This window comes from Xenorhabdus siamensis (genome assembly GCF_037996745.1).
Lineage (GTDB): Bacteria > Pseudomonadota > Gammaproteobacteria > Enterobacterales > Enterobacteriaceae > Xenorhabdus > Xenorhabdus indica.
Genome location: NZ_JBBMXE010000013.1, coordinates 1 through 57,671 on the forward strand (window position 1 = coordinate 1; position 57,671 = coordinate 57,671).

Sequence of the window (57,671 nt, forward strand, 5' to 3'; positions counted from 1 at the left end):
TCAGGCTGGGGAGGCTATGCCTCGCCGGAATAAGTGCCGGTCTGCAAACCCTGTCTGAATCGCCACCATCAATATTAATTAATGGAAGGGGTAGCAGGAATGAATAACAATAATGTTCAAAATGACTGGCATCAGGCCGATATCATCGCAGCATTGCGCAAACGCGGGACAACCTTAGCAGCGGTTTCTCGTGAGGCAGGACTCAGTTCATCGACATTGGCAAATGCATTCAGCAGACCGTGGCCGAAAGGTGAATGGATCATTGCAGATTACCTTGGCATCCATCCCTCAGAGATCTGGCCCAGCCGTTATTTCGATTCTTATACTGGAGAATTATTAGAAAGGAAAGCACGCTCTAAGCCACAGGAATAACTCGCTGTAATTTGTGATAGATGTCATAAAAATGAATATTTTTTTATATCAAGCCCTGAGATCAAAATGGCAGCCCAATTTGACCATTTTTAACCCTCACGGCTTTTTTGCTTTAAGATGATTTAAAAGTACACAATTAGTAATATAAATAAGAAAAATCAGTCAGATATATAATAAAAAGCAAGCAAAAAAACTTAGGGGCATTAAAAGGGGCATAAAAGGAAGGCAAGGTTATATACTTTGATTATTCAACAAGTTATAATGTTTTTCGATTCCGCCTCCGGCACCAAGTTTCCATGCGGGTTTGTCGTAGGTTGTTAAATTTCCTGACAAAAGCGCGAAAAAGAATCAATCGTTAATTAAATGTTAAATCCTAATCAGTTCAATTTGTACTGTTTAGTTGAGAAGAACATTTAAGACAAGATAACAGGGTAGCTATTTTAACAGTTACCCTTTTCTTGTTTAAGGTAATGATTTCAGTAATTGATTCTGATGTCAAGTGAGGTGAAAACTTCGCGGGATGCCAGTCCGGTATTAATCATCTTTTCATACCATATACCATCCATTGTTGATGCAGGGCAGTTCAGTCAATACCATCCTCCAGACTGAAAGCCGCCCTGTTCTTTTTAATCCGTTTTATTCCTTATCATCAGAACGATCGGTGTACAAACCCAATTCCCGCTCCAGCGTTTTGCCCGTTACTTCCATATCGAGATCAATGTACTCCATTGTGGTCGCGACATTACGATGCCCCAGTAATCTTTTTACCAACGGCAGGTTCCGATCCGGCGATTTCATCAATGTCGTGGCCACGGTATGACGAAAACGGTGGGGCGAGACCGCAAAATCACACTCTCTGGACAGCCGGCGAAAGAAAGAACGGAGCTGCTGTTTTTCCCGGTTGATATCATATTGGTAACGGGAAAGCCGGCTGGGGTGCGGCACACTTAACCGGCTGAGATCGAAAATCGGATCGTCGGCTTTAGCGCCGGCAGCCATCGCCCTTTCCACTAATTTTGCCAGCCGGGGTTTGAGCGGCGGGATAATCGGTACTTCCCATTCACTGTGGTTTTTACTGCCTTCCAGCCCCAGTTCAATATAATTGCTTTCCAGATTAATATCCCGCAGCCGCAGGTGCAGTAACTGGTTCTGGCGCATCCCCGTAAAGCGCAATGTCGCCAGCACTGTTAACCAATACCAGGTCGGATACAGAGCACAACGCCCTCCCCGTGGCATCACCCCGGTTCTTTCTTCTTCAGCAAACTTTCCCATCAACAGATTAATACGGGTTATCTGCGATTGACTCAAAATCTTCTTCTTTTTCTTCTCTTTTTTAACCACCGCATTGTTAAACGGGTTTTCGGTGTGGGGCAGCAGTTTTTGTTCCATGCCGAAATTAAAGATCGCCCGCAGGTGAGCCACCTTATTATTCCAGGTGTGGCTCGACTGTTTTTTCTCCACCAGAAGATGGCGCCGCCACCGCAGCACATCCCGGTGAATAACCTGCGCTGGTGAGGCCGCTTCCCCCATAAACTGGGTAAATCCCTTCGCCACTTTACGGTAACTCCACTCGGTATCCGGTCTCAGGATATGTGAAAAAAAGTACTCGTCTAATAATTCTTCCCAGCCCATTATTTCTTCTGTTCCGTGCATCATTTTTTCCTGTTATCAACAACCCAACCCGGCGGCTTTTCAATATAGAAAGCCGTTAATCATTCCGTTAAAATTAATTACAAACTAAAATTGTTTCATTGTTAATATCATGACGACTCATTCCCGGCAGGAGCAACATTTTCTGACGGCCTGCCTGTGCGTTTGCTTATTTTCAAATTGTTATCATTCTCATTTGCATTAATGAGCAATGAAACTTCATCATTGGATTGAAATAATGACAATAACGTCCGGGTATCGTCGGCCGTCGATGGAGAGGGACTTTTCATTTCAGTTGCGGGAGCAGCCGATGGGGTTTCCGGCCTTGTACCAGCTTCGGAAGCCAGGGTAGTTTCGGCTGCCGTTGGCACCCCCCCCTGTTTCACTAGCGGGGAATGCACCTGCCCGGCTGCGTCCTGAAGCAACGCGTCAATCAGGGGGACGGAGGAGGGACGACCATTGAGGTGCAACATCAGGCAATGCCAGGCTTCCGGCACGGAAACCAGCCACATGATGGCTTTTTCCGGTAACAAACTGGCGGCCAGCAAGGCTTCCTGTGGCACCGTCAGGGCATTTTCCGGTGTGCGAAAGCGGAAACGAAAAGGGTTACCGGGGATACAGACACCCGGCTGCCAGTCATGTCCATCATCCAGCTCCCCTTCCAGTTGCCGCAACAACGGCAGGTGGTAAAATAATGCCGTCCAGAACACAACCGCCTGCCATAGCAGGCTCTGGGCAGCCTGCGTTTCCGGTGCGGCCCCGGGGGGTAACAGATGTCCCTTCGCCAGCCGCACGGCACAGGTGGTAAACTTTAGCGTCAGGTCAGCAAAATCCCCGCTGCCCGACCAGTTACCTTCCGGTGTTGCCGGCACCTGTTGGACACGGCTCAGCAATTGCTTCACCGGTGCGAGATAAAAACGCTGATACAGCCCTTCGGGCAAGGCAGTGTTTTGCCATAATTGCGTCAGACACTGACGGCGCAGTGGGGTGGCCAGTAACTTATCCACCGATTGCGGCCGGAAATAGCCCCGGCTGTCACGAATGGCTTCCGGTTGTTGTTCGGATGATTTTTGCGGTGTGGCAGACTGGCGGGCAAAATGCGATTTAAAACGCTGAAACATGGCTTTTCCTCTTTCGGTTCAAATTGGGCTCAGTGTCGGTGAATCCCGGTCTGAAACAAGGAAAAACTCTTTTTACGGAAATGAAAATTAAACTGACTCGATTCACCCACCGACTCGCTTATCGGATCACCTTAATTTTCACTATAAATCAATATATTAAAACTACTCGAAAATAAGAAAGCGCCCCGAAAGGCGCATTAGAGTAACAGAACAGAGGCTGAAAAAATTCAGGCGGCCTGTGGCTGCTGATGCTCCCGTAAACGGTTCGACCAGTTACCCAGATAATGGGCCGGCGTGTAACGTGTCCGTTTGCTGCCGCCATCATCCAGCGCATTGCCGATAGTCACCGCGGCCGGAATGCCGGCCAGAGAAAGCTGGACGTAAGCCATCACCGCGGCCAGCGGATCAATATCAATCGCTGACACCCACAGGCTGCATAACGGATCATGCCCCTGCTCTCTCAAGACGTCGGCAGCGGCCAGTGTCATACAGCCCGCCCCACAAGCCGGCTCGTACAGGGTCACAAAGGGTTTCTCCTGCAAGCGTGCGGAAACATCCTGCAACTGTATCTCCGCCATCATTCTGGCGACACTCCAGGGCGTAAAGAACTGCTGAAGGTGTTTATTCCCCAGCTCCAGCCGCATAAACACCGTGCCGAGAAAATCGCCGGGCGCTTCTGCCAGTGCCAGCACGGCAGTGGAAAAGAGTTTTACAATCCGGTCAACATCTTCCCGCGCATATTTCCTGATGGTTTTCAGATAAAACTGCTCCAGCTCCTCACTGAAACAATATTTATTGTGAATGGCCGCCATTGCGCAGTGACAAAAATCCCGGAAGACCTGATAACGAGGCTGATAGCGGGCGGTTTGATTAAACAGCGAGATAAATTCCTGTTGGTAATCGGTACGAGACGCCATGGCGTGTTTTCCTTGTCGCATAAAAATAGGGAAAACACGCCCCGGAAGGGGAACGTGCTTCCCCCTTCGGTTGAAGTGAAAATAAAGAATAAGGTACTGAACAAATCGCTACTGTCCGACAGCAATCGCCGGCAGTGCCTGACTGATTTCGGGTTGTTCACCGTTAACCAGATAGAATGCAGGCCGGTTTTCGCGTCCGGGTAAGCCGTTACCGCTGTCTACATGCTCACCCTGATCATAACAATCGTAGCCTTTGAGGCTTCCTGACGGTTCGCTGTACCAATGGCGGATCTCGCAATCAAACATCGCTGACAGTTCCCCCATCAGTTCCGCAGAGGGCGGTGCCCACGGTGAATCAAAACGCACGGTTAAGCTGCTGACATTACGCCGTTCCCAGCGGACATGGTGACCGAACGGCCATTCCAGCCCGTAGTGCTCGTCGTAGAACTGTACGGTGGAGGCAATGCCTTTCAGCAATCCGCTGCTGCCGTTAATCTCGGTCGCTAACCGGGTCGGCATGATCATCAGCATATCGCAGGGCTGGGCGGATGTCGGAGACACATTCAGCCTGTCCCAGCAGGCGCCGGTATCAGGCGTCTCAGACCAGCTCACCATACCGAACCAGTCGGTATACTGGCGGATCAGCAGAGAAGCCATGATGTCACGCGCCGGCGCCGGTACATTCTCCCAGCGCAGCAGGCTGAGACCCGACTGACGGTACAGATGGTCGATATGTTTAATGGTGTCGCCGGTTAGCAGCGCATTATCCTGTAACAACATCAGCCACTGCTCAAAGGCCAGATGCTGCGCCGTCGGGGCCGCCGTCCCCCGTACCAGTTCCGGATACGGGGCATAAGTCTGGGGTTTGGTGGGTTTCAGTATCCCGGCGCACCCGGCCAGAAACAGCCGCAGACTCTGCAAGACTGCCTGACGGTAACGGGGCGCTTCTTCGCCACAGACCCATTGCTGCATCACATCGATACAAACGGATTTGCCGGTGATGTCCAGTTGATTCGTGATCCACTCTGCCATGGTTAAGTTCCTCTTGATTGATAATGTTAAATAAAGGAGGAACTGTCCCGGCGGGGAGTCAGTTCCCCCGTTGGGTAAGTAAAAAAGGATTTAGTGACTATCCGGTTTGAAAACATCAGCCAGCTGACTGTCGAAAATGACCATCAGTTCGTCATGCACCTCCAGGTAAGGCGTACTGTGCGTGATGACCGGAGCATTCAGCCGGGTTAAATCGTACTTATCGACTAATTCGTTAATGGCCTCAGAGGGCCGGATGCCGTTTTGTATCAGTTCAGCGACCGTGTCTGTTTCACACAGCGCCGTGTCCTCCAGGTTCAGGCCAAAATGCCGCTTCAGCAGCGTACCGGCAATCACCTGCCAGACGGTTAAACGTAAAGGTGCCATAGTCATACCTCATGGGTTAAACGCTGACTGTCGTGCCGTGCCGGAGAATATCCTGCACTTCACGGCACTGTTGGTAACAGGGCGAAACCGCATGCAGCGACAATAAATGCGCCTTATGCCATAATGCCCGGGCAGCCTCTGTATTCTGCCACCCCTGCTCAAGCACGGCTGACTGACACAACTGCTGCTGTTGCTTTTCCAGTGACAGGCGTTCTGATGCCCGTGTCACCGGCTGCGCCCAGACAATCTCGTCATAAAACCGGCCACCGAGCACTTTTCTGTCCCCGGCGTCATAAATCATCACGGTCAGCGGGAAAAAAACGCCCTGCGTTTGATGAGATAACGTTTCCGGCACCGGCCAGTCACCCAGTAAATGGATAACTTTCAGGCGCTGCACCGCTTCGGTTACCGAGGCTGCTTCGCACACGGTCAGGGTTTCTTCCCGCAGTGATTGCCTCGCTTGCGGGTGTTGCATCAGGCCAGTGACCTGCACGGTAAAAATGTCTTCATGGAATGTCGTACCGGCTTCATCTGATGCCGGTAAAAAAATCGGGTTCATCGGTATTTCCTTGATTGAATGTCAAATAAAGAAAACACCCGCCCGATATCAGGAAGGTGTTTTCGGCTCCCTGGTCAGGCGCTTAAGAAAAGGGTTAACAGCCTCATGGGCTGATAACGTTAATGATGTTTATTTTTGTTGTGGATAAGTAACGGACTGATAACGTCCTCTCCGGGTTTCAGCGTCATGACCGAAGCTATCAGGCCGCTTTCCGGGTGCTGTTGTGCATACTCCTGCAATGCGCAGAACCGGTACGCCTCCTCATTCGGGGTATCCAACACCGAGATACGGGCTGATACGATGGCCGTCACCGCCAGCCCGAAGGCATCGGCTGAAAGCGTGGCCGTGAATCGGATGTCCGGCAGATAAACGGAATACGTTTCCGCCCGTGTCGGCACCAGATAAGTCAGCGATTCAGACACCTGCCGGCTTGTCCATTGTTCAGGCTGGTCACCGCCGCATAACGTTGATACGGTATTCGCCAGCAGGCACCCCAGAAATAACCGTTCCAGCGGGGTTTTGTCGGGGAACACGCCTGACAGTGCAAGACTGTCCAGCATAATCAGTTCATTCTTTGGCATCACGTTCTCCCTTTAAGCCCAACGCTGCCCGGATATATTGCGCCTGAGGATGTTGCAGCGCATATTCACGCAGGGCGCAAAACCGCTCAGCGTATCCGTCCAGCTTCATCAGCGCCGTCAGATAACCCAACACGCTCAGGGTTACCATCAGCCCAAAGGCATCGGCGGAGACTTCACCGTTAAAGTCAGTCGTACCCACGTTGACCACAGCGGAATCCGACCGTGCCGGCACGATATAGGCGATGCGGTCTGACACCTTCCGGTACTGCCATCGGTCACACCGGTCATCGTCACACAGCACGGCAGCAGCTTTAATGAACGTGTGCTCCAGCAACATCAGTTCCAGTGAACCGGTGTGCGGAAAAATTTCAGCAAAAGGGGAGCGTTCAGCCGGGGACACAGTGTGCACTGTGGCCGGGGTAGTATTTTGTTGCATGGTATTCTCCTGATAAAAACAACGGAGAACACCTGACCCAATGGGAAACGTGTTCCCCGTTGGGTGACTGGCCTGTTGGCCATGATGAATGAGATTAAGAAACCTTCATCGTCATCAGACTGACGATATCTGCTTCCAAAGGGGCGCAGATGTACCACATTGTCGTGTACTCCCTTGCAGGCTACGGGAGTGTGATTGTCGCTGCCCGGAGGTGATCCTTACAAGCGACCGGATCATTGATAAATCTGATTACGCTAACCAATGGAAACAGTACAATCAAGCGGTAATTCATTTTCTGATACTGAAAATAATGTCAGAAACGTGAAGTTACTCACTTGAATTGATTAGATAGTGTCGTCATAAATAAATTCATGTAATAATCACCCTATATTACATGAATTTATTTATGACGACACTATCTAAGCACAATCCTGCATTTCGCCAATATTGAAACGCGTAGATTAAGGAAAGAAGCAGAACAGTATCTCGAAAATCAGCCTGAAAGGCTGTTTAATTCATCATTCTCAGCATTAGAAAGCTATTTCTTCGCATTCAATGTATCTGGTTTAGAGCCAGGTATCTATCACTATGACCCATTAGATCATCACGTAGTACTCATACGTCATGGCGATCTATGTGACGAATTAATCCAAATGTGTATTGGACAAGAACGTATACGGGGTTGTGCTTGTGCTTTTGTGATATCTGCAATTTGGTTGCGCTATATGTATAGATATCGTCACCCTAGAGCATATCGAACTCTAATGATAAATACAGCTGAATTAGCTCAAAAATATATACTCCTTGGAACGGCTTTTCATTTCAGTACTTTTTTGACTCCAGCTTTTGAGGATGACTATGCTAACCGTATCATGGGTATGAATGGCTATGAGGAGGCACCTCTATATGTCGTCGCAATCGGTTGATAGGAATGATATTTCTGATGATCGCTTCCCAAAACATTCGAAGGCAAGCTTGGCTTTTCACTTTATATCAAGTTTCGGTCATTTGTATGAACCATCTTCTTCATTCGAGGATTTAATTTTTGAGTCGAAAAGAAGCAATGTAAAAACAGATTATTCACCATATGATGCTCGATTATCTGATTTTTCAAAGATTTTGCGTTCTCGACAGTCCGCACGCAAATTTGGTCAAATACCACTCACACTTCATGACTTGTTAGATATTTTATGGTGTGCTAATGGTATTATACACGATAGTCCTGTAGGGCTATGTCGTACTGCTCCCTCAGCTGGGGGGTTATTTCCTGTTTCATCTTTAGTACTTTGTCGGGAAGTAGAGGATTTGCCGATGGCAGCTTTTACTTACGATCCACTCACTACTCAGCTAATTGAAAATAAAGAAATAAGCTTGCCATCCGATTTTTCTCTACTTTTTCGTACACGCCATATTGATTATTCATCTGCATCAGCAATTATCATGTGGGTAGGAAAATTGTTGAAAATTTGTCCCAAATATGGTGATCGTGGCTACCGCTACATGCTATTAGAAACAGGACATATAGCCCAAAATGCTTGTTTAGCCGCGACTAAGATGAATGTCCCACACATTGTTATTGGTGGCTTTGACGATGAATTCTGTGCTTCAACATTACGTCTTGATTTTCCATGGGAGTGTGTGGTCTATGCCATGGTTTTAGGCAAGAAAATAGAAGGGTGATCTATGTCTAATGATAATAAAACCCGTGCCTTTTTATCAGAATGGTTTGATAATCCATTATGTCAACTTCCCACAGTTTACCGTGAATATGGATATTCTTGGCCTGATGGAACCTTGCCCAGTGATTATGCTAGGATGTGGTTAAAATCAAATATCTCAAATACAGTATTACTACATATAGCTATAGCTATAGCTATATTGAATGTCTCATGTTTTGATGGCACTACGCGTTTATTGGTTGGCAGAGGTATAGATCCCAACCCTGATTGTGCTCTTTTAAAAGCTCGTGCAGAGGCGATAGAGCGGGTAGGCGCTTTTTGTCGACCTGCTGAAGAAATTCATTTTGCATCATCAAGAGAATTAAAAGGACATATACATTCTTCAGTAACTAATCTTTTAGAGCTTCGCCATGAAACTGATAATCCACGTTGGTGGATAACATGCAAAAATAAAATAGATGATAGCCAAAGTTTTTTACCTCTAGAATATGTACAGCTCGAATCTTTGGCTACTGTCAAAGAACCTTTGGTTTTCCCCGACTCTACTGGAATGGCCGTACATTCTTTATATGAAAATGCAGTACAGAACGGATTCCATGAAGCTTTGGAACGAGCTATTTTGAAGGATATTTGGCGAAGCGGTTTACCTTCTGTACATATGGCAAATGTTGATATTATAGGAAATGAACTGGCTTCATACATTGAGCAGATAGGCGGTTCTATCTGGCTTTCTCACATCAATCTAGAAAACGCTTTCAATTTTTATCTGGTATTATTTTTGGGAGATGGTATCAACAGCCCTGCTTTAATCACAGGTTGTGGTGTTGATACTTCTGACCAGCAAGCAAGATTGCATGCTATTAACGAATTGTATGGACAACTTGTACATTCCTTTGAAATATGGCCAAAATTAGTCTACGAAGATAAATACAAGATATCTTCAGGCTTTGAAGCTAATATGATGAAGGAAGTTGCTCAAGAAACACTTAAGCAGCTAAAATTTCATGATGCGGACAAGAATGATGTTGGTTCATTTATTTCTCCTAATGCAATTAAGCAAAATATAAGTGATTGTTTGATTATAGATCGCTCAACGCCATTGTCTGAGTTATTCGGGTTTCAGTCAGTACAATGCTTCCTGCCTGCCAATCTTCCTTTTTGTTGGAATGGGAGAATAAAATGCCTTCACCCTTTCTCATAAATAACCATATTAAAATTAGTAAGTTTTTCACTATGATTATTGCATCTGGTGAATGGTATACTTGTAATCCAGCCCAATTAAGGAAAGCTAAGATATCGGAGCCAAATGATGAAATCTTTCGGCTTATAAATAAACTATGCCAGACTGATAATTTAATAAACTTAGAATCAATTAGGGTTGATCTCAATTGGAATGAAGAGTTATGGTGGCCTATTATTGACCAATTAGAACAACTTGGGTTATTTGACCTTTCTGATAGAGAATCAGTTTGGACAGATACGTTTTCCTTTCCATTATCTGAAACTGATGTTGCTGGTTATATTTGTGGTAAATCTCTTCTTTACCATGCAAACTACTCAGAACCAGATGTATATAATCAAGACCGATATCAAATGGAAAGATATTTAAATATATCGCCTCCACCATCCACTTATTTAATGAACTCTCATATTAAAACAGGACGCCTTCCTCATCCTGCATTTTATCCATCAGGTTATAAACCGATAACAAAATTTGAGAAGCTTGGTTTTTTGCTTTTTTGGACACTTGGGAAACTTCGATTAGCACGTTTTCTCGATGTTTTAGATGTAGTTCTTAAAGCTGTACCGTCAAAGGGATGCCGTCATCCTTTCAGGATAAACGTAACTATTAGCAATAATAATTACGTTGAGATTTATGAATATAATATGCGATATCATTCATTAATTTTAGTTTCTTCGGAAAAATGTGATGGTCAAAATTTCTTTGCCTTCATTCGGGTCAAATGGAATTTTGAACAATATCAATGGCGTTATCGTCACTCCTGGGCCTGGAAAGACCTTTTTTTAGACTTAGGTCATCTTAATGAGCAAGCTCGCTTTGTTGCAAAAACATTGGGATTAAACTTATCTATTGATTACTTAATCGATGCTCAAGATCCTCACCTTCTTATTGACGAGACGGCTATTACTTGGTGTTTATCGTTGGAGACACAAAATGAAAAATTTAACTAATGCAATTATCGAATTACCTGTAGGATTAGATTTAAATTTTTCTCTTCCTTGGCATGAACTTTGTCTTGCAGTCCGTGAAAGCGACTATGTTAACGTAGCAGATTTGTTTCAGGCTGTTCTGCCTTCCCCAATATTACAGGCTCAAACTGAACTTAATCGATGTATCCTCAATGGACTGAACAGTGGCTTTTGGGATGACGCCGTTGCCGAATTCGGGCAACTTCGAGATGCTCAATGTTTTGTATTTCTGGGATTAATAAGAGCAATGGAAGGTAAACCTGCTGAACAGGGCTTGCTAGCAGCATGTCGTACATCTAAAATTAGATACTTAATTGATATTATTGAAAATAATCTTGATATACTGGGTAGCCGTATTTTTGGAACCCCGCTCGATTTTCATGGGCGTCATATTGAGTTTTATGATATTGGATTAATCGAAGGAGCGTTCAGGCGTGGCCTTGGGCAATATATAGCTCTATTTAGCCCGTTTTATTTTTCTGGTTGGAGCGATTCTACACGACAAATTAACTATCGTCGCTCAATTCTTTTTCATAACATTATCAAAATTCGATTTAATCATCTAACTGCTCCATTACTTAACGAGCATTTCATGGTTAATGGTGCCTCGAGTATTTTAGTCAATATTTCCGAAGAAAAATTAGACCAAGCCTTTGTTTTGTGGTTGACTCTTCATGAATTATTACATGGTTCTGGACCGATCCCCTTATTTGGTGCAGCAGTAAAAAAAATACCCTTGGGTTTGGTCTATGCAGGTATTGAGGAATTTCGTGTTGATATGTCTGTCTGGCTCTTACTGGAATCATGTAAGGATTTATTTGGTGAATTAGTACCTATCACTCAAGAATTAATTTTAGCTGAACGCCTACTTCGTTCTTTTCGAAGTGGATATTGGAAAAATTCATCATCTGGCGGAATTTTAGCCAGTTCTGATGCTGAGAATGGTCTTTTTTGGTTCAGTTGTCTTATCCAGAGTAACGTCGCTGAGATTGATAACATTTCTATCAACGTTGATACTAATAAAATTAGCAGTGTTTTATTCAAAATTCTTGATGAAATTTATAACTCAGAAAATAATGCTGCACAAACAGATGGTGGACAAGAAATTTTATTAAAATTTGCAAAATGTCTTCGCACGCGTTATTTCCATTTCATGGAAGATAAGTTCGGCTATACTAAACATCAGTCTTATTTTAATAGTATCCTATCCCCGTACCCAACTCATTTAAACTTTAACACTATGTTTTAATTTTTATAACAATTTTATTCTCACAGATAATACCAGAATGTTTTATTATTATGATATTTAAAATCAGAAAAGCATGTGTATATGATGCAATGAAAATTGCATTATTACATGTTAAATCATGGCAAGCCGCTTATAAACATATTATTCCAGAAAAGAAACTTGGGAATCTGTCTGTCCATAAGAAAGTAAAATCTTGGTATAAAAGATTAAATCGTTCTGACACTGGTTTTCCTAAAACTCTTATTGCTGAATATGATGATGAAACATTTGGATTTTGTTCATTTGGTGTTTCAAGAGATGACCCTAATACTGGATCAATTTTTGCCATTTATTTTTATCAGAATTATTGGGGAATGGGTTATTCCCAAAAATTAATATATGCTGCTCTTGGAGAATTGAAATTATCAGGTTTCAAATTTGTTACGCTATGGGTTATAGAAGATAATTTTAGAGCTTTAAAATTCTATGAAAAAATTGGCTTCACTCCCTCTGGAAAATATAAAAAGGTTAATATTCTTGGTTGCGAAATTCGTGAGATATGCTTAATTAAAAAAATATAACTTAGAGTCTATCTCAATATCCTCATCGTAATTGAAGATACTTGATTTTTCATTCGTATCAGATCAGAATCGCGTCCATGAATATTAATCTGACAGGTGCCCAAAAAGATCTATGGTCACCCCCATTTTTGCAACACTGATTTTTGACCTATGATGGGCTTGCTTAAATCTATCCGGCGTCTCAATGGGCAAGGATGCCCGCGCCACGATGAGTTCCGCGCCTGATGAACCTAAAAAGCCCTTCGGCTTCAATGAGCCATTCTTTTTGTCAGGCTATTCATCAGGCCGACTGGCCGTTCATGTCATCAATAATCAGTCTTCGCAAAACCAGATGGGTAACTTGTATTTAACTGCTTAATAAATAGCCTGCTGAATTAGACCGCTATATATCATGCCTGATACTCATTTTGCTGAGTGGTGATTGCCCATGCTATTCGTGCCAGCTTGTTTGCCAAAGCACAGGCAACCACATTCGAATGCTTCTTACTAAGTTGTTCCCTAACCCACTCAGCAAGCCTGCCCTGCTGATGCTCAAGCCGCATCATGAACGCGCGGGCGCACTGAACCAGCAACCTGCGCAGGTTTTTATCACCTCGCTTACTGATACCCAGCAGGGTTGATTTGCCCCCTGTGCTGTATTGTCGGGGGGCAAGTCCTGTTAAGGCTGCAAAATCCCTGCTGCATGAAAATTGATTACCGTCACCGAGCTGGGATGAGAGTAAGCTGGCGGTAATCGGCCCAACACCGGGTATTGTCATAAGACGTTGAGCTGTAGCGTCTACTTTGATTGCCTGCTCTAATTCAGATTCCAGCTCTGATATTTGCGCAACAAGGTAAAGATAATGGGCATGTAATTTCATCAGCAAACGCACCAGATATTCAGGGATTTCGTGTTCTGTCAGCACCAGAGAGAGTCGTCTAATTACCGCATCACCTTTTGGTAAGCTGATGCCAAATTCCAGCAAAAATCCATGTATCTGGTTAGTGGTTTTTACCTTATCTCTGATAAGTGATTCTCTGACCCGGTGTAGCGCTCTCATTGCCTGCTGGGTCTCTGTTCTCGGCTGGACAAAACGCATTGATGGTCGTGAGGCGGCCTCACATATCGCCTCAGCATCAACAAAATCATTTTTATTACTTTTGACAAATGGGCGAACAAACTGTGGAGAAATCAGTTTAGCGTCATGTCCAAAATTAGAGATACGGCGGGCCATAAAATGAGAGCCGGCACAGGCTTCCATTACAACAGTCGCTACCGGGCATCCAGCCAGAAACTGCATCAGCTGAGTACGCGTAAACTTTTTGCGCAGGAGAGCCTTACCGGACTTATCCTGACAATGGACATGGAAGGAATGCTTTCCGAGATCGATACCAATAAGCGTGACGTTTTGCATGATGGCCTCTCCGTTAAGGGATTCACCTTAATATTAATAGCGTACTGCTATTAAGGTGGGGGTGACCATCTTGTATCTTTAATCTGGTTTATGCTGGTTAAGTGAGATTGGCAACAATCATGCAGTCAGATAACCATCAAGGGATTAAGCCCGTTAATGAGCTTTCGACGCATGATTGTTACTTTTCTTCGAGAAACCCGAACAGTTGCTTGAAATAAAATTCGCATTGGCAAGAATGGGCGCCGAAGAACCATGACTGAAACGATTTGTGTCGGTATTGATGTTGCCAAAGCTTCACTCGAAATTGCGCTTAGTACACAGGGCATTGTCATGACATTCCCAAATACCCCTGAAGGCCATGATCAACCAGCATCTACTTTGGCTAACTATGAGATTGATTTAGTTGTATTAGAAGCAACCGGGGGTTATGAGATGCCCGTTGCTTGTGTTTTGCAGGCCAGAGGGCTAGCTGTTGCTATCGTCAATCCCCGACAAGCCCGTGATTTTGCTAAGGCAATGGGATATCTAGCCAAAACCGATAAAATAGATGCTCAAATGCTGGCACAGTTAGCCCTGGTTTTATCGCAACAAACAGATCGGGATAAAATAATCAGAGTGTTGCCCTCTGCTCAGCAACAAGTGCTGCAAGCCATGATCACACGCCGTTGCCAATTAGTCACACTTTCCGTCTCGGAGCGCCAAAGGTTAGGAAGTTGTCATCCAGACATTCGAGAAAGCATCACTTTAATGATCAGCTTCATACAAGAACAACTTAAGGTCATTGAATTGGCGTTGTCTAAACACATCAAGGCCTATCATCGTTCCAAACTCGATTTATTATCGACAGTAAAAGGCGTGGGTCCTGCCACAATAGCCACTTTGATCGCCGATGTCCCGGAGTTGGGTCAATTAACCCGCCGTGAAATTAGTGCCTTGGTTGGCGTTGCACCGTTTAATCGGGATTCTGGGTTCTTCCGGGGAAAACGAACAATTTTGGGAGGAAGAGCAATGGTGCGTCGAATGCTTTATATGGCTACGTTAACAGCTATTAGGTTTAATCCTGTTCTCTGCGCTTTCTACAAGAGATTAACCGAAGCAGGCAAGCCAAATATAAAGTCGCCATCGTTGCTTGTATGCGTAAATTACTGGTCATTCTCAATGCAATGATAAAAACAAATAAACCATGGGATGAATCGTTCCATACAGTTTAAAGTGAAAGACAGTTGCTCATTAACCGTCACTAAATTTCTCCTGTTCATGAGTCATTAATTAGTGACGGCTTAGATAAAACTCCGATTAATTAGGAGTTAACATTCGCAACGGATTCAATAAAGATATATCCCGGATACGTGATTCACTAAGACCTGCTGTTTTAAACCAACACTGGCTATCACTCAACCACTGTTCAATATCTGGTTGTGATGGCTGACCAAGATCAGAACTATAAACTACATTATTTACTTCTGATAATACCTCAAAAAAATCGTCAATTGTCTGATAACCGAGATAAACTGTCAGCGCTGTCTGTTCTACATAGAGCCATTCATAAACACCCAACTCTTTAATATCTTTAAACTTTAAACCCGTCATCGGACTAGCTGGTTGGTTAAGCATAAACTTACAACCACCTTTGGCAATAATCACATCAATAAGTTGCATAATTTCATAACCAGAAGCATGACCCGATGACAAAACAACATTATGCTGCTGTGCAAAGTCAATTAATTCATGAAGTTCTTTACGTACGCGTCCGTTGTTATCGACAATAGATAAATATTGCTGGGCAAAAGTTTGTGCTGTAGCATTTGACCAAGCACGTTTCATTACACTTTTATGACCTGTTGGAACAATAGTTGGTAAATGAACTAATAATCTAGGCGCTTCATAAAACTGATACTGACTCAGTGCCTGGATTACTGGATTGAGCGCCAACCCCCCAGCTACCGCATTCAAAACAACTGAACCAAAAACTGGAAGTCCTTCCTCTTGAGCCAATGAGGATAAAGCAGCAACACTCCCCAAATGGTTTTTAAGTACAACGCCGCCATTATGGCGCGCATATTCTCTTCCAGTTTCCAGCACATTATACCGCCGAATGTAACTATCAGGCCGTGCATGATAATGAACATCCAAAAAATGAAGTTTTTTCGCCCAGTATTCTATGAACTTTTTATTCATAATGCAGGCTTCCAAGGCACAGCATATCCCAATTTTTCACGAGCAGAGACCAAATCCTCCCCATTAATTATTGCCTCAATTATGGCTTGCTCAGTTTTATCAACATTTTCAGCACGTTCTATAACTGTCAATAAATGTTGCTGTGGAATGACTAACGCACCATTATCATCAGCAAAAATCCAGTCTCCAGGAGATATCATTACTTCTCCAATGTTCAGAGTACATTGTATTTCTACAACTTGAGCCCGATTTTTTCCAGATACCATGTAAACCCCAGTCGTAAATAAAGGATATGCCAGTTTGCGTACCTCAGATAAATCTCTAGCTGAACCATAAATTACAGAACCAGCGATTCCTTTTTGTATAGCCTTAGACGTCAGGATATTCCCCCAACTGGTACAATCTGTACGTCCTTGATTATCAACTACTACTACGTATCCAGAAGGTACTTCATCAATATAGTTTCCAGCATTAAGAAACCTACCTTGCTCTGGAATAATAGGTTCATAGCGTACGGTAAACGCAGGCCCAGCCATTTTAATTCCAGAGTTACGTGGCACAATCCCAGCCAACCCTGTGGGAATATATAAACTATCCATTGCATCCGATATAGCTGCACTGTCCAGCGCCATTAAACGTTCTTTGATTCGCTCAAATTGTGTAGTTTTCATTAGATTTCATCCTTGGATGTCCGGGCACACATGACACTCCATGCCGCATATTCGGCTATGACTTGTCTGAGTAGTAATTTATTACACGGAAAACTTATAGAGTGCTCACATCCATCATTATCTATGGTTGTTAAAGTCATTTTTCCTAATATTTCTCCATCAAGCAAAAATGTCTGTATAGAAGGAGAGGCCGTAACACTCACTGAAAGGGGCTTTTGAGTATAATTCACTGGGTACTCAATACGTAAATACTCCTGTAATTCAGCATCATCTGTACACCAATCAATACAATATTCTTCCTTGAGTTTTTCCATCGCTGTTGTTTGGCAGTTGCTAACCAATTTTCCATCAAACATAAAACCAAAGTCAGTTAATTTCTGCTCAGAAAGAGGAAGGTCTGCAGGAGTAGTGACTTGTACTATTACATAAGGGGCTTTCCACAGATAATTGATATCGCATTCAACATCGTCGAAAAATGAATTCACCAACATACCTACCTTGCTTTCACTAATACCGATCAATGTCCATTGGTAGTTTAACTCCCTTGCTCCAACCGCCGGTGAAATCGAGTATTCTTCTGACAACATTAGCTGCATCTGAGAAAGTGGGCCAGGTAGCACGACTATTTTGCTCCCATCCACATTAAGACTAAAACCAGGGGCTGTTCCCGCAACATTGAGGATAATATTTGCACTGGTTGGAAACATTGCCTGAACTTGATCCGAAGAGTCACAATATACACCTAACTTTTTTAACTGTTGCTGTATTCCCACCCAGATATTGTCCCGCATTTCTAAAGTCTGTCCTGCTACTCTAGCTATAGCCTCACGGGTTTTATCATCTGGCGTAGGACCAAGTCCACCACATACAACAATAAGCGCATCTTGCCCCAATCTACGAATTACTGCTGTAGCAATTTGGTGTATATCGTCTGCACAAACCTGATGCTGTTTTATCTTATACCCCTGTTTTAGGAGATAATTACTAATATGCTGAAGATTTGTATTTAAATATTGACCACTCAGGAGTTCATTACCAATTGTAATAATCGACGCAAAATTGTTGGTATATTCTTTCCTCAGAGTATGAATAATAGCCTGTGCCATTTGCTGGGTTGTTGCATTTCCTCCCAGATCATAAGTTACGGTTCGCCCTTCACGTATTACACTGTCTACCGCTTGATTAATTTTTATGGCTGCATCAGAGAAGCCAATATGTTCTAATAGCAGTGCTATTGTGTAAAACATTGCTGCCGGATTGGCTTTATTTTTACCGGCCATATTAGGTGCACTACCATGAACTGGTTCAAAGTAAGCAATATCGCTACCTATATTAGCGCTAGGTGCTAAACCAAGTCCGCCCATAACTCCTGCAGCCAAATCCGACAGAATATCCCCGAACATATTTTCAGCAACAATGATGCCAAATTCATGTGGCTTTTTTACTAGCCACAGCGCTACTGCATCTACATTGTGAATATCTGCTTTTATTTCTGGGTAGTTTGCTGCAATAGTATCAAAAATAACTTTTGCAAAATGCCCACTTTCCCTCATAACATTTGGTTTATCAGCAAAAGTTACACGTGTGTAATTATTTTCCTTCGCATACTCAAAAGCAGTAGTAAACAACCGCTCCAAACCAAAGCGTGTTTGCAAGCGGACTGACCATCCCACTTCTTCAGGGCCATATTTGTCTATATTAGGGTGAGTTAACCAATCTGCTATAGTAGTGGGAATTCCTTTAAAATCGAATCCCGCATATAATCCTTCTGTATTCTCTCTAATAACACAACATCGAAAAGGTTTACGTTCCCCTTCGATATAACGTACTGGTCGAATATTTGCGTATAACCCCAAACGTTGACGTAATTGGATCACGGGTGATACATAATTTCCTGCTTTTTCGCGAAGATATAATGGAAGTGCCTGTAGAGCCTCTTCTTTGCCTTTACTAGTAATGGCCCCAAGCAATACAGCATCAACTGAAGATATTTGTTCCCAAGTACTTTCAGGTACAGGATTACCTTCTCTTTCCCAACAAGTCCAACCAATATTGCCTATTGTTAATGTAACAGGAAGCTCTAAGGCTTTGAATACAGGTAGAGCAGCATCACATACTTCTTGACCAATACCATCTCCTGGTAAAACAAGAATTTTTTTATTCATAATATTCTGAGCCAATCTTTAATCATATTGTTAACAAATTTCGGTTTATCATCCCAAGGCCTCATTCCTGCTCCGTCTACAACAACAAAACAATGCATGGGATTAGCACTCAGCACTTGATTACACACAGTGGCTAGTTGTGAACATTCACCCACTATACTCAAGAATTTTCCCTTGTAATTGCATAATGTTGCTCTAGCATCCAATTGTAGCAGTAATGAGAACCCTACTATTAAACGTCTCTGAGCAATTTCTCTTAAATGATTTGGTATATCGGACATAGGGGGAAGTGGAGTTCCACCTTTAGGAATAACAAAGTCATGCAATACTGAGATTGCTTCATTCAGCTGATTTTCATTCAATAATGTTATCAATTGTCCTAATCTATTACTAAGTAATATATCTGCATACCCAGGACCACTCACTGAAATTACGCCTGTTAACTCATTTAAACGCGGTGCAAGTAACTGTACCAAAGTACCAGCCATCGCAAAGCCAATAAGTAGATAAGGTTTGGAAAAACGCTGAACTAATTCATGTTCAATAATATCAATAGCATCATCAGGATCAATAAAATTGAGTTTAACAGGGTTAATTAGGGATAATGTATCAATAATAGATACCCTATATCCCATATTCTCTAACAATGAAGTTAAGGATGAACAAAAATTCCCATGATCCCAAAGTGGCATTATTGGAGAAAGAATTACTGCTTCGAGGCTGAAATATCTGGTTTTATTATACGGTGTCACACCGTTGCTCCACGCAAAGATTTAATAAACTGAAATGCATAATTAATTCCATTATGTAATTCTTCTTCAAGAGCTGTTTTATTTTCCACGCTCAAATTATATATTCCCATCATTACATCAATAATATCGCGTTTAGATGCAGTAAAACAATGATGAGATTGCAGTTCATTCCATTGTTCAAATACGTATTCAAGGTTATATTTCTGAATCCCCTGACTCAGATTGAGAAATGAAAGCCAGCTTTCTAAATTGAGATTTCCAGCCCCTTTCCCCATTCCAGATAAAGAGCTATCAATAAAGTTGGCTCCGGCTTTCATAGCTTCAATACTATTCGATGTAGCCAGTCCTAAATTATCATGAGGATGGAATCCTAATTGCAATTGAGTAATGGTTTTTATACTATGAAATAATTGTGATACTTGCTCTGGGAATAAACTTCCATTTGAATCTGCTAGATAGATGATGTCAGCACCAGCCTGTTCACATAGCCTAATAGTTTCGATAATCTTATTTACAGAAATCTGGCTTACTCGTGTAAAATTAATACTCACTACAATTCCGGCTGCTCGAGCGATTTCGCATAATGCTAAACATGGTTGTGGGTTGTCTGTTTTAATACATAATCTAAGCAAACTAACACCATTCGCCTTCATTGCATAAATATCATTAGCATTAATATTATGTGGGTGGGCAATGATTACCAATTTTGCTTCTGGTACTGCCTGATGAATATCACTAATGTAACTATCTGGAGATATACCGGTTATACCAATATTTGAAATAGGTTTAAAAGATCCATTACGATAACCAATTTCGAACCACTCAACACCAGCTTGAGTCAGGGACTTAACATGTTTTTTTGCATATTCTGTTGTAAAATTAAAATTATTTAGGTATCCGCCATCACGTAATGTTACATCTATATTATTAACCATTTTTATTCCTTGTTAGTTATAATTGCTAGTTTTTTATATCCAAATAAATAAATTGCATTACCTACAAGAGCAACAATCGTGATAATCATTGCCACTTTCATAGGCTCATGTTGAGATATATAACCAATAAAAAGTGAAGCTAATCCTGCACTACCTAATTGCAATGTTCCCATCACACCGGAAGTGGTTCCTGCGACTTGAGTATTAGTGGAAATTGCCGATGCTGTACCAAGCGGAAGCAAAAAACCATTACCAAAAGTTAATGTCGATACTGTCAATATTGAAGTTAATAATGGGCAAGGGCTTAAAAGCATTTGTACTGTAAAAGCAATACTTCCAGTGGTAAAAAATATATAGCCATAATGAATTGTTTTTTCTATACTCCGGCGACCCATTAATTTCTTAGCGGTAATATTACCTAATACATAACTAAAAGACAGCGTGATATAACTGTAACCAATGTATTTTTCTGGTAACCCCATAGTTGTAAGAATAAAAGGTGATTCTATCAGATAAGAAAAATATGCCGTGTAAGCAAAACAAGGTATCGAAGCATAGTAAAGAAATTTTCTATTTATAAAAACATTATAAATATTATTAAATACGCATCCAACATTCAACTTTTGACGCTTTTCTATTGGTAATGATTCTTTCAATACTAATAAACACAATATAATAATGATAGTTATAAATAAAATAAGGAATAAAAAACAAGCTTTCCAGCCATAGTGTTCGTTTAATAATCCACCGATCATTGGTGCCACTGCTGGTGACATTCCCACGAAAGGAAAAATTATCAGATACAAATTAGCTGCCTCTTCTTTACCCATTAAATCATTAATGATGGCGCGACTTAATGTAATACCAGCACAAGCTCCTATTCCTTGAAGTAAACGTAATAGTAACTATTTAATGTTAGTCGGAAGATAAATATTAAAAACACATTCATAAAATGAATTATATCTCACTTTTAAAGACTAAAGTTACCACCTTAAAAATTTATGATAAAACTATCCCAAATTAGTATATGAAAAACCATTTTCTATATTATCATCTAAAATTTAATTTTATTAATTAATGATTTATGGGCCAAATATATAAGAACCTTTACTCACCCCAAAAAACACAAAAACAAAATCACATCAAATTTAAAAAATAAATAAGTTAATAAAATGCAATTCCCAGAATAAACATCTAAAAAATAATAAAAAATCAATCAGAATTTAACTGGTAATAAAAATAATATCTGTTTTTATTATTTAAAATAGTTAATATTACAAAATTAATATTTTTAAAATTAAAAGTAAATAATATTATCTCAAATGCAATAATAACAAATAATATATAAAAAACAAATAAATCCAACATCACGTATTCAATTCGTCGATTTTCGTTAAATATAATATTCTCGAAAGCTGACTTACCAGCATGAATCATGAAGGCAGGCTGACCTTTCATACTTCAGGGAATCTCTAAAAACTTTCCACAGCTACAAAATTGAGTGAAATATAGACACAGCACATCTCTGCAAGGTAGCGCTGTCATGATACCGCCTGTAGTGACATGATAATTCCGGACACCTCAAAAGCCCGTTAATGTTAATCAAATGACAATAAGGTGTGACAATGAAAGTGAAACTCACCAAACGCCACTATTCAGCTGAATTTAAGCTGGAAGCGGTTCAATAGGTTACTCTCCATCAACAACGGGCTGTCGATGTCGCCCGTTCATTGGGGATCAATACCAGTACGCTGGAAAAATGGGTTCGCCAGTATAACGCTGGTCAGGAAAGTACTGACGCCCGAACAACGCTAGATACAAGCCTTAGTACTACAGTCGTAACTGTTCCATGATCAGATATTCCTCTCGGCGGCGATAATGGCATTGTTGGGCGCGATACTGATGTCGTCGTCGCCAGTCTGACCAAAATAAAATCTGTTCTTTCGTTTCTCCTGCCTTTTCCATCAGTTTTGACAGCAGCTTACGCAGTTCCGCTACACTCAGGGCTATCAGTCCCGCCGGCGTTTTTTTTCTCCTGTATCCGCAAAACCGCCAGAACCGCATGCGCCAATAATGACAACGTAATATGCCGATACCCACTGTGCCACTGCCGGACTTCGTCATGATCCAGACCGCATTCCCCTTTTGTTTCCTCAAAACCGCTTTCGATTTCCCAGCGATGTCCGGCCACCTGAATCAACGTTTTAAGAACGGCCTGCTCTTTAAGAGCATAGACAACATAGTAGGCCCGTTCCTGCTTCTCATCCCGGTTACGCCGGATCAGCAGATAATGGCCATAACGCCGTTCCTCTTCACTCACTTGCAAGCGCCAGAGCGGGATCCGTGCCCAGTCATACCAACGTTCGCCTTTTGTTCCCAGCCCGGCTGACTGTTTTTCCCAGTCGTCAGCGGTCAGACTGGCTGCAATGGTGTCTGCTCGGGTGTAGTGCGGTGTTTGCCACCAGAGGCGCTCATTTTTGGGGATCGCTAAGACAAACGGTTGATGCTGAGATTCCAGCCAGCATCGCAAGCGACGATCCTGTCCATAGACCGCATCAGCGGTGACCCAGCGACAGGGGATATTGGCCTTGAATGCGCGCGCCAGCATGTGCCGGGCGAGTTGGGGTTTCGTCGCAAAACTGACCGAGTCAGGCATGCCGGCGGCGTCACAGCGGGGGCGATCCGCCGTCCACTGTTTAGGCAGATATAAAGCCTGGTCAATGAAGGCATGACCGCCGTTGCCGGCGTAACACAGGAAAACCCCTATCTGACTATTTTCAATCCGTCCCGCCGTTCCACTATACTGACGCTGCACGCCGGCAGAATGCGTCCCTTTTTTGATAAAACCGGTTTCATCGATAATGAGGATACCTTGCTCATCCCCCAAATGTGCGGTGACATAATCACGTAAGATATCGCGGGCGGCTTCAGCATCCCAATGGGCCCGTTCCAGAAAATATTGAATGCCATCCGGTGAGCGTTCACCCAGCCATTCAGCCAGTTGCCAGCCGTTTTTACGTTCAACATCGCTGAGTAACCCACGAAGATACGCCAGACAACGTTGCTGAGAACTGGCAGAGCAAAATAGTGGGAGCAGACGGGAATGAGCCCGCAAAAGCTCCTGTTCCCAGAGATTGACAGGTGAGGCCAAGGGCACCTCCCTTAGGATGAGGAAGAAAGAAGATAGCTATCATGACACAATGTGGGCTACGACTGTAGTATTAGAGCTTGTTCAGAGTCTTTACTAAAACCCATTGAACCCTGATAATTTACGGATGAGAAAAGGCTACCCAAGTGACATCACCCGAGAGTAGTTTGAACGAAAACTTCCTTTGTTTGAACAAGCCCGTAAACGAACGGCACCTCGTAAAATCGAACTTTACGAGGTTTTTTGTGCCATCCTCTACTTGCTGAAAAGTGGATGTCAATGGCGCATGCTGCCATCTGATTTTCCCAAATGGCGCACTGTCCATTATTACTATCAGATTTGGAGTGAACCCAGTGAATCCGGTAGTCTTCTGGAGCAGGCTTTAAAAAAATCAGGTACAAAAGGCCAGACAAAAAACAGGCCGTGATGCGCTGAGCACATTTTTAATTGTTGATGCACAAAGTGTGAAGAACAGCGATACAGCCCAGTGTAAAGGTTATGATGCGGGGAAAAAGATCTAGGGAATAAAACGGCACCTTGTGGTAGATAGCCAAGGATTTCCCCATGCAGTGGCCGTGACGACAGCCAATGTGACTGATCGGGAAGGGGCACTGGATGCGTTAGCTGAACATCACCGTCAACTGGCACGAGTCAAATGTCTTATGACCGATGGTGGTTATACGGGAGATGCGTTTGCTCTGGCGGTCAAATTGCTGTGTGGTGCATCTGTTAAAATTGCCAAACACTCTGAATTACAGGCATTTGTTGTGCTCCCCAAACGTTGGGTCGTTGAGCGCTCATTCGGCTGGTTAGAGAAGTACAGACGACTTTGGAAGAACTGTGAACGGAAACTCAATACCAGTTTACAAATGATCAATTTAGCCTTTTTGGTTATCTTATTGAAAAGACTCTGAACAGGCTCTTAGAAAAACAGGGAAAACGCCTAGAAATGGAAAAAGACATCCTAAAGCAGGCGGCCGGTCGACACGGAGCGTCTGCAGTTGCGTATCCGGGTTCGTGAACTAACTCCCAGCTTGCCCTGCAGATGCTGGTGTCCCTTGTAGATGAGTGAACGCCGATACGGTTTATAGTCAAGACCGTCGCCTGCGATACTGGCTGGAGTCTCGGTATCAACCGTTTGTATTAGCGATCCCCAAGCGGACGTGATTGCAACCAGTCTGACGCCCGACGATTGGGAAACCCAGTCTGCGTAGCTAGGGACAAAGGGAGAGCGTTGGTATGACTGGGCACAGGCCCCGCTCTGGCGTTTGCAGATAAGTGAAGAAGAACGGCGTTATAATTATTATCTGCTGGTCCGGAGTAGCCGGGATGAAAAGCAAGAACGGGCTTACTATGTGGTGTATGCCCGCAGAGATCAGGCTGACCTCAAGATACAGGTTCAGGCGGTTGGATATCGTTGGGAAATTGAGAGCGGTTTTGAGGAGACAAAAGGTGAGTGTGGGCTGGATCACTACGAAGTCCGGCAGTGGCAAAGTTGGTACCGGCATATTACGCTGTCGTTATTGGCCCATGCGGTTCTGGCTGTTTTGAGGATACAGGAGAAAAAAACACCGGAGGGGCTGATAGCCCTGAGCGTATCGGAACTGCGTACACTGCTATCAAAACTGATGAAAAAGACAAGGGAAACCGTCGAACAGATTTTATCTTGGCCAGACTGACGGTGGCGACATCAATACCGCGCACAACAATGTCATTATAGTCGCCGGGATAACCCTCTTATTCCAGAGCCATTACGATTGTAGTACTAACACACAATGGGGCATAAACGTGTTAGACCACATGGCCTGAATGGGTCACCGCGTATTGACAGGCTCTCTCTGACGCCCAAAAATTCCGTCGTACTCCTGACCTTATTTTTTGTCCCGGAAATGAATTACCCATTGACCTGAGGATTTCTGTTTATTAGCGTAGTCAGACTTATCCATGATCCGGTCGCTTATGAGGATCACCTTCGGGAAGCGACATAAACACTCCCGTAGCCTGCAAGGGAGTGCACTACGGTGTGGTACATCTGCGCCCCTTTGGAAGCAGATATCGTCAGTCTGATGACGATGAAGGTCGCTTAATCTCATCCATAATGGCCAACCGGCCAGTCACCCAACGGGGAACACATTTCCCATTGGGTCAGGTGTTCTCCGTTGTTTTATCAGGAGCATACCATGCAACAACATACCCCCCCAGCCACGGTGCACACTGTGTCCCCGGCTGAACGCTCCCCTTTTGCTGACATTTTTCCGCACACCGGTTCACTGGAGCTGCTGCTGGAGCACACGTTCATTAAAGCTGCTGCCGGGCTGTGTGACGATGACCGGTGTGACCGATGGCAGTACCGGAAAGTGTCAGACCGCATCGCCTATATCGTGCCGATGCGGCCGGATTCCTCTGGGGTCAATGTGAGTACGACGGACTTTAAAGGTGAAGTCTCCGCCGATGCCTTTGGGCTGATGGTGACCCTGAGCGTATTGGGTTACCTGACTGACCTGATGAAGCTGGACGGATATGCTGAGCGGTTTTGCGCCCTGCGTGAATATGCGCGGCAACATCCTCAGGCTCAATGTATCCGGGCGGCCCTGGGTTTAAAGGGAGAACGTGATGCCGGATAATGAACTGATGCTGCTGGACAGTCTGGCCCTGTCGGTCGTGTTTCCCGACAAAACGCCACTGGAACGGTTGTTTCTGGGATTCCTGCTGGCGAATACCGCCTCACAGTTGTGTGGTGAATATCGTCCTGAGCAATGGCGCAGCCGGAACGTGTCTGGATCCCTGACGTATATGATCCCCACCGTGGCAAAAACCTATTCGGTTTATCTGCCGGAGACGACACTGACGGCCACGTTATCTGCGGATGCGTTTGGTCTGGCTGTCACCGCGATTGTGTTTGCCCGTATTGCTGAGTTAAATGAACCGAATGACGATGCGTTCCGGTTCTGCGAACTACGCGAATACGCGCTGCACCACCCGGAAACCGGGCTGCTGCGTGCGGTACTGGCGATGCAGCCCAAAGAGGAAATCATCAGCTCGTCACTTATCCATAACAACCATCATCATCACTGACGTTATCAGCCCATGAGGTTGTTAACCCTTTTCTTTAGCGCCTGACCGGGGAGCCGACAACACCTTCCTGTTACCGGGCGGGTGTTGTCTTTTATTGAACTCAAATCAAGGAGAGCCACACCATGAACCCGATTTTTTTACCTGCGCCGGAGAGCACGACACCGGCGTCGCAGGAAGCTATTTTTACCGTACAGGTCACCGGCCTGATACAGCATCCCCAACGACCTCAATCGCTGCGGGAGGAAACTCTGACCGTGTGTGAGACCGACTCGGTCACTGAAGCGGTACAGCGGTTGAAAGTGATCCATCTTTTGGGTGACTGGCCGGTATCGGAAATGCCCTCAGCTCAGTGCCGGCGGGCTTTTTTTCCACTCACGGTGATGATTTATGACGCCCAAGATAACAAGGTGCTCGGTGGCCGCTTTTATGACGAGATTGTCTGGGCACAGCCGGTCACCGTGACATCAGAGCGTTTATCACTGGTGCAGAAACAACAGCGCTTGTGTCAGTCGGCCACGTTTGAGCTGAGCTGGCAGAATACCGGGGCGGCGCGTGTCCTGTGGCATGAGGCGAATTTACTCTCCCTGCATGTGGTATCGCCGCGTTATCAGCATCATCATGAAGTGCAGGATATTCTCCGGCACAGCACAACCCTCAGCGTTTAAAGGTGGGGTATCACCCAGGAACCTTTACGTTTAACGGTCTGGCAGATGATTGCCGCCGCGCGGCTGAAACGCCATTCTGGCCTGAGCCTGAGCGATACGGTGACCGAACTTATCGCTCACGGTGTCAGACCATCCGAAGCCATTAATGACTGAGTGGATAAATACGATTTAACCCGACTGGACGCGTCGGCAATGACGCCCGGTACACCGTATCCGGGGGTGCATGATGAACTGACGGTCATTGTCGACAGTCAGGTTGCCGATATCTTCAGACGGGATTTCAACTGACACTTTTCTTCAATCACCCATCGGGGGAACTGACTCCCGTGGGGGAACAGTTTCTCCGGTTTTTAAACTTAAAAATCAAAGGAACTTAACCATGGCAGAATGGGTCACTAATCAACTGGAAGTTACGGGCAAATCCGTGTGTCTCGATGTGATGCAGCAATAGGTCTGCGGAGAAGAAGTTCCCCGTTACCGTCAGGCGGTATTACAGAGCCTGCGCCTGTTTCTGGCCGGCTGTGCGGGGATATTAAAACCCACCAAGCCCCTCATTTACACACCGTATCCGGAACTGATTCGGGGAACGGCAGCGCCGACCGCGCAGAATCTGGCGTTTGAGCAATGGTTGGTGTTGTTACAGGACAATGTGCCGTTAAACAGCGACAACATTAAACGTATCGATAACCTGTACCGTCAGTCGGGTCTCAGCCTGCTGCGCTGGGAGCATGTCCCGGTGCCGGCGCGTGACATCATTGCCCGCCTGCTGACCCGCCAGTATACCGACTGGTTTGGCATGGTGAGCTGGTCTGAGACGCCGGATATCAGCGTGTGCTGGGATAAACTGAATACGTACCCGGCAACGGCACAACCCTGCGATATGTTGATGATGATGCCGACCCGGCTGGCCTGTGAGATTAACGGTCACAGTGGCTTGCTGAAAGGCATCGCCAGTACCGTGCAGTTTTACGGCGAGCAATACGGCCTGGAGTGGCCGTTCGGCCATCATGTCCGCTGGGAACGACGCCATGTCAGCAGTCTGACGGTGCGGTTTGATACCCCGTGGGCAGCGCCGTCAGCCGAACTGATGGGCGAACTGCCCTCGGTGTTTGACTGTGAAATCCGCCACTGGTACAGCGAACCGTCAGGCCAGCTTAAAGGTTACGATTGTTATGATCAGGGTGAGCACGTAGACAGTGGCTACGAGCAGTCAGGACGGGAGAACCGTCCGGCCCTGTATCTGGTTGACGGAGATAAAACCGACATGCCACGGGCCTTACCGGCGATGGCCGTCGGGCAGTAATTTTTTGTTCAACGCAGTATCCACTTATCTTGACTTCAACTGAAAGGGGAAACACATTCTCCTTCCGGGGTGTGTTTTCCTTTTTGACTCTTATCAGGAAAACACGCTATGGCTTCTCGTTCTGACTACCAAAAAGACTTTATTTCGCTGTTTAAACAAACCGCCCGTTACCGTAATCGTTATCGGGTTTTTCAGGATTTTTGCAACTGTGCGATGGCGGCCATTCATAATAAATACTGTTTTAGTGAGGAGCTGGAGCAGTTCTATCTGAAAACCATCAATAAGTACGAACGGGAAGATATTGACCGGATTGTGGAACTTTTCTCAACTACCGTGTTGGCACTGGCGGAAGAACCCGGTGATTTTCTCGGCAGTGTGTTTATGCAGTTGGAACTGGGCAATAAGGGACTTCAGCAGTTTTTTACCCCCTGGAGTGTGGCCAGAGTCATGGCAAAATTGCAGTTGAATGAGGTGTCTGACTTGTTGCAGACCCAACCCTTTGTCACCTTCCACGAACCTTGCTGTGGTGCGGCCTGTATGATGCTGGCGGCTGCCGAGGTACTAAGGGAGCAGGGACATGATCCGTTGTCCAGTATGTGGGTGTCTGCGATTGATATCGACCCGCTGGCGGCGGTGATGGCGTATATCCAGCTTTCCCTGACCGGTATTCCGGCGGCGGTCACGATCGGTGATGTGCTGAATGATCCCGGCAGCCAACGGACACGCTATACACCAGCCCATTATCTGGGCAACTGGTCGCAACGTTTGCAGGCCTATGAACACGCGGCCTGATTTCTATTTTCATCTTCTTTATTATTTCACTACTGCGCCTTTCGGGGCGCTTTTTTATGTTTAAGGGTAAGTCATACAAACAATTTTCATTTTCGCAAAAAGAGTTTCGCCTTGTTTCCGAGTGGGATTGACCGACACTGAGCTAAATTTGAACCCAAAGAGGAAAAGCCCATGTTGGAACGTTTTAAATCCCATTTTGCCCGCCCGTCTGTGACAGCATCAGAATCATCCGGACAACAAGCGGAACCCCTTCGCGACAACCGGGGGTATTTCCAGCCACAGTCAGCGGAAGCGTTGCTGGCAACCTCAGAACGTGGTCAGGCTCTCCGGCAACTGTGGGAAAACAGTGCGCTGCCCGCCGGATTGTATCAGCAGTTTTATCTGGATCCGCTCCGGCAATTATGCGCCCGTGTGCAGCATATTCCTGCCACACAGGAAGGCGTCTGGTCTTATCGTGGTGGGTTTATAGATTTGACACTGCAATTTACTGCCTGTGCTGTGCGGCTGGCGAAAGGACACATGCTGCCACCCGGAGTGGCACCGGAAACTCAGGCCGCACAGAGCTTGTTGTGGCAGGCAGTGGTATTCTGGGCCGCGTTGTTTTACCACCTGCCGCTGTTGCGGCAACTGGAAGGTGAACTGGATGATGGACACCCCTGGCTGCCGGGGGTGTGGGTGCCAGTACGCCGTTTCCGCTTCCGGTTTCATGCCTCACTGTCTGAGCTGCCTGTTTCTCATAAAACGCTGCTGGCTGCCCGTTTGTTACCGGAGGAAGCGGTCACCTGGCTGTCTTTAGTGCTCGGTGCGTGGCAATGTCTGATGTTGCATCTTGGTGGGTCTCCTTCTTCTGTTCCGTTGACGGATTTACTGCTTCAGTCAGCAGCTGAGCAGGTGAAATCGCCATTGCTGAAGCCGGTTGAATCTGCTGAAGCGAGGGCGGCTACCGCTCATCCATCGCCTGCTCCGGTTACTCCGTTTGTCACACCGATAACCGTCCCTGCGTCCGACACCCGTGATGATACCCGGACATTACTGTCACTGTTTCAGACAGAGGAGTGAACTTTTGGTGTGAAATAATACAAATGATAACAATAACGATTTGAAATTGTTCAAACGCCCCGTATCAGCGTCAGAATGCCTTGTTTCAGCAATGTACAAAAGGTCATTATATGAAAAATAAAATAATTCAACGTGTTAATTAATTTTTAGTTTATTAACAGGACGTGGCTGTACCGGGACACAACTTGACACACTAAGGAAACCATCATGTTCAATAATGAGGAAAAAATGGGTTGGGATGAATTACTGGAAGAATACTTTTTCTCGCATATGCTGCGACCGGCTACGGAGTGGAGTTATTGCAAGGTGACCCACCTGTGGGCGATTTTTAATTTCGTGATGGAAAGAAAACTGCTGCCGCTCACTGAAAACCCGTTTAACGAGGCGGCGGTGAAAAAAGAGAAGAAGACAAAGAAAATTCTGAGTAAATCCCAGATAACCCGCCTCTATTTGCTGATGGGACAGTATGAGGAAGAGGAGAGCAGGCAGGTGACTCCCCGGGGAGGGCGCTGTGCGTTGTACCCGACCGGCTATTGGCTGACGGTACTGGATACATTTCGACTGACAGGAATGCGCCAGAATCAGCTATTGCACCTGCGGTTGCGGGATATCAATCTGGACAGCAATTATATTGTTCTGCGGGTCGAAGGTAGTAAAAACCACAGTGAATGGCGGATACCGATGATCCGGCAGCTTAAACCCCGCTTGGCGAAACTGGTTGAACAGGCAAAAGCCTGCGGGGCGAAAGACGATGATCCGCTGTTTGATTTAAGTCGTCTGGATTTGCACGCTCATGGACGGATGAGCCGTTACCGGTATGATCACGATAAAGAAAGGCAGCATATCCGTTCGTTCTTCAACCGGTTGTCGAAAGAGTGTGGTTTTGCCGTTTCCCCTCACCGTTTTCGTCATACACTGGCCACTGAGCTGATGAAAGCACCGGATCGTAATTTGCAGCTGGTCAGGTGTTTGCTGGGGCATCGTAGTCTGGCAACCACCCTGGAATATATTGATATCGATATGGAAATCGCGGGTAAAACGCTGGAGAATGAACTGGCGATATATCTGGATATTTCGGTGTAAGGATATCAGGGAAAAAAAGACAGGGCAGGCCTCAGACAGGATTAGGAGGTGGAGGTCTTAGTGAACGGCCCTGCATCAATATCGATGGTATGAAAAATGGCTAATACCGATCCGGCATCACGTTCAAGCGCTTTCTGATAGATAACCTGAAATATGGCATCAGGGATCGCCTGCTTCGTCCCGGCGCGGCTGGTTCCGCTTAGTCCCAATGCCCGATTGCTTAAACGCGGCGAGGTTTCCAGTTTATTCCGGCCTGCCATGCGGAAAATATTACGCAGTGCGGACATTTCATTTTGCACCGTTCGTTTAGCAATACCTTGAGACAAACGAGCATCAACGTAATGTTCTACATGCCTGGCTTTCAAATGGCTGAGACTTTTCACCTGAATATTCAGGCTCAACAACAATGTGCCCAAACGCCCCGCGATCCGAATGCGGTCATGACAGGTTTTGTGGCTGCCGCCCCCCTGCCGGGCAAAAAACTTTAATTCTTTAATCAATCGGCTCATCGGCTTCCCCTTACTGATACCTGACAATATGCGAACTCTGGCGCGCGACAATGTGGGCAAAACAGGAAATGACTGCTTTGCCCTTGACGGATATCTGTGCGCCAGAGTGAACGCAAGTTGAGGTATTGCGGGGTATCGGTTGAGTACGCAGTACTGCCGCCTGTGTTAACAGGTCATCCCCACCGGCAAAAAGCCAGCCTCGATATCGCCAATTTCTCCTTTTTCAATCTAAAAATGCAGTGTCAGATTCACTGAGTGGTGAAGCAGGCGTGAGCCTGTCAGGATTGTGATGTTCTTTGGCTGCGGCGTCACTTTCAGCGATAAATCCGCAAAAAGTGACGCCTTGAGTTCTGTGAACAGTCAGCAAAAGTTGTGTAAGCGTTGAAATGCCCGCAGCATAGACAAACGCCGCAAGGTTCGGAGTCAAACGGTAGTTATGAGTTAATCATTTGCGTGTGGAAACTTATCCGCTGAATAATTCAAGCTGGGATAGTAAGAAGTATGAACAGGATGCGCGAAAGTCATCCTATTATCCATTGAAGATAAATGAAAATGTGATCTGGTACTGATACGAAAAGTCAGTGCATGAACCAACGTCCAACACACTTCGGAGACAAGATAAAAACACCTTTTGGGTATATTTTTAGTTTAAGGAACCTTCATCACCAGACAAGGGGTTTATGTCTGACAATATCTGCTTCCAAAAGTGCGCAGATGTACCGCATTGTATGCACTCCCTTTCAGGCTACGAGAGTTTTGTTTCGCCGCTTAACGCTGATCCTTGCAAACGATGGGATCGTTTTAGTTACAGCTCCATACATTATCTATTGGATTGAAGCGAGTCAAATGTTTGTTCAAAGTAGAACAACACAATTTTTACCAGCTAGTAAGATGCCCGCGATGATTATCGCGGGCGCTATTACCCATTACATTTAGTGCCAGTTGGCAGCCAGTACAGGTTGCAGCCGTTGTTGCTCGGCATCGCTGAGCATTGAGGTGGCAGGTGCTGGCGGCGCGAATGCAGCCATGGCCTGAACAAGGTGTTCAACCTCACTATCCATCAAGCGATGACCATCACCGACCATAATGCTTGCTGGTCGTTCAGGAGAACTGGCATACCAATTATGCAGCGTGACCTCCTGTTTGCTGCCAATGACCGAAATCTGCAAATCCTGCCCGGCATGCTGGAATCTCAGATCATCAAGACTGATATCCTTTCCTAACACCAATTTGCCCATATCACCGCTAAATTCTAACTTATTGAATCCATGCCCGACTTCTACAGTCGACATAGTACCACTGGTCAAAATATTGTTATTACCATCACCAACTTTTACCATCGACATAGTACCGTTAGCAATGATATGGTTATTACCACTTCCTACTTCTATTTTAGACATAGTACTACTGGACTCGATATTGTTATCGCCATTTCCGGCTATTAGTTTGCCAACATTGCCGGTAATGATGTTATTACCATCACCTAACGTGATATCGGCATCTCGTCCTATTACATTGATTTTATTATCACCACGCCCAGCGACTAGTTTATCAACATTGCCGGTAATGATGTTATTACCATCACCTAGCGTGATATCGGCTCTATGTCCTGTCACATTGATCTTATTGTCACCATATCCAACTGTTAGTTTATCAACATTACCGATAATTGTGTTGTTACCATTACCTAGAGTGATATTGGAACCATTTCCCGTTACATTAACCTTATTATCGCCATTTCCAGCAACAACTTTATTAAGGTGAGCTTCCACAATGATCGTTTTACTCTCATCTCCCAACGTAACTTCAGCAAAGGTATCTTTGACTATGATAGCATTGGGGTCAGTGATTATTGGTGTAGGCTCTACTACTGGATCAGTTTTCGGAATACTAGGTGTTGGCTGAATAATTGGCCCTAGGTCAATAGGAGGAACGGTGATCGGTTTCCAGTCAGGAATAGTAATCGGTTTCCAATCAGGAATAGTAATTGGCTTCCGATGAATATCAATAGAAGGTATGCTCGGCGTCAATGGATCCGGCACTGTAATAGTTGATGTATCAGGAGATTGCGGCACGACTGGTTTGACCGTGGGTACCAAGTCTGGTGCATGTTCCGCAAAAATGAAGTCGGCTGCATCTATCTGTGAAACATCCAGAGTATCGAGATAAAGCAGTTCCACTTTTGAATCAGCGCCGTTTGCCCCATTAAACGTGATGTTAACGCCATGAATCTGTGATAACCCATTGATCGTACCACGATTGCTTTTAGTGATAGAAAGTTGACTAAAGTCAGTGACGCCAACTTGACGCAGATCGATCTTATCGATACCGTGGCGGAATCCACGTAATGCGTTTCTGTAATTGCTAGCACCTGGTTGGGCTGCTACAACGAAAACGTCTGATGTTGCACTATCATGGCTATAAATAGTCCCATCCAGGCTAAATTTCATCTGACCCTGAGCATCAGTACTGAACAAGACTCTATTGCCTCCGCCATTAAGGATAACTGTTCCCAGGCCTTCTTGTGGTTGGTGCGTTGAGGTGTCACTACTGGTGTAGGTCATTGGCGCGATAAAGGAATCTTGGAATTTGAAATTCTCAGCACTAATTCCAGTGATTTGCTGATTTTTCAGGGTAATATTCTGGTTATTACCCAGATCAACCTTAACATCATCCCCCTGTTGAGTTATTAGCAAGTCAGCAAAGGTTTTTCCACGAAATCCGACCAGATCGATGATTTCGCCACGGGCGGCCTCGAAATTACTGATAATATCGCTGCCAGCTTCACGGCGGTGAACTACAAAGAAGTCCTTACCCGCACCGCCAATTAGCGTGTTGTTTCCACGCCCACCATCTAGCAAGGCATCAGTATTACCTGCAACCAGCGTATCGTTGCCATCACCGGTGACAATGTTATGAATGCCTGACGGATCCTTGATAGTTAACGCGGCACCGCCAATGCTGGCAACACCGGTTTGCAAGTTGACCGAGGTATCGCGTGAAACCGCCGCCGCATTGAGGGTATTACGCCCACCCGCCACGCCATTAACTGCATCATCCAGTACCGCACGGTTGGCTTGCCCGACCACCGACTGGATATATTCGTCGGTGTAAAAGTAAGTATTATCCGGTGTACTCTTGCTGCCGTACAAACGGAGTGACCAGGCATTGAGTGTGGCTGGCAGGCCCGCATTTGCACTGGTGACTTGTAGTGTCCAGTTACCCGCTGAGTTTTCACCAAAATCATGGGTCGACATAAAGCTGTACTTGAACGTTCCCGACTGGCTGCTACCCATATCATCCGCACTCGCGCCCGGCAGGCCATCTGGAACCTTGCCCTGACGATTGAGTAATATACTTTGAGTGCCATCAGGAGAGATCAGTTTGAGCGTCAAATCGCCAAGACGACCCACTTCGGCGTCAAAATCAATTTCGATATGTTCGATATTCAGACCGGCATTCATTGCAATGGAGGATGTCAGTGTTTCACCCGCAGCCAGGGTTTTGCCAAGCGCACCGCTGGATGCGCTATAAACATACTCGTTGGCTGCCGTGCTTTGCGTCATCCAGGACTCGGCCAGGCGAACAGCGGCTCGTGCATCGACGGCGCCAAATCCATAATCATTACTGGTGTGCATGCCGCCGCCGTTCCAGTGATGGGCGCTATTGTCGCTCCATTCGGTGGATGGGTCATTGACCTTGCGAGCAGATAGCGCAAGGATCTGCTGCACGTCACGATAGCCCAGGTTAGGGTTAGCCTCAAGCATCAGTGCAACAATGCCAGAGACGATCGGTGCGGCAAAGCTGGTGCCTTGCATACTGGTGTAGTCATTGCCGAAGGTCGAGCCACGGTCAGTTTTCAGCATATGGCTGGTTGATACCACATTGCTGCCTGGCGCTGAAACCAGCAGACTGGCACCCGGATTCGAGAAGGGTGAAGAACCAATCTGCAAGGTTGATAAGTCACCTTGTGCGTTAATCGCACCAACTTGTACAGAAAAACGGTTGTTACTGGTCAGTGACCCTTGGGCATTGCCGCCGGCTTCTCGATTGTTACCACCCGCCGCCACGATGACGGTACCCAATCCGCCACGGCCATTAGCCGCTGCGTACTGGGCATTCAGGCTCAGCGATGCAGCGGTATTGACGGAACCATCCTGAAAATTACTGAGCGCGAAATCGTTAGTGAATCCCCAGCTATTGTTAGCAATGTCAAAACTGACCATATGCCCCAGTCCCGCAAGGTCGGCTCCATCATTAGCCAAATAATAGCCACCCAATGTAGCGCCATGGGCAACCCCTACACCACCTATATCGTTCTGCGTGGCAACCATTACACCCGCCACCATCGTCGCATGATTGGAAACCACGTTTGGCAAGGTGCCATTGGCCTGTTGAGTTTGCAGCCAGGCTTTGTCAACATTCGCGGCAAGATCGGGATGAGCGATATCAAAGATTTCTGGCCCGGTGGCGAACTTGCCGCCCGGTTCGAACTGACCGATACGCACGCCTTTGCCGGTATAGTCTTTCCAAACCGGTAAGATGTTGGCATCGCTCAGATACCATTGCTGGGCAGCCAGTGGATCGAGCGGGACTTCCGGCGTCAGTAAGGTAGCAACGGCACGCATTGGTGCGGTTTCCCCGCTGCTCAGATCTACTACCGAGGCTGAAGGATTACCGGCTGCATCAGTTACACCATATTTGAAGCTAATTACGCCAGTGTAATCGGCATCCGGCGTAAACAAGACATCGCCCTGGGCGGTGAGACTGACCGTACCGCCTATCGCATCCCCGACATTGGCAATGCGCAGGGCACCCTGGCTGTTGAGGTGTTGATCATTGGCCAGCAGGCTCTCTGCGGAAATCAGATGAGGCTGGGTACGAGAAAAGGCTTTGCCGTCCTTGTCGTGGGTGAGGACATCCTCAACAGGCATCGCATTGGGGATTTGTAAATCCACCGCCGAAATATCTGCGAAATTAAGTTTTTGGATATTTTTCAGCGTCACTGTGCCATCACGCCCGGCGACCTTGTCGGTCACGATATATCCGTTGTCGGTACGGGTGATTTGGTAGTCGCCGTGGTTGCCGTGCAGGGTAACGATGTTAACCCCCCCATCGCCATCAATTGTGGCATTACCGTGGCCCACTTCGATAACGTCGTCACTTACACCGCCAAAAATCGTATCGTCTCCGCCACCGGCATGAATGATGCTGCCTCCTTTGGAGGCGTAGATTATGTCGCCCTGGGGTCCCGCATAGATAACCGACTTGCCACTGCCACCAATGATGGTGTTATGGCCGCTGCCGCCGACCAAAACGTCGTTACCCATTCCGCCGACCAGAACAGAATCACCGGAGCCGCCTTTAATAAAGACACCGTTGGCACCACCACTTCTGATGACATCACTGCCCCCGCCACCCTGGGCAACAGTTAAACCAGCCTCAGCCATGTTCAGCTCGACGCCTTTGTTGCCAACAATGAGCGCTGTATCATATCCCCCATTGCCATGAATGTTTTTCGTATCGTCAGAAGCGCTGATAACAAAAACGTCATCACCAGCACCGCCAATATAAGTATTGCTTCCTTCTCCCCCAACCAACCAGCTGCCGGTTTTTGCTGCAATCAGGGTATCATTACTGCTGCCACCATACAGATTGCTCACACCCAGTTGCTCTGTATTCAGAGTTTCACTGGTTTCACTCTGGCTGGCGTAAGCTGTGGTTGTGATATTGTTGTGGCTCGAAGTCAAGTGCAAGCCAGATCCTTGGGTACTGAGGATATTGCTGACGGGATCACCGAGGAAATCAACCGCCAGCATTTCACGGGTTTCCCCATTGATAGTAAAAGACCCACTAGCTACAACTTTATTCCCATCACGTACTTCGGCTTTATCTGAGGAGCGAACGTTAATCTGAGTAATACCCAGTTCAGCCAGTGTCTTTAGCTCGCCCGCATCGACTTTCGCATCATGTGAACCATCAATCCAAACCCGTAATTGGCTCCAGATCGGATCGTGCTCATCAATCATTCCATCTTTATTGGCATCTTCACTGGCTAAAGCTCCGAAACCATCCTTGAATTTCTTCTCGCCAGCGGCACCATTAATTCCGGTTTTGCCACTGTAGTATTCGGAGAACATTTGACTGGCATTTTTTATTTGCCCACTCCCATCATCAATCACCAGTATTCCGGTGTTACTACCTATCCAGCCGGTACGCTTGAGTGTTCCGCTGTTATCCATGTCGAACAATACGCCGTCACGGATATCAGTCATGTGTACGCCATTACCGCTCAGATCCAATAGCAGCGGGTCAACATATGTGTTGAACGTTGTCATCGCTGATAGACCGTTCAACGTGGCGGCGTTACGCAGGTCGAAGTTCAGCCTGCTGGTATCACCAGGTTGGTAAAAAGGTTTATAGAAATCAGACAGATAGGTATTAGGCCGAACATTGGGGTCAAGCTGCATTTCACCAGGACGAATGCCTCCGGTGGCAAGACCAGCCATCTGGGTTGAAGTGAAGTCTGTTTTATTGAGAATATCCCCGATGACAGATATTTTGTGTGTCGCCGCATTTTGGATATAACCGTTGGCAACATCTTGCCGAGCTTGGTTTTCTCCCAGAATATGTTTTTGGGGCTGTGGAGAGGAATTGATATCAATATTAATCAAGTTGGTGGACGGTCCCGGAACACGCTTACCCTCATCTGGGGTCAACCATAACGTTTTCGTGACATCTCTTGCGTCATGATACTCATAATATTGACCATCACGAACCAGATGGTTACTAATGATTTCAGCCCCATTAAATTTTAACATATTATTCAAAGGAATAATGTTATTCACGGGAACCAGATTTCCTTGCATGCCATGCGTATTGTATCCAATAGATGTTAATGAAAAAAACACGAAATCGACGCAACTGTTGGTCACAACATGGTATTCTGCTTTCCTGAATCCCCCAACTTTATCCGGATTTTCTGAAAAGTCGATTAACCTCTTGCCCTGAGTCTCAGTCAACGCGACGGAAACTTCATACACCGTTTGTTTATAGGCGACATTATCATGCCGCGTGACCCGCCCTTTGCCCCACGGTTCACCAAGCTCTGACTCAAAACCGTAACTTTGTTCATTTCCGTTCCCGTCATTTATCACATACCACATATGACCGGCGGATGAAGGATGTACATCTCCCGCTTTGTTCTTTCCCTTATTTTCCTGATAAACATACTCAGCCCCCCTCGGAGCAACTTTATAGGTTACAGAGTATTTCTTTTCCATACTTATTATTTCCTCTATTTGTTATTTCTCTTTGTTTTTTTCCTGCATAAATCAAATCTTCGGATCGTAATAAGTGAACAGTACAAAACTCTCAATGCCATCAAATGCAGGGACATTTTCCAGAGTAGTAATAACCGCAAAGTAATGTCCTGGGGGTAATGAAAATGACTTAATATTCCGTATGGCCGCATTTACAGATTTTTCTTCATAATAGAAACCCAGCCCTCCATCATTTCCTCCTGCATTTATTTTCTCGTCAAAAAAAATCTTTTCATCTTTAACGAGATGGAGTGAAACTGGAGTTATTACGCCGTCATCATCAATACTTCCGTAAAATTTACTCCCAAATAATCGAAGTCGTCTTAACATTTCGTCATAGTCATTCCCTTTATCAAACAGCAAAGCAAACTGATACCCCCCCTCCTGAGGAATTTCAAAATCAAAAGTCACTGATTGACCGGCCTTGGTGACATCAATGGGTTTGTGTATTGCTTCTGCATACTGATGGCAACCGCTTAACCCCGAGACAAACCCGTTACAACGCACCAGTCCGGTAAAGCCTAAAAAAAAGAGGATTAACCAGCCACAAACTAAAAAGATAAGGAGATAGCCCCAGTGCCGAGGTAATACCTTCATTTTGTTGCTCCCAATAGAGTAAGATGACAAAAAGTCTCAATAATCACTTATCCCTCCTCAGGAAAACGGTAAAAATAACGCGCTGAGTCCGACATAAAGCACCTCATGCGCCTTCGGTTTTTATCGCTCCCTCAAACTTTCATCAATATGCTGTCGCAGCGGGCTTAAGAAGTAATCAATCACCCGACGCTGATCGGTTTTTATTTCTGCCGTGATCGACATGCCCGGAGACAACGCAACTCGCTGTCCATTGACCAGCAAGTGATCCGACTTCAGACGAATACGGGTGCTATAAATAAGCCCACGCTTTTCATCTTCAATGGCATCGTTCGACACGCTCAGCACTTCACCGTCAACGGTGCCGTACTTGGTGAAATTAAAGGTTTCCACTTTAACGGTGACCGATTGACCAATATGTACGAACCCCACATCCTTGTTTTCCAGCATGGCTTCCACTTCTATCGGTTGGTTTGCGGGGACGATGACCATTAGCGGCTGAGCCGGTGTCACCACACCACCGACGGTATGGATAGCCAGTTGTTGAACGGTGCCGGCCACCGGTGCCTTGAGGCTGGTCAGGTTTTCCTGATGGAGGGCTTTTGCCAGTTCCTGATTCAGGATCGCCGCTTTCTGGTTGGCTTCCTGCTGTAAGTCGAGCATGGCGCGGCGATTTTGCGCAACAACCGCTTCACGCCGACGCCGTGCCTCTTCTTGGGCAGCGGTGTTCTGCAAGACACTGGCCTGCTGCACGCTTAACTGACGTTGCAGATCCAGCCGGGCTTGCTCTTTTTCCAGATACGCATGTCGCGACACATACTGTTTCGTCAATAACCGTTGGTAGTCCTCGGCCAATCGCGTAGCGATCGGCAACGTTTTTTGCAGGCTGGTTACCTGGGCCTGGGCAGACTGGATTTCGGCGCTGCGTTGACGGATCTCTGCATCCACCAACTCCAGATTGCTACGGTATTCCTGATATTGCCCTTGAAGCCAACTCTGGGCACTGAGCACCTGATCTGGGTTGGCGTTGGAAATCGTTCCTGCCAGCGACGCCGGCGGCTGTTGTTGATTGATCGCATCAAGCATGGCTGTGCTGCGTGCACTATCGATACGGGCGGCCAGTAACTCGCTCTGGATCCGGCTGACATCAGCATTCGCCGCCGTCGGGTCGAGTTCGATCAACAACTCACCCACTTTCACCGCCTGACCGTCATTGACATGGATCGCTCTGACTACCGCCGTTTCGCTGGGTTGAATCAGCTTGGTTTTGCCATTGGGAACGACCTTGCCCGGTGCGACCGCTACCACCTCGATTTTACCGATGCAGGCCCAGAGCACTGCCAATAAAGCGAAGCCCATGATGCTCCAGATGAAAATCCTTGGTGCTGGGTGAACCGGCGTTTCCTGCAACTCCAACGCCGTTGGTAAAAACTGTAATTCATGAGGAAGACGCGGCGGCGTATCCATGTTTTTACGCTGGCGCCAGGCCTGACGCCATATGCTGCGATAGCGCTGCAATAAAGAAAGAGTGGCACTCATACGAAATTATTTTCCTTGAGTCGAGGTGTATTTGTCTTGATCACGTCTGCCCCTGGTGACGTTATTAGCCAGTATCATCGACGAAATCTTCATCTTCAGCCTTGCTGCATTTGGTACAGCCGTGAATAGTGGCTGTCCTGACGCGCCAGTAATTCGGCATGGGCGCCCTGTTCAACGATCTGCCCACGCTCCATCACAATGATACGATGGGCGTCGCGCACCGCTGACAATCGATGGGCGATAATGATGACTGTACGTCCCTTGCAAATGCTCTGCATGTTCTGCTGAACTACCCGTTCAGATTCGTAATCCAGTGCACTGGTTGCTTCGTCGAAAATCAAAATACGGGGATCACCGATCAAAGCACGGGCAATCGCTACCCGTTGCCGCTGGCCGCCCGACAATGACGCACCGTGCTCACCCACTATCGTGTCGTAACCTTCCGGCAGCTCAAGGATGAACTCATGGGCTCCTGCCATTTTTGCGGCGTGCATAACCACTTCGAGTGGCGTTCCCGGGTCACTCAAAGCGATATTTTCACGAATGCTGCGGTTGAATAGCATATTGTCCTGCAACACGACGCCAATTTGCCGGCGCAACGAGGAGACATCAGCTAATGCCAAATCCATGCTATCGACCATCACCCGCCCGCGCTCCGGCACATAGAGCCGCTGCAACAGGCGAGTCAGGGTACTTTTGCCTGAGCCTGAGCGGCCAACCACACCAATAATTTCTCCGGCACCAATGCTCAGGTTAACGCCACTCAGCACCTCAGAGCCGTCGGGACGATAGCGAAAATGCACCTGTTCGAATGTAATCTGCCCTTTAAGTGGCGGTACTGTACTCCGTGTAGACTGAGATAATTCAGTATGGGAATTGAGGATGTCTCCCAGACGCTGCACCGAAACGCCGGTTTGCTGGAAGCTGGTCCATAGCTGAGCCAGACGCATAATAGGACCGCTGACACGGCCAGCCAGCATATTAAATGCGATCAGTTCTCCCACCGACAGTTGCCCTTCTATCACAAGGCGGGCACCCAGCCAGAGTGTGGCAACCGTGACAAGTTTGCCGATAAGCGAAACACTTTCATTAACGAGGGTCGATAAGATCTGGGTTTTGAAACCCGCGGCCACATAAGCCGCCATCTGGTTATCCCATTTGCGGATGATTTGTGGTTCAACCGACATTGATTTCAGGGTATCAATGCCGTTTACCGTTTCAACAAGAAATGCCTGATTTTCCGCATTGCGTGTGAAGCTGTCCTGTAACCGCTTACGTAAAAGCGGGGTGATTAAAGCCGAAACCAGGGCATAGAGCGGCAAAGACACCAACACAATGAGGGTCAGCCAGCCACTGTAAAAGAGCATGACCAAAATGAAGACTAAGGAAAAAAAGACATCAATCATCAGCGTAATGGCATTGCCGGTGAGGAAACTACGAATGTTTTCCAGTTCGCGTACACGTGCAACAGAATCACCGACGCGCCTGGCCTGAAAATAAGCCAGCGGTAAATTGATTAAATGCCGAAACAGACCCGAACCCAATTCCACATCAATCCGGCTGGTCGTATGGGCAAACACATAGCTACGCAGGCCACTCAAAGCCGATTCGAATAGCATAATGCCCAAAAGCCCTGCCGCGACAACATCCAATGTTGTCAGGCCGTGGTGTACCAGCACTTTGTCCATGACCACCTGAAAGAACAACGGTGTCACCAGGGCAAACAACTGCAAGGCAAAAGACCCCAGCAAAACTTCACCCAGCAACCTACGGTATTTGACGATAGCCGGGATAAACCAGGTGAAATCAAAACGTGAAGATTCACCAGATACACTATTACCCGAGCGCACGAGTATCAGTTGCCCAGTCCAGCGTTGCTCAAGTTCCTCGAAACTGACAACCTCAGCACGAGCTGAACTCGGAACCTGAATTAAAGCTTGTTCCTGATCGACCTTGGCTAAAATGAAAAACTTTCCCTCCCGGTCAATAGCAATAGCAGGTAATGGTGTGTGTTCAAGTCTGGCAGGTGTGGTGCGCACAGCCTTGGCTTTCAGCCCCGATTTCCGTGCAGCCAGCAGCAACTCCTGCTGGGTCACCCCCTGTTTAGCGGCAGAGAATTCATGTGAAAGTTGTTCGATTGAGATGGCTATGTTGTGAAACCTGGCCAACATGGCCAGACAAATCAGGCCGGTATCCAGTTCCGGGGAAAAATTCGGCGACTCAGTGCTCATTTATTCTTTTTTCCGTATTGCGTATGTGACTATCTTACAAACTAAAAACATTACGTAATGTAATGGTTGCAGATTAGGCATTATTAATTAGTGATATAGATATATTCAATGAAATTTATGTATATAGAATGAAAATTAAAATATTCAGTAGGTTTAACTGTCTACAGTGACTAAATGATAATTAATTAACTTTTAATAAACACATTAATACCATTACTTGGCATATTTGTCTGAAATAAAATAAAATTAAATAAAAACATCAATATATGGCGCATTGACAAGAGAGTTAAAAATTAACAATATAAATTAAATTTATTTTTAGTAAGGAATGGGAAGGTTGAACGGTATTGATGTCTGTTTTTCTAAATGGAACAAGGTGCGTTAGCCTGTTCCACAGCGTATTGAATAAATGATTATTTTTATTTGAGTAATCTCCTTTGTATCATCATCTGCCAGAGAAGACAGATTGATGGCCCGGCCAGCCCTAAGTTCGGCTTCAACTGACGCGCTGCGCTTGTCTTCTCCGTGTTCCCGGGCTAATACATTAACCCGGGAACACGGAGAGCTGGAAAAACACCATCCAGAAAAATATTTTTTTCCTCACCCATTCCTCATTTTTCTCCTCACTTTTTGTTTTCCTCACTATAAAAACAGGTGAGGAATTGAGATTTATTTATCCTTAAAAATCAATATGTTTCATGCTCCTCACTTTTACCGTATATATGCGCAAAAAGTGAGGAATTTGGTAAAGCACAAATTTCCTTTCCTCACCGCTCCTCACTTTTTTCCTCGCTTTTTAATCTTCATTGTTCTGATTCATGATGGTGAGTTCCTGCCCGTTGCGGGCAATCAAGCCATCTTGCTCTAACTTGGTCAACCAACGGCTGAAATTCTTCACGTTCACCCCCATTGCTTTTAAATCATCACGGATAAGGGGAATGCTGCAAGGTTCTTTCAAAGCAGTGCGTGACCGAATACACTGCCATAATGCTGTATGGTTATCGGTTTTATTGGAGACATGCCCGATATCCTCCTCCTCAACCGGATCACGCGGCCTGTCAACCAGAACCAGTGATGTAATATTTTCACCGTCTTTATCGGTAAAAAGTTCAACTACACGCATGTCATAGGCTTTGGTTTCCAGCTCTTCGGCATCTTTCATTTTGGTGCAGGTCATAACCAGTGCACCGCCTTTTTTCCCTTCCCGGCTGATCCGGTATTCAACATCCAGCGCCGCACGAAAAGCACTGGAACCCCTTGCACCTTTGCTTTCATCTTTGCCGGAATGGTGAACCACGAGAATGCTTGCGCCTGTTTTGGCTTTCAGTTCGTCACAGCCCCGGACAAACGCGCCCATATCTTTTGAATCATTTTCATCAGCGCCGCCAAAACAGCGGGCGAGGGTGTCCAGAATAATCAGGCGTACCGGCTGGCCTGTTTCAGACTCAACCTGCTGGGCGGCGATTACCAGCTCATGCACTTCGGCAGGTGAGGCAGGAAATACCGGGGTATTGATCAGGTACATATTTTTAACAGTCTGACCGTTGACGATTTCCCATGCTTTGATGCGCCGGGGCACGCCAATCCCACCTTCACCGACCACGTACAGCACGGAACCCTGAGCGACGGCTTTCCCTGCCCATGCCTTACCCGTGGCAATATGGCAGCCCCACGCTCCCGCCAGAAAACTCTTATATGACCCGCTTGCCCCGTAAATGCTACACAGGGAATGTGCCGGAATAATGCCTTTAACAACATAATCCAACTGCGTATCAAAGCCTTCTGAGCCGATTGACAGCGGTAATTTTGTTTTACGATTAGGGTAAATGCTTTCAACATTGCCATAACGACGGGTTTCTATTGCGTCACTGTTCATCGGTTCCCTTACCTGAAATAAGCCCTCACAAAATGCCTGCTTTGCTGCCTCAATGCCATATTGCTGGCGATAATCATCCCAGTCAGCTTTGTATTCAGTCGGTGGTAATGTAATCCAGCCATTAACCGCAAGAGTGGCTTTTTCTGCCAAAGTCTTGCCGATATTCACTTTTGGCTTGCTGTTCTTATCCAGTTCGCCGAGGCTGTACCAGTCGTTATCTGCTGCGATAATGATTTTCGTGTCAGGCCAGCGTTCCCGAACAAATTTGGCAACAGAAAGCAGATTACCTGCATCCAACGCTGCTAAAACAGTGCCTTTATAGAGCTGACTAACGGTCAGCGCCGTAGCGTAACCTTCAGTAATGATCACCGTATCAGGATGATCTTCCAGCTCTGAGACCGAAATAAATGCGCCTTTTTTCTGACTGCCAGACAGTAATTTTTTCTCACCATTAGGTGTGATGATCTGCGCACCCGTGACTTTTTTATCGAGCGTTGTCAAAGGTAATAATAATGAACCCTCTTTCAGCAGACGTTGATTAGGATATTGCAGTGCTTTTGCCGTCAGATAAGGAGATTGCCCGGAAACAGTTTCCGCCATCAGTACCGCGACTCTTTCAGCAATAGGCTTCGTGGTTTGTATAGATTTACTAGCTGGCTTGGATTCAGACAACGGTAATGCCAGTGCATTGGCGACAACTTTTGCCGCCTCAAAAATTGAGATCTGATTGGTTTTTGCCACTAAATCTAGTCCATCACCATAGTTCAGAGTTTCACACTGGCGGCAGTGCCAGTTGCCGTGATGATGGTCATCGATGAAGTGAAAACGGTCAGAACCACCGCAGATAGGGCAAGCACCATGCTTTCCCTTTGCTGGAATATCAATGCCGCAAGCTGGTAATAGGTTTTGCCATGAGTACATAGCCGAAGTTTTGACGGTTTGGATAAGATCAAGCGGTTTGTGGTTGCTTGTTGTTTTTTGAGCTGTAAATTTAGGGCGAGTTTGGGTATGCTGTGTATCAGCCATCATTTTTACCTTTCTTAATGATTGTTGGTGAAACGCCTCGCAGTGTTAGCGCACTTCGGGGCGTTGTGTTTTTATGTTACGTGTCTTATGTCATATTCTTTTCTGTGTTATGCCGCCCGTGATTCTGCGATACGCTGGGCGATCCAGTTATCAATCTCTGCTTCAATAAAAGCCACTGAGCGAGGTCCGATTTTGACCTGCTGCGGAAATGTCCCATCGCTAATCAGTTTGTAAATCCACGCTTTGCTGTAACCCGCCCTGCGTTGCACTTCCGGCAAACGAATCAAATTTGTTTTTAATGCTGCCATTGTCATATTCATTCTCCTGTTACCGAGTCCCTGAGTGCTCACCGTAGACGTTGTTTGATGACAGGCGAATTATTTAAAATGCAAGATTAAATGAACAGCGTTAATTGTTTTTCTCCCGATGAAAATTAAAGGGTTACAAATTGTACTAACGGTTCTTGCTGTCGCGCAGCGGTTTGGCGAAGTCATACGGTGTGATGGATTTTTCTCGGTTCGCATCCAGATAATCCGCCCACCATTGCACCATCAGCCGCCGTTCATCCAGATGTTTGGAGGTGTGAATATACGCCGCCCGCACGTTGTTGCGTTCGATATGGCTGAGCTGGCGCTCGATGGCGTCATCGCTCCACAGGCCGGATTCGCCCATTGCACCACGCGCCATTGTACGGAACCCATGCCCGCAGACTTCGGTTTGAGTGTCGTATCCCATCGCCCGTAATGCCTTATTAACGGTGTTTTCACTCATGACTTTCGCATTACCGTGATCGCTGGGAAATATTACGTCGCAGTTACCGCTCAGCTTGTGCAAGGCGTTAAATAAAGCAACGGCTTGTCTGCTCAACGGTACGATATGATCCGTTTTCATTTTCATGCCACGTTCAGAGAAACGAACGCCTGTGATGGGTTTTCGGGTAGCGGGAATCTTCCATACGGCGTTTTCAAGGTCGATTTCCTGCCAACGGGCGAATCTCGGTTCGCTGGAGCGAACAAACGTCAGTAGCGCCAGTTCTACCGCGATTTTGGTCAGCAGGCGTCCGCGATAGGCTGATAAACGGTTCAGAAAATCAGATAAGGCTTCATGAGGCAGGGCAGGGTGATGGCGTGATTTTACGGTAGAAAGTGCGCCAGCCATATCACTGGCAGGACTGGATTCGAGGATATCATTCTGGACGGCATAGCGCATGATAGCGGTGACACGCTGGCGTAGTCGCTGGGCAATATCGTGTTTGCCCTGCTCATCAATGGCTTTGACTGGGGCTAAAAGCTGGCTGGTACGTAATGTGGTAATATTGGGCGCCAATATGCGGGAAAATATACTGCTCAAGGCTGCGCAGCACTTTTTGGCGGTGGCTGTCGCTCCAGCGTTTGTTACTGGCGTGCCATGCACGGGCGACCTGTTCAAAGGTATTCACTTTGGCAGGCGAAGGTGTGCCTTTCTTTTCGGCTTTGGGATCGATGCCTTGTGCCATCAGCTTTTTGGCTTCATCCCGTTTAGAGCGTGCATCGGCTAACGACACCGTTGGATAAACGCCGAACGCCAGACGGTCTTCTTTCTTATCGGTGGGGCGGTAATACTTCATCCGCCAGTATTTCGAGCCGCGTGACGAGACTTCTAAATAGAGACCGCCGCCATCGGCGAGTTTGTAGGTTTTTTCTTTGGGCTTTGCAGTTTCGATTTGTCGTGCGTTTAGTTTCATTATTAAGGGCATTCCTTTAATCGAACGGTAAGTGCCCCGAATTATGCCCTTCGCTGCATCTTGATTGCAACAGACGAAACTAGACGTAGAAATAAGAAATGGTATTGATTTTGCAGGACTTGCTAAGAATTGTTTTACTGGGCTGGACTTCACTGGAAGTTGAAGTGGTGCCCGGACTGGGAACGCCGCAGATACGTCCTTTACTGGTGTTACGCCAAAATGCGGATACGGTCTGACAACAACATGTCACCAGTATAAACATGGAACCCGCCCTAACCTTTGATGAAGTCTTTGGTGCCTGCTGCCGCAAATTTGATGCACCGGAAGTCTGGTCACCGGAGATGTTTCGCGATGAACTGATTGGCGATTTATTGCAGGCTCTGCCACACCCGTTACTCAATTATGACCGCTGGGTACTGGAATTAGATCCGAAAGAAAGTAACCGCCGACAACTCTTTGGTGAACAGGCTACGGCGTTTGATAGTGTGCTGATGCCGGAAGAATCTGAGACGGATAACACGGCGCAGGTTCGAGTGCCAGACAGGGAATCGAACCCACGGATAATTGCTCAACCCGACACTGATAAGGTGCAAGCACCTGAACCAGAATACGCTCCGGTCGATAAAGCACAAACGCCTGCCACGTCTCCCCGAAAAAATCCTGTTATTCCGCCTTATCAGCCCGATAACCAGCTTGAATCTGTTCTGCCTATCCCTGAGATGGAATGTCTGCATTTTTCTCAAACTGGGCTGGAGCCGGTCAGTTCGGTTTGGGAAATTTCACCAATGCAGGATGATATCGAACACCTGCAAACGATGGCATTCCGGCTGGCTTTCGAACTGGCGGAAATCATGGGATGTGACAACGACTTGCTGTCAGCATCGGATGAAGAGTCGGTAGGATTTTATCTTGCAGATACGCAACAGTTTCACCCCTTTTCACGTCTATTGTTGTCCCTGACTGGGGAACCTGCCACTGACAATAGTGAATTAACGCTGACTACTCTCCTGCTCGGTACCGCTAGACAGGAGGATGTACCTTTACTGGATGATGTTCAGACCGTGAAGTTCCTGCGGCTTATCAGGGTTATCCGCCGTTTGCGTGAGCTTCAGCGTCAGATTGCGCCAGAGACTATAGCGGTATAGTGGCGTCGGTGCGGTGAGTTGTGCCTGTTTTCCAATGTGTTGTTCAACTTATTTTGACTGGCCTGATATTGGAGGAAGTGGATGAATCATTTATCTCAAGCGACAAATAGCCTGCTGATGCAGCTGGTGATGGATTTGAAAAACGGCTATATCCGCCGTTGTGAGGCATTGGGGCTGGTACCCGCAGAGATGCTGATGTTGCAGCGCCTGACGATTGAGGATTTGCACTATCTGGGTAACAGTCCGGTGTCAGTGCTGAGCGTTCATATTCATCACGCCAATCTGGTGCGTATCTTACATCAGGCGCGGATTGAGCAGCAGCGGTTACAACGCATTGATCGGGCGCTGGAATTAGGCGGCTCTATTGAACTGATGCGGTATTTTTTCGGTTTGTCCAGTCTGGAAATCGCCGCCCGCCGGCGTATTTCCGGAGTGACCGTAAAACCGGGACGCAATTCACCCCTGACGGAAGAGGAAAATCGTGAGTTGTGGCAACGCTGGCAGGTTGCGGCGATTGTTGATGCGGACAGCGCCGAAGGGCTGGATATGATGCTGGAGATGGCCGCGCATCATCAACTCTCGCTGACGGCCGTCTGGCATGCGGTGAAAGACTGGCCGCACAGCGAAGCGTCTGAATCGGTCAAAAAACAGGCATGAAATGGATGTAAAGGAAACAATGTCAGGAAAATTAACGGAAATGATGCCCGGCCTGCATGTCCCTGCAACGACACCGTTGTCACTGCGTCGTAAGGCGCAGCATCAGGTGCGGTGTTATCAGCGGGGCGAGCGCAATTACGTCCGGCTGAAAGAAAGAGGCACTGGGTATCTGAAAATCAATGTGGGGTTGTTCTGGCGGTTGTTAAGCCGGGATGGCGGACAATCGTGGGAGCTGATGCTCCATGAACGTTACAACAATGAAATTCGTAAATAGTCAGTCCTGAAGTGGTGTCATTCTGCATCCTGTTCAAGGCAACAGGATGCAGCCCTGACATTATTTTTACCGATTAAATGGAAAGGCAAAAGCCGGAGATACGGGATCATGATAAACCTGTCAGCAGACAGCATAATTGCTCACACGATTGCCAGGATGAAAATGCGTCTGGAACAACGTTCAGACGATGACGTTTCACAACTTCGTAGTGGTCTGCTGTTTATGGGGAACATTCAGGATGCCTATCCCCGCCGCCTGCTACTGGATGATCGTCTGTCGCCGCTGGATAAAACCGGCTGGATGATGATCCGTCTGTATGCGTTGAATAATGAAGGCGTGGTGTTTCCCAGCTATGACGAATTGCAGGTCCTGCTGGCGTCACCCTATAAAGGCAAGGCATCGCGTGAAACAGTCAGCCGGGTGTTACTGATGCTGCGAATCACCGGCTGGCTGAGTTTATGCAAGCGTATCCGCGATGAGCACGGGCGGGTGCGGGGCAACATCTATGCGCAACACGATGAGCCGCTGACCTGCCGTGATGCCGAAATGCTCGATCCGCACTGGCTGGATACCGTGGCGGAAGCGTGTCGCAGTAAAAACCGGACTATCAGCCAGACAGCCCGGGATGTGCTGACTGATATCAAAGAAGACCCGCTGATGCGCCATCGCCACAGTCATATTCATTTGCTGGAAGAGAGGCTGAATGCGGTGCAGACACCGCAGCAAAGGGTGATGCGTCAGTCGCTTCAACCAGGCAAACAGCAAACCGAACTCAGGGAAATTAAGCCGGGTGCGGAAACCGAACCCAGTCTTCCAAAGGGGCAGAATACACTGAATTCGGATGCCGAACTCAGTCTGAAATCAACGCATTATCGTGATTCTGCTAAACCGAACTGTTATGTACGTTCTTTCACACAGAGTGTGAATAAAAAAACATACGTCGATCCGCAATCTGCGGTTTTTCTGCCGGAAGGGCTGTGCCGACAACTGGAACCGGACGATGTAACGATGCTGGCCAGTCAGTTGCAGGCACTGCCCGCTGAACAGGCGCAGACCGTGTTGAGTTGTCTGGACAAAGCGTTACGGGCCGGGAAAATTGGCAACCCGGTCGGCTGGCTGCTGACGATGATGAAACGGGCACGGGAGGGGAAGCTGTATGCGCAGGCTGAATCGGCTGTCATGCCCCCTGCTCCTGCGAAGACACCTGTTGAATTCATCCGAGAAACGGAACGTACTGTAACACTATCCTCACAAGCCCATGTCCGTGATATGGTGAAAGATATTCGTCAACGATTGACGCTAGCGAAGTATCAATAAAATCATAGTTGCTTAAAAAGCGAACTTTGTTGGCAGTGCCAACAAAGTATGAAAAATATACAGTTATGACAATCCCAATACCGTGTGAAAAAGAGCTACCACAGCCAGTGAAATATAAAAACTCTAAATATTTTTTTGTAGGTTGATATAGAGGGATAACATTAACCCCCTAATTCGGGAGGTTACATGTTAGAAAAAATTAAAGAACTTATATCAGGGGCACGGGCTTTTTTCATCTTGAGAGTTTCTCTCTCTATTCCTGTGGGATTGATTGGTGGACGTTATACAAAAGAAGTGACAGCAATCCTCACGGAAAATCTTCCTCCTCGAACTATTTTGGTACTTGTCACTATGAGCATGACGCTTACAGCATTAACTATGTTATTTTATGGAAAGCGTGTGCCAACTAAAAAGGTAAATAATTTTCTGTATGAGAATATTATTTACTATTTAACAAAATTGGGCAGATCACTCTCGTCAGCCTGTATAGGTATACTTACTGGCCTCTTAATCGCTACTTTTGTGTATTGGGAATTAAAGATAAGTATTGAAATCATAGTCATGATTGTAACGTTGGTTATATATTGGGTTTTATTTTGTTTAGTTGATTTTTGTGCAGAAAAAGGGTTAGGTGAAACTATTAGCATTAAATACCAACGAATAGTATTAGTTTTTATTTTTATTGCGACTCCTTCTGTTTATGTCCTGCTGAATTAACATATTAAAGAGTGCTACTATTCTTTGAAGGTTGAATCACAAGTGCAATAGCTCCCTCTAGTATTAAGTCGATATGGTCGTGTATTGTAGTATTAAATTTACTCACTGTTAGCATTGCCAACAGTGAGTGAAGAATAATCTTCTTTAGCACGAATAAAGTTTATCGATTTTTCTCTCTTCGTATAACTGATTAACTAAAGCAACGTTTGATTCTGTCTGTTTTATATAGATACCGTATATGATAATTCATTTAGTAAATAAGAAACAGCGTGCAGTATTATAGGCGTCCAGACCTGCGGATTCTGGAATGGTTGTTCTATTCCGAGCGAAAACATCGCCTACATATCTCATTTCCATATCAGAAGTTATTTCTAACAGTCTACCTATTAATATATCAACCGGTAACTTATTAGCATCTATCGTTGTTCTCCATGTCACCGGGATGTTTGATAAGTATGCATTTTCATATACTACTTTGTTTTTACTATATATATTAATGTAATGAGTGATTTCATCATAAAACTTATTATACAGTTTTATATATTCCTGTCTTCCAGACATTCCTGCTATTTCTAAATCTATCATGCACTTAGATATTTTATATACGTTATCAACAGCATGTATTGATTGAGTATTTAAATCATCAATGACCTGAATATTCAGATTATCACTTGCCATAGAATAAGAAGAAATAAGTATAATTAATGAACATAGTGTCTTGCTCATAATGTCTCTCGCTTACCGACTACGATGTAACCACTGAAAGAAAAAGATAAGAAATTAGATGGTGCTAATCTACTTTTTTATAATCAATTTATCAATTAATTAGAGTGGATGGCTTATACTCATAGCTGAATCAATGTCACATTAGTATCTGCTAACAGGCATAATAAATGTAGTCTAAAAATTAATATTTGTTGGTAGTGCCAACAAAGTTCAAAAAATATACACTGTTGGCACTGCCAACAGTGGCTAAAAAAACATCTTTTTTGACAGTGAATAAACCTCCTCATTTTTCCTTTTTCGATAACTGGTTATCCATTGAGTCACCTCCTCCTTTGCCTTAATAGTTTGACTGACTTATCAAGGCCAAACAGGAGCTTTTGTGCATGTCTGAAGCAGAAGAAAAAACCGCATCTCAGCCGCGTTTACGCGCCGGTGTCTTAACATCCTCGTTATCGATTGAATTACATACCCACTATGCGATCCGGCTCTGGGCGGGACGCCGACGGGAAGACATCAGCAAGACACATCAGGTTACGGAGATCCTCGGAATGCCGCAGGTGATTAAACGTGCAGCCAACATCAGTGTGGATTCCGCAGCGGATAATCCGTATGCCGATGTCTGGCTAGTGAAGCTGGAACAGGCGTTGGAAGGCGCATCGGCCAATCTTAGGCAGAATCTGGCTATTTTGCAGGATACCCTGAATGCCGTCCCACAGCAGATTACCTTATCCGCCGTTTCCTCTGTCGAACCGCTGAATATCGGGGTTTACAGTCATTCTCCGTTAGGCTATCGCTGTGTCTGGTTGCTGGTTGGCTACACCAGCTGGCGATGAAAACGTTTCAGGCTTTTCACTACGAGCTGATTTCACGGGCAGAGCGGGATGCTTTCCTGCACAACGGCAGCCGTGCCATTCGTCAGATTTACGGCATGGTACGTTCTTACCGTTCACTGGCGGTCACCCGGCAGGATATTACGGAAAAAACGCCGGCAGCGCTTGAGGCGATTAAACTGCTGGGTGAACCCCATCCCGATATTTTGTCAGGCAAGTTGCGTTCCGCGTTCTCCTCCCCGCTACGTTCCACAGAACACGATTAATGGAAGGGAAAAGATGCAGCTTTATTTATGTGAAAAGCCCTCTCAGGCCAAAGACATTGCTAAAGTTCTGGGAGTGAAACAGCGCGGGCAGGGATTTCTCTTCAGTACCCGTATCATTGTCACCTGGGCTATCGGGCATTTGCTGGAGGTGGCCGCACCCGAAAAGTATGGTGAGCAATTCGACCCGCCGTGGCGGATGGAGGTGCTGCCGGTGCTGCCCACGCAATGGCAATGGACAGTCAAAAAAGAGGCGGCTGACCAATTTGCCGTGATCCAGCAATTATTGAAACAGGTGGATGAGGTGATTATTGCCACCGATGCCGACCGTGAAGGGGAAGTCATTGCTCGCGAGTTGCTGGAATATTGTCGTTTCACCGGTGCGGTCAGGCGGTTGTGGTTGTCGGCACTGGATGACACCAGTATCCGGCAGGCTCTGGCGGCCATTTTACCGGGAGAACAGACGGAAGCACTCTATCAGGCCGGGCTGGGGCGGGCGAGAGCCGACTGGTTGACGGGTATCAATCTGACCCGTTTGTATACCCTGAAAGCGCAGGCTCTGGGTTTTGGCGAGGTGTTATCCATTGGCCGGGTACAGACACCAACACTGGCACTGGTGGTGAGCCGGGATAAGGACATTGCGAATTTTATGCCGAAACCCTACTGGCAGGTGATGGCTAATCTGGAAAAAGACACTGTCCGCTTTCAGGCTAAATGGTTACCCGCTACGGAGGAGGGCGATGAAGAAAATCGCTGCACCCGGGAGGCCGTGGCACAGGCTGTGCAACAATGTTGCCAGCAGGTCACACAGGCTACAGTGATGGCCGTCAGCAAAAAACGGGAGAAAACCCCGCCGCCGCTCTGTTTTGATTTGGGGACATTGCAGCAGACGGCATCCCGTCTCTGGGGGATGGGCGCCAGTCAGGTGCTGACGATTGCCCAGTCCCTGTATGAAACCCATAAAGCCACAACCTACCCACGCACGGATTGCGGGTATCTGCCTGTGTCCATGCAGGCGGATATTCCGGTGGTATTAACGGCGCTGGTGCGCACCGACCCGGCGATGGTTGACATTATCAGTCAGCTGGACTAACAACAGGTTTCCCGGGTCTGGAATGACAAAAAAATCACGGCCCACCATGCCATTATCCCCACCCGTCACGCTTTTGATCTCACCCGGTTAACGACCGACGAGTTACAGGTTTATCAGCTTATTCGTCAGCATTATCTGGCGCAGTTTCTGCCCCCGCAGGAAACGGATGTGACGGAAGTGACACTGGATATCGGCGGACAATGCTTCCGGGCGAAAGGGCGGGTCAATGTGACCACGGGCTGGAAAGCACTGTTTACTGAAAATCAGGAAAAGTCAGACGTTGATCCCCCGCTCCCGCGCTTTCATCAGGGCGAGCGCTGCCGGATTATTGAAGCCCGCATTCAGTCGCTGTACACCAAACCGCCGGCCCCATTTAACGAAGGCACGCTGATTGCCACGATGAAAAATGCCGCCAGTCTGGTCAGTGATCCGCAATTAAAACAGGTCCTGCGTGAGAATGCCGGACTGGGCACGGAGGCGACCCGTGCCGGTATTCTGGATACGTTGTTTAAACGCCGGCTGATTGAGCGGAAAAAGAAAGCGATTCAGTCAACACCACTGGCACGGGAACTGATTGCCGGGTTGCCGGAGGTGCTGACCAGTCCGGGCACGACGGCGTTATGGGAGCAGTCGCTGGAGGATATTGCGCAGGGCAAAACATCGCTGGCGGTGTTTATGCAGAAACAGGCGCAATGGCTGTTGCATTTAGTCGAACGTGGCAAGACCCAACCGCTGCACCTGACGTTACCGAAAACCCCGGACTGTCCGAACTGTGGCAGCCGGATGCAACAGCGGCAGGGGAAAACCTCGCTGTTCTGAGGCTGCGTGAACTACCCGGGCTGTAAAGGAATGCTGAATGACAAAGCGGTTACCCAATCGCGCAAGGCCCGGAGGGCAAATCAAAAAGTCTGACGATCTGGTTATTGATTGACGTGCTGACAGGATGCTTTAAGAATCACCCTGTTTCTTAAATGATCGGTGAGCCTGCAACGATCGCCTTTGGGTGGCTGGAAAACTCTCGTAGCCTGAAAGGGAGTGCCTCAACGCGGTACATCTGCCCCCCTTTGAAAGCAGATATTGTCAGTCCAACGACAATGAAGGTTCATTATTTTTTATCAGAACGTCAGCAACGTCACTGTCTGACATCCGGCGGGGAAAATCATTCCCGTCAGGGGATGGGATTTTCTCCGTTGCACCTGATTCTTTACCTCCATGGAGAAAATCGTATGTCTGAGAACACCACTTCGTTAACCAAAAATGACTATTTCAACCTGAATATTAAAGGCCTCGGCTATTTGAATAATATCCGCCATGTCAGCACTGCCAATGGTACGTTCCTGAGCTGCGTGATCAATGCGTTAAATGGCCCGAGTGATAATCCGGTCTATGTGCGTTTTGATATTACTGTTGTCGGCAAGGAGGCGACCAGTCTGATTGCCCGTTGCCAGAAATCGGTGGATGAGGACAAAAAAGTGTTGCTGGGTTTCACCTTAAGCAACCCGTCCACCGATATTTTTACCCTGAAACGCGGGGATCATGCCGGTGAACAGCGCGTCAGCCTGAAAGCCCGCCTGATTAAAGTTGACTGGATTAAAATCGGTCAGGACAAGGTCTATCAGGCCGAACAATCCGATTCGACGCCGCCACAAAACGGTGTTGCGCAAACTGAATATGCAGAAAATTCATTCTGATATTCATTTTACTCCACTGACTTGCCCTGAATGTTTTCAGGGCAGTCTCTTTTCTAACAAATACAATAGGGTACAGATATGAGTATCACCCCCATTGGAATTCTGGCACTGCAATATTGCCATAAACAGTTACCGTTAACCGTGTTGCGAAGCCGTGCAGGATTTTA

The 57,671-nt window shown here is 46.4% G+C and carries 49 protein-coding genes and 9 pseudogenes (1 of these 58 running past the window's edge); 31 read left to right on the plus strand and 27 right to left on the minus strand.

The window, feature by feature from the left end; translation table 11 throughout:
- Positions 1–99: 99 nt before the first annotated feature.
- Positions 100–372 (plus strand): helix-turn-helix domain-containing protein, encoded by a 273-nt coding sequence (locus AAC852_RS13605; RefSeq protein ID WP_141554520.1) that lies wholly within the window; start codon positions 100–102, stop codon positions 370–372.
- Positions 373–1,008: 636 nt separating this feature from the next.
- On the opposite strand, the gene AAC852_RS13610 is transcribed toward AAC852_RS13605, so the two are convergent.
- The 8 genes from AAC852_RS13610 to AAC852_RS13645 form a co-directional block, all read right to left on the minus strand.
- The gene (locus AAC852_RS13610; RefSeq protein WP_340621487.1) at positions 1,009–2,025 is read right to left on the minus strand and encodes a tyrosine-type recombinase/integrase; all 1,017 of its coding nucleotides are present in this window, start codon (positions 2,023–2,025) and stop codon (positions 1,009–1,011) included.
- Positions 2,026–2,132: 107 nt separating this feature from the next.
- Positions 2,133–3,143, minus strand: a complete 1,011-nt coding sequence (locus AAC852_RS13615; RefSeq protein WP_340621488.1) for a TraI domain-containing protein — start codon at positions 3,141–3,143, stop codon at positions 2,133–2,135.
- Between the two features lie 227 nt (positions 3,144–3,370).
- Positions 3,371–4,060, minus strand: a complete 690-nt coding sequence (locus AAC852_RS13620) for an N-6 DNA methylase (RefSeq protein WP_340621489.1) — start codon at positions 4,058–4,060, stop codon at positions 3,371–3,373.
- 108 nt (positions 4,061–4,168) lie between these two features.
- The gene (locus AAC852_RS13625; protein ID WP_340621490.1) at positions 4,169–5,092 is read right to left on the minus strand and encodes a DUF1281 domain-containing protein; all 924 of its coding nucleotides are present in this window, start codon (positions 5,090–5,092) and stop codon (positions 4,169–4,171) included.
- A gap of 90 nt (positions 5,093–5,182) precedes the next feature.
- The gene (locus AAC852_RS13630) at positions 5,183–5,476 is read right to left on the minus strand and encodes a TA system toxin CbtA family protein (protein ID WP_340621491.1); all 294 of its coding nucleotides are present in this window, start codon (positions 5,474–5,476) and stop codon (positions 5,183–5,185) included.
- A gap of 16 nt (positions 5,477–5,492) precedes the next feature.
- A complete protein-coding gene (locus AAC852_RS13635; RefSeq protein ID WP_340621492.1) occupies positions 5,493–6,035 on the minus strand; it encodes a hypothetical protein in 543 nt (180 codons plus the stop codon).
- 119 nt (positions 6,036–6,154) lie between these two features.
- Positions 6,155–6,616 (minus strand): antirestriction protein, encoded by a 462-nt coding sequence (locus tag AAC852_RS13640; protein WP_262947098.1) that lies wholly within the window; start codon positions 6,614–6,616, stop codon positions 6,155–6,157.
- Positions 6,603–7,052 (minus strand): antirestriction protein, encoded by a 450-nt coding sequence (locus AAC852_RS13645; RefSeq protein ID WP_340621280.1) that lies wholly within the window; start codon positions 7,050–7,052, stop codon positions 6,603–6,605. Before AAC852_RS13645 ends, AAC852_RS13640 begins: the two co-directional genes overlap by 14 nt.
- A gap of 88 nt (positions 7,053–7,140) precedes the next feature.
- On the opposite strand from AAC852_RS13645, the gene AAC852_RS13650 reads away from it, so the two are divergent.
- The 8 genes from AAC852_RS13650 to AAC852_RS13680 all read left to right on the plus strand — a co-directional run bounded on the left by AAC852_RS13650 (position 7,141) and on the right by AAC852_RS13680 (position 13,109).
- Positions 7,141–7,377, plus strand: a complete 237-nt coding sequence (locus tag AAC852_RS13650; RefSeq protein WP_340621493.1) for a hypothetical protein — start codon at positions 7,141–7,143, stop codon at positions 7,375–7,377.
- 328 nt (positions 7,378–7,705) lie between these two features.
- The gene (locus tag AAC852_RS20030; RefSeq protein WP_422824302.1) at positions 7,706–7,978 is read left to right on the plus strand and encodes a nitroreductase family protein; all 273 of its coding nucleotides are present in this window, start codon (positions 7,706–7,708) and stop codon (positions 7,976–7,978) included.
- On the plus strand, positions 7,959–8,732 hold the full coding sequence (locus AAC852_RS13655) for a SagB/ThcOx family dehydrogenase (protein ID WP_340621494.1): 774 nt from the start codon (positions 7,959–7,961) through the stop codon (positions 8,730–8,732). The genes AAC852_RS20030 and AAC852_RS13655 overlap by 20 nt, the downstream gene beginning before the upstream one ends.
- A gap of 3 nt (positions 8,733–8,735) precedes the next feature.
- Positions 8,736–9,932 (plus strand): YcaO-like family protein, encoded by a 1,197-nt coding sequence (locus AAC852_RS13660; protein ID WP_340621495.1) that lies wholly within the window; start codon positions 8,736–8,738, stop codon positions 9,930–9,932.
- Positions 9,911–10,924 (plus strand): nitroreductase family protein, encoded by a 1,014-nt coding sequence (locus tag AAC852_RS13665; RefSeq protein ID WP_340621496.1) that lies wholly within the window; start codon positions 9,911–9,913, stop codon positions 10,922–10,924. The genes AAC852_RS13660 and AAC852_RS13665 overlap by 22 nt, the downstream gene beginning before the upstream one ends.
- Positions 10,908–12,191, plus strand: a complete 1,284-nt coding sequence (locus AAC852_RS13670) for a hypothetical protein (RefSeq protein ID WP_340621497.1) — start codon at positions 10,908–10,910, stop codon at positions 12,189–12,191. The genes AAC852_RS13665 and AAC852_RS13670 overlap by 17 nt, the downstream gene beginning before the upstream one ends.
- An 89-nt stretch (positions 12,192–12,280) precedes the next feature.
- On the plus strand, positions 12,281–12,751 hold the full coding sequence (locus AAC852_RS13675) for a GNAT family N-acetyltransferase (protein WP_340621498.1): 471 nt from the start codon (positions 12,281–12,283) through the stop codon (positions 12,749–12,751).
- Positions 12,752–12,935: 184 nt separating this feature from the next.
- Positions 12,936–13,109 carry a hypothetical protein gene (locus AAC852_RS13680; RefSeq protein WP_340621302.1) on the plus strand — a complete coding sequence of 58 codons (174 nt, stop codon included), beginning with the start codon at positions 12,936–12,938 and terminating at the stop codon, positions 13,107–13,109.
- Between the two features lie 31 nt (positions 13,110–13,140).
- On the opposite strand, the gene AAC852_RS13685 is transcribed toward AAC852_RS13680, so the two are convergent.
- Positions 13,141–14,145, minus strand: coding sequence for an IS110 family RNA-guided transposase (locus AAC852_RS13685; protein ID WP_340621499.1), 1,005 nt, complete (start codon positions 14,143–14,145; stop codon positions 13,141–13,143).
- A 252-nt stretch (positions 14,146–14,397) separates the two neighbouring features.
- On the opposite strand from AAC852_RS13685, the pseudogene AAC852_RS13690 reads away from it, so the two are divergent.
- Positions 14,398–15,356: pseudogene (locus AAC852_RS13690) on the plus strand (IS110 family RNA-guided transposase).
- Between the two features lie 85 nt (positions 15,357–15,441).
- On the opposite strand, the gene AAC852_RS13695 reads toward AAC852_RS13690, so the two are convergent.
- From AAC852_RS13695 to AAC852_RS13720, 6 genes and pseudogenes are all read right to left on the minus strand, one after another.
- On the minus strand, positions 15,442–16,323 hold the full coding sequence (locus AAC852_RS13695; RefSeq protein WP_340610499.1) for a DUF6282 family protein: 882 nt from the start codon (positions 16,321–16,323) through the stop codon (positions 15,442–15,444).
- The gene (locus AAC852_RS13700) at positions 16,320–16,994 is read right to left on the minus strand and encodes an RraA family protein (protein ID WP_340621500.1); all 675 of its coding nucleotides are present in this window, start codon (positions 16,992–16,994) and stop codon (positions 16,320–16,322) included. The genes AAC852_RS13695 and AAC852_RS13700 overlap by 4 nt, the downstream gene beginning before the upstream one ends.
- On the minus strand, positions 16,994–19,159 hold the full coding sequence (locus AAC852_RS13705; protein WP_340621501.1) for an isocitrate/isopropylmalate family dehydrogenase: 2,166 nt from the start codon (positions 19,157–19,159) through the stop codon (positions 16,994–16,996). The genes AAC852_RS13700 and AAC852_RS13705 overlap by 1 nt, the downstream gene beginning before the upstream one ends.
- Positions 19,156–19,911: a hypothetical protein gene (locus AAC852_RS13710; protein ID WP_340621502.1), complete on the minus strand. Its 756-nt coding sequence runs from the start codon at positions 19,909–19,911 to the stop codon at positions 19,156–19,158. The genes AAC852_RS13705 and AAC852_RS13710 overlap by 4 nt, the downstream gene beginning before the upstream one ends.
- Complete coding sequence (locus tag AAC852_RS13715; protein ID WP_340621503.1) at positions 19,908–20,846, minus strand: beta/alpha barrel domain-containing protein; 939 nt, start codon at positions 20,844–20,846, stop codon at positions 19,908–19,910. Before AAC852_RS13715 ends, AAC852_RS13710 begins: the two co-directional genes overlap by 4 nt.
- A gap of 2 nt (positions 20,847–20,848) precedes the next feature.
- Positions 20,849–21,739, minus strand: a pseudogene (locus AAC852_RS13720) (MFS transporter); the annotation flags it as partial.
- Between the two features lie 825 nt (positions 21,740–22,564).
- Between AAC852_RS13720 and AAC852_RS20035 the strand changes: the two are divergent.
- Positions 22,565–22,699: pseudogene (locus AAC852_RS20035) on the plus strand (transposase); the annotation flags it as partial.
- Here the strand turns inward: AAC852_RS20035 and AAC852_RS13725 are convergent.
- On the minus strand, positions 22,677–22,811 hold the full coding sequence (locus tag AAC852_RS13725; RefSeq protein ID WP_340621504.1) for a hypothetical protein: 135 nt from the start codon (positions 22,809–22,811) through the stop codon (positions 22,677–22,679). The pseudogene AAC852_RS20035 and the gene AAC852_RS13725 sit on opposite strands and share 23 nt — an antisense overlap.
- A 16-nt stretch (positions 22,812–22,827) precedes the next feature.
- Entirely contained in the window at positions 22,828–23,997 is a 1,170-nt protein-coding gene (locus tag AAC852_RS13730) for an IS701 family transposase (RefSeq protein WP_340621505.1), read from the minus strand.
- Positions 23,998–24,178: 181 nt separating this feature from the next.
- Between AAC852_RS13730 and AAC852_RS13735 the strand changes: the two are divergent.
- The 10 genes and pseudogenes from AAC852_RS13735 to AAC852_RS13780 all read left to right on the plus strand — a co-directional run bounded on the left by AAC852_RS13735 (position 24,179) and on the right by AAC852_RS13780 (position 31,971).
- A pseudogene (locus AAC852_RS13735) lies at positions 24,179–24,908 on the plus strand (IS5 family transposase).
- Between the two features lie 130 nt (positions 24,909–25,038).
- A pseudogene (locus tag AAC852_RS20040) lies at positions 25,039–25,562 on the plus strand (IS701 family transposase); the annotation flags it as partial.
- 455 nt (positions 25,563–26,017) lie between these two features.
- Positions 26,018–26,224, plus strand: coding sequence for a hypothetical protein (locus tag AAC852_RS13745; protein WP_340621534.1), 207 nt, complete (start codon positions 26,018–26,020; stop codon positions 26,222–26,224).
- Positions 26,175–26,618, plus strand: a complete 444-nt coding sequence (locus AAC852_RS13750) for an antirestriction protein (RefSeq protein WP_340621506.1) — start codon at positions 26,175–26,177, stop codon at positions 26,616–26,618. Before AAC852_RS13745 ends, AAC852_RS13750 begins: the two co-directional genes overlap by 50 nt.
- The gene (locus AAC852_RS13755; protein WP_340621507.1) at positions 26,608–27,069 is read left to right on the plus strand and encodes an antirestriction protein; all 462 of its coding nucleotides are present in this window, start codon (positions 26,608–26,610) and stop codon (positions 27,067–27,069) included. The genes AAC852_RS13750 and AAC852_RS13755 overlap by 11 nt, the downstream gene beginning before the upstream one ends.
- Before the next feature lie 122 nt (positions 27,070–27,191).
- The gene (locus tag AAC852_RS13760) at positions 27,192–27,734 is read left to right on the plus strand and encodes a hypothetical protein (protein ID WP_340621508.1); all 543 of its coding nucleotides are present in this window, start codon (positions 27,192–27,194) and stop codon (positions 27,732–27,734) included.
- A 379-nt stretch (positions 27,735–28,113) separates the two neighbouring features.
- Positions 28,114–29,037, plus strand: a pseudogene (locus AAC852_RS13765) (DUF1281 domain-containing protein).
- A 108-nt stretch (positions 29,038–29,145) separates the two neighbouring features.
- Positions 29,146–29,829 (plus strand): N-6 DNA methylase, encoded by a 684-nt coding sequence (locus AAC852_RS13770; RefSeq protein ID WP_340621509.1) that lies wholly within the window; start codon positions 29,146–29,148, stop codon positions 29,827–29,829.
- 171 nt (positions 29,830–30,000) lie between these two features.
- Entirely contained in the window at positions 30,001–30,888 is an 888-nt protein-coding gene (locus tag AAC852_RS13775) for a TraI domain-containing protein (RefSeq protein WP_340621510.1), read from the plus strand.
- 207 nt (positions 30,889–31,095) lie between these two features.
- Positions 31,096–31,971 carry a site-specific integrase gene (locus AAC852_RS13780; RefSeq protein ID WP_340621511.1) on the plus strand — a complete coding sequence of 292 codons (876 nt, stop codon included), beginning with the start codon at positions 31,096–31,098 and terminating at the stop codon, positions 31,969–31,971.
- A 41-nt stretch (positions 31,972–32,012) separates the two neighbouring features.
- Here AAC852_RS13780 and AAC852_RS13785 read toward each other — a convergent pair whose 3' ends face one another.
- From AAC852_RS13785 to AAC852_RS13825, 9 genes and pseudogenes are all read right to left on the minus strand, one after another.
- The gene (locus tag AAC852_RS13785; protein WP_340621512.1) at positions 32,013–32,480 is read right to left on the minus strand and encodes a phage integrase N-terminal domain-containing protein; all 468 of its coding nucleotides are present in this window, start codon (positions 32,478–32,480) and stop codon (positions 32,013–32,015) included.
- A 223-nt stretch (positions 32,481–32,703) separates the two neighbouring features.
- Positions 32,704–32,907, minus strand: a complete 204-nt coding sequence (locus AAC852_RS13790) for a hypothetical protein (protein ID WP_340621513.1) — start codon at positions 32,905–32,907, stop codon at positions 32,704–32,706.
- Positions 32,908–33,412: 505 nt separating this feature from the next.
- Complete coding sequence (locus tag AAC852_RS13795; RefSeq protein ID WP_340621514.1) at positions 33,413–39,763, minus strand: S8 family serine peptidase; 6,351 nt, start codon at positions 39,761–39,763, stop codon at positions 33,413–33,415.
- 51 nt (positions 39,764–39,814) lie between these two features.
- A complete protein-coding gene (locus AAC852_RS13800; RefSeq protein WP_047683964.1) occupies positions 39,815–40,399 on the minus strand; it encodes a DUF5625 family protein in 585 nt (194 codons plus the stop codon).
- A gap of 120 nt (positions 40,400–40,519) precedes the next feature.
- On the minus strand, positions 40,520–41,935 hold the full coding sequence (locus AAC852_RS13805) for an HlyD family type I secretion periplasmic adaptor subunit (protein WP_340621515.1): 1,416 nt from the start codon (positions 41,933–41,935) through the stop codon (positions 40,520–40,522).
- A 95-nt stretch (positions 41,936–42,030) separates the two neighbouring features.
- Positions 42,031–44,166, minus strand: a complete 2,136-nt coding sequence (locus AAC852_RS13810; protein ID WP_340621516.1) for a type I secretion system permease/ATPase — start codon at positions 44,164–44,166, stop codon at positions 42,031–42,033.
- 796 nt (positions 44,167–44,962) lie between these two features.
- Entirely contained in the window at positions 44,963–46,963 is a 2,001-nt protein-coding gene (locus AAC852_RS13815; RefSeq protein WP_340621533.1) for an AAA family ATPase, read from the minus strand.
- A gap of 212 nt (positions 46,964–47,175) precedes the next feature.
- The gene (locus tag AAC852_RS13820) at positions 47,176–47,382 is read right to left on the minus strand and encodes a helix-turn-helix transcriptional regulator (protein WP_340621517.1); all 207 of its coding nucleotides are present in this window, start codon (positions 47,380–47,382) and stop codon (positions 47,176–47,178) included.
- A 139-nt stretch (positions 47,383–47,521) separates the two neighbouring features.
- Positions 47,522–48,791, minus strand: a pseudogene (locus AAC852_RS13825) (tyrosine-type recombinase/integrase).
- A gap of 98 nt (positions 48,792–48,889) precedes the next feature.
- On the opposite strand from AAC852_RS13825, the gene AAC852_RS13830 reads away from it, so the two are divergent.
- The 6 genes from AAC852_RS13830 (at position 48,890) to AAC852_RS13855 (ending at position 52,901) form a co-directional block, all read left to right on the plus strand.
- Positions 48,890–49,027: a hypothetical protein gene (locus tag AAC852_RS13830; protein WP_340621518.1), complete on the plus strand. Its 138-nt coding sequence runs from the start codon at positions 48,890–48,892 to the stop codon at positions 49,025–49,027.
- Between the two features lie 24 nt (positions 49,028–49,051).
- Positions 49,052–49,936 carry a hypothetical protein gene (locus AAC852_RS13835; protein WP_340621519.1) on the plus strand — a complete coding sequence of 295 codons (885 nt, stop codon included), beginning with the start codon at positions 49,052–49,054 and terminating at the stop codon, positions 49,934–49,936.
- An 81-nt stretch (positions 49,937–50,017) separates the two neighbouring features.
- Positions 50,018–50,593, plus strand: a complete 576-nt coding sequence (locus AAC852_RS13840) for a DUF2857 domain-containing protein (protein WP_340621520.1) — start codon at positions 50,018–50,020, stop codon at positions 50,591–50,593.
- Positions 50,594–50,612: 19 nt separating this feature from the next.
- Positions 50,613–50,867, plus strand: a complete 255-nt coding sequence (locus AAC852_RS13845; RefSeq protein ID WP_340621521.1) for a ParE family toxin-like protein — start codon at positions 50,613–50,615, stop codon at positions 50,865–50,867.
- A gap of 108 nt (positions 50,868–50,975) precedes the next feature.
- The gene (locus AAC852_RS13850; RefSeq protein WP_340621522.1) at positions 50,976–52,184 is read left to right on the plus strand and encodes an STY4528 family pathogenicity island replication protein; all 1,209 of its coding nucleotides are present in this window, start codon (positions 50,976–50,978) and stop codon (positions 52,182–52,184) included.
- 186 nt (positions 52,185–52,370) lie between these two features.
- On the plus strand, positions 52,371–52,901 hold the full coding sequence (locus tag AAC852_RS13855; protein WP_340621523.1) for a hypothetical protein: 531 nt from the start codon (positions 52,371–52,373) through the stop codon (positions 52,899–52,901).
- A gap of 246 nt (positions 52,902–53,147) precedes the next feature.
- Here the strand turns inward: AAC852_RS13855 and AAC852_RS13860 are convergent, their stop codons facing one another.
- Positions 53,148–53,627 (minus strand): hypothetical protein, encoded by a 480-nt coding sequence (locus AAC852_RS13860; protein WP_340621524.1) that lies wholly within the window; start codon positions 53,625–53,627, stop codon positions 53,148–53,150.
- Between the two features lie 383 nt (positions 53,628–54,010).
- Here AAC852_RS13860 and AAC852_RS13865 point away from each other — a divergent pair.
- The 4 genes and pseudogenes from AAC852_RS13865 to AAC852_RS13880 form a co-directional block, all read left to right on the plus strand.
- Positions 54,011–54,723 (plus strand): annotated as a pseudogene (locus AAC852_RS13865) (PFL_4669 family integrating conjugative element protein).
- Between the two features lie 13 nt (positions 54,724–54,736).
- Positions 54,737–56,725 (plus strand): annotated as a pseudogene (locus tag AAC852_RS13870) (DNA topoisomerase III).
- 314 nt (positions 56,726–57,039) lie between these two features.
- The gene (locus AAC852_RS13875) at positions 57,040–57,504 is read left to right on the plus strand and encodes an STY4534 family ICE replication protein (RefSeq protein ID WP_187650411.1); all 465 of its coding nucleotides are present in this window, start codon (positions 57,040–57,042) and stop codon (positions 57,502–57,504) included.
- A 78-nt stretch (positions 57,505–57,582) separates the two neighbouring features.
- Positions 57,583–57,671, plus strand: partial view of a hypothetical protein gene (locus AAC852_RS13880; RefSeq protein ID WP_340621525.1) — the start only. The gene runs 121 nt beyond the window's last position; only the first 89 of its 210 coding nucleotides appear in the window; its start codon is at positions 57,583–57,585; the stop codon falls past the right edge of the window.

What these genes read in the sequence shown, in the direction of transcription:
- AAC852_RS13630 (WP_340621491.1), bottom strand. Translation starts at nt 5,476, where the DNA reads ATGGCACCTTTACGTTTAACCGTCTGGCAGGTGATTGCCGGTACGCTG.
- AAC852_RS13635 (WP_340621492.1), bottom strand. Translation starts at nt 6,035, where the DNA reads ATGAACCCGATTTTTTTACCGGCATCAGATGAAGCCGGTACGACATTC.
- AAC852_RS13705 (WP_340621501.1), bottom strand. Translation starts at nt 19,159, where the DNA reads ATGAATAAAAAAATTCTTGTTTTACCAGGAGATGGTATTGGTCAAGAA.
- AAC852_RS13860 (WP_340621524.1), bottom strand. Translation starts at nt 53,627, where the DNA reads ATGAGCAAGACACTATGTTCATTAATTATACTTATTTCTTCTTATTCT.
- AAC852_RS13655 (WP_340621494.1), top strand. Translation starts at nt 7,959, where the DNA reads ATGTCGTCGCAATCGGTTGATAGGAATGATATTTCTGATGATCGCTTC.
- AAC852_RS13615 (WP_340621488.1), bottom strand. Translation starts at nt 3,143, where the DNA reads ATGTTTCAGCGTTTTAAATCGCATTTTGCCCGCCAGTCTGCCACACCG.
- AAC852_RS13830 (WP_340621518.1), top strand. Translation starts at nt 48,890, where the DNA reads ATGGTATTGATTTTGCAGGACTTGCTAAGAATTGTTTTACTGGGCTGG.
- AAC852_RS13875 (WP_187650411.1), top strand. Translation starts at nt 57,040, where the DNA reads ATGTCTGAGAACACCACTTCGTTAACCAAAAATGACTATTTCAACCTG.
- AAC852_RS13625 (WP_340621490.1), bottom strand. Translation starts at nt 5,092, where the DNA reads ATGGCAGAGTGGATCACGAATCAACTGGACATCACCGGCAAATCCGTT.
- AAC852_RS13670 (WP_340621497.1), top strand. Translation starts at nt 10,908, where the DNA reads ATGAAAAATTTAACTAATGCAATTATCGAATTACCTGTAGGATTAGAT.
- AAC852_RS13610 (WP_340621487.1), bottom strand. Translation starts at nt 2,025, where the DNA reads ATGCACGGAACAGAAGAAATAATGGGCTGGGAAGAATTATTAGACGAG.
- AAC852_RS13640 (WP_262947098.1), bottom strand. Translation starts at nt 6,616, where the DNA reads ATGCCAAAGAATGAACTGATTATGCTGGACAGTCTTGCACTGTCAGGC.
- AAC852_RS13805 (WP_340621515.1), bottom strand. Translation starts at nt 41,935, where the DNA reads ATGAGTGCCACTCTTTCTTTATTGCAGCGCTATCGCAGCATATGGCGT.
- AAC852_RS13650 (WP_340621493.1), top strand. Translation starts at nt 7,141, where the DNA reads ATGAGATTAAGAAACCTTCATCGTCATCAGACTGACGATATCTGCTTC.
- AAC852_RS13680 (WP_340621302.1), top strand. Translation starts at nt 12,936, where the DNA reads ATGGGCAAGGATGCCCGCGCCACGATGAGTTCCGCGCCTGATGAACCT.
- AAC852_RS13850 (WP_340621522.1), top strand. Translation starts at nt 50,976, where the DNA reads ATGATAAACCTGTCAGCAGACAGCATAATTGCTCACACGATTGCCAGG.
- AAC852_RS13755 (WP_340621507.1), top strand. Translation starts at nt 26,608, where the DNA reads ATGCCGGATAATGAACTGATGCTGCTGGACAGTCTGGCCCTGTCGGTC.
- AAC852_RS13715 (WP_340621503.1), bottom strand. Translation starts at nt 20,846, where the DNA reads ATGGTTAATAATATAGATGTAACATTACGTGATGGCGGATACCTAAAT.
- AAC852_RS13840 (WP_340621520.1), top strand. Translation starts at nt 50,018, where the DNA reads ATGAATCATTTATCTCAAGCGACAAATAGCCTGCTGATGCAGCTGGTG.
- AAC852_RS13815 (WP_340621533.1), bottom strand. Translation starts at nt 46,963, where the DNA reads ATGTACTCATGGCAAAACCTATTACCAGCTTGCGGCATTGATATTCCA.
- AAC852_RS13810 (WP_340621516.1), bottom strand. Translation starts at nt 44,166, where the DNA reads ATGAGCACTGAGTCGCCGAATTTTTCCCCGGAACTGGATACCGGCCTG.
- AAC852_RS13660 (WP_340621495.1), top strand. Translation starts at nt 8,736, where the DNA reads ATGTCTAATGATAATAAAACCCGTGCCTTTTTATCAGAATGGTTTGAT.
- AAC852_RS13675 (WP_340621498.1), top strand. Translation starts at nt 12,281, where the DNA reads ATGAAAATTGCATTATTACATGTTAAATCATGGCAAGCCGCTTATAAA.
- AAC852_RS13725 (WP_340621504.1), bottom strand. Translation starts at nt 22,811, where the DNA reads ATGGAAAAGGCAGGAGAAACGAAAGAACAGATTTTATTTTGGTCAGAC.
- AAC852_RS13795 (WP_340621514.1), bottom strand. Translation starts at nt 39,763, where the DNA reads ATGGAAAAGAAATACTCTGTAACCTATAAAGTTGCTCCGAGGGGGGCT.
- AAC852_RS20030 (WP_422824302.1), top strand. Translation starts at nt 7,706, where the DNA reads ATGTGTATTGGACAAGAACGTATACGGGGTTGTGCTTGTGCTTTTGTG.
- AAC852_RS13770 (WP_340621509.1), top strand. Translation starts at nt 29,146, where the DNA reads ATGGCTTCTCGTTCTGACTACCAAAAAGACTTTATTTCGCTGTTTAAA.
- AAC852_RS13820 (WP_340621517.1), bottom strand. Translation starts at nt 47,382, where the DNA reads ATGACAATGGCAGCATTAAAAACAAATTTGATTCGTTTGCCGGAAGTG.
- AAC852_RS13620 (WP_340621489.1), bottom strand. Translation starts at nt 4,060, where the DNA reads ATGGCGTCTCGTACCGATTACCAACAGGAATTTATCTCGCTGTTTAAT.
- AAC852_RS13685 (WP_340621499.1), bottom strand. Translation starts at nt 14,145, where the DNA reads ATGCAAAACGTCACGCTTATTGGTATCGATCTCGGAAAGCATTCCTTC.
- AAC852_RS13665 (WP_340621496.1), top strand. Translation starts at nt 9,911, where the DNA reads ATGCCTTCACCCTTTCTCATAAATAACCATATTAAAATTAGTAAGTTT.
- AAC852_RS13855 (WP_340621523.1), top strand. Translation starts at nt 52,371, where the DNA reads ATGTTAGAAAAAATTAAAGAACTTATATCAGGGGCACGGGCTTTTTTC.
- AAC852_RS13700 (WP_340621500.1), bottom strand. Translation starts at nt 16,994, where the DNA reads ATGAAAACTACACAATTTGAGCGAATCAAAGAACGTTTAATGGCGCTG.
- AAC852_RS13750 (WP_340621506.1), top strand. Translation starts at nt 26,175, where the DNA reads ATGCAACAACATACCCCCCCAGCCACGGTGCACACTGTGTCCCCGGCT.
- AAC852_RS13605 (WP_141554520.1), top strand. Translation starts at nt 100, where the DNA reads ATGAATAACAATAATGTTCAAAATGACTGGCATCAGGCCGATATCATC.
- AAC852_RS13800 (WP_047683964.1), bottom strand. Translation starts at nt 40,399, where the DNA reads ATGAAGGTATTACCTCGGCACTGGGGCTATCTCCTTATCTTTTTAGTT.
- AAC852_RS13785 (WP_340621512.1), bottom strand. Translation starts at nt 32,480, where the DNA reads ATGAGCCGATTGATTAAAGAATTAAAGTTTTTTGCCCGGCAGGGGGGC.
- AAC852_RS13775 (WP_340621510.1), top strand. Translation starts at nt 30,001, where the DNA reads ATGTTGGAACGTTTTAAATCCCATTTTGCCCGCCCGTCTGTGACAGCA.
- AAC852_RS13695 (WP_340610499.1), bottom strand. Translation starts at nt 16,323, where the DNA reads ATGAATAAAAAGTTCATAGAATACTGGGCGAAAAAACTTCATTTTTTG.
- AAC852_RS13760 (WP_340621508.1), top strand. Translation starts at nt 27,192, where the DNA reads ATGAACCCGATTTTTTTACCTGCGCCGGAGAGCACGACACCGGCGTCG.
- AAC852_RS13845 (WP_340621521.1), top strand. Translation starts at nt 50,613, where the DNA reads ATGTCAGGAAAATTAACGGAAATGATGCCCGGCCTGCATGTCCCTGCA.
- AAC852_RS13780 (WP_340621511.1), top strand. Translation starts at nt 31,096, where the DNA reads ATGTTCAATAATGAGGAAAAAATGGGTTGGGATGAATTACTGGAAGAA.
- AAC852_RS13835 (WP_340621519.1), top strand. Translation starts at nt 49,052, where the DNA reads ATGGAACCCGCCCTAACCTTTGATGAAGTCTTTGGTGCCTGCTGCCGC.
- AAC852_RS13645 (WP_340621280.1), bottom strand. Translation starts at nt 7,052, where the DNA reads ATGCAACAAAATACTACCCCGGCCACAGTGCACACTGTGTCCCCGGCT.